Source organism: Gordonia pseudamarae (assembly GCF_025273675.1).
Classification (GTDB): domain Bacteria; phylum Actinomycetota; class Actinomycetes; order Mycobacteriales; family Mycobacteriaceae; genus Gordonia; species Gordonia pseudamarae.
Genome location: NZ_CP045809.1, coordinates 692,059 through 749,729, shown reverse-complemented (window position 1 = coordinate 749,729; position 57,671 = coordinate 692,059). Strand labels below are relative to the sequence as shown.

Annotated in this window: 50 protein-coding genes (1 of these 50 running past the window's edge); 15 read left to right on the top strand and 35 right to left on the bottom strand. The window is 65.1% G+C overall.

Annotated elements, in window-relative coordinates:
- The 6 genes from GII31_RS03225 to GII31_RS03200 form a co-directional block, all read right to left on the bottom strand.
- Positions 1-381, bottom strand: the 5' portion of a protein-coding gene (locus GII31_RS03225) for a CaiB/BaiF CoA transferase family protein (RefSeq protein ID WP_213246762.1). It extends 810 nt beyond the left edge of the window; only the first 381 of its 1,191 coding nucleotides appear in the window; it begins with the start codon at positions 379-381; the stop codon falls past the left edge of the window.
- 82 nt (positions 382-463) lie between these two features.
- Complete coding sequence (locus GII31_RS03220; RefSeq protein WP_213246760.1) at positions 464-1,762, bottom strand: amidohydrolase family protein; 1,299 nt, start codon at positions 1,760-1,762, stop codon at positions 464-466.
- Between the two features lie 32 nt (positions 1,763-1,794).
- Positions 1,795-2,235, bottom strand: a complete 441-nt coding sequence (locus tag GII31_RS03215; protein WP_213246758.1) for a Zn-ribbon domain-containing OB-fold protein — start codon at positions 2,233-2,235, stop codon at positions 1,795-1,797.
- Entirely contained in the window at positions 2,235-3,401 is a 1,167-nt protein-coding gene (locus GII31_RS03210) for a thiolase C-terminal domain-containing protein (RefSeq protein ID WP_213246756.1), read from the bottom strand. The genes GII31_RS03215 and GII31_RS03210 overlap by 1 nt, the downstream gene beginning before the upstream one ends.
- A gap of 84 nt (positions 3,402-3,485) precedes the next feature.
- Positions 3,486-4,073 (bottom strand): Rossmann-fold NAD(P)-binding domain-containing protein, encoded by a 588-nt coding sequence (locus tag GII31_RS03205; RefSeq protein WP_213246754.1) that lies wholly within the window; start codon positions 4,071-4,073, stop codon positions 3,486-3,488.
- Complete coding sequence (locus GII31_RS03200; RefSeq protein ID WP_213246752.1) at positions 4,070-4,801, bottom strand: TetR/AcrR family transcriptional regulator; 732 nt, start codon at positions 4,799-4,801, stop codon at positions 4,070-4,072. The genes GII31_RS03205 and GII31_RS03200 overlap by 4 nt, the downstream gene beginning before the upstream one ends.
- A gap of 462 nt (positions 4,802-5,263) precedes the next feature.
- Here GII31_RS03200 and GII31_RS03195 point away from each other — a divergent pair, with 462 nt between their 5' ends.
- The gene (locus GII31_RS03195; RefSeq protein WP_213246750.1) at positions 5,264-6,502 is read left to right on the top strand and encodes a cytochrome P450; all 1,239 of its coding nucleotides are present in this window, start codon (positions 5,264-5,266) and stop codon (positions 6,500-6,502) included.
- Positions 6,503-6,685: 183 nt separating this feature from the next.
- Here the strand turns inward: GII31_RS03195 and GII31_RS03190 are convergent, their stop codons facing one another.
- The 4 genes from GII31_RS03190 to GII31_RS03175 all read right to left on the bottom strand — a co-directional run bounded on the left by GII31_RS03190 (position 6,686) and on the right by GII31_RS03175 (position 11,955).
- Entirely contained in the window at positions 6,686-7,720 is a 1,035-nt protein-coding gene (locus GII31_RS03190) for an ABC transporter substrate-binding protein (protein WP_246222083.1), read from the bottom strand.
- An 811-nt stretch (positions 7,721-8,531) separates the two neighbouring features.
- Positions 8,532-10,154, bottom strand: coding sequence for a substrate-binding domain-containing protein (locus tag GII31_RS03185; RefSeq protein ID WP_213246746.1), 1,623 nt, complete (start codon positions 10,152-10,154; stop codon positions 8,532-8,534).
- A 44-nt stretch (positions 10,155-10,198) separates the two neighbouring features.
- The gene (locus tag GII31_RS03180) at positions 10,199-10,960 is read right to left on the bottom strand and encodes an SDR family NAD(P)-dependent oxidoreductase (protein ID WP_213246744.1); all 762 of its coding nucleotides are present in this window, start codon (positions 10,958-10,960) and stop codon (positions 10,199-10,201) included.
- A complete protein-coding gene (locus tag GII31_RS03175) occupies positions 10,957-11,955 on the bottom strand; it encodes an alpha/beta fold hydrolase (protein WP_246222082.1) in 999 nt (332 codons plus the stop codon). The genes GII31_RS03180 and GII31_RS03175 overlap by 4 nt, the downstream gene beginning before the upstream one ends.
- 269 nt (positions 11,956-12,224) lie before the next feature.
- Here GII31_RS03175 and GII31_RS03170 point away from each other — a divergent pair, with 269 nt between their 5' ends.
- Both GII31_RS03170 and GII31_RS03165 read left to right on the top strand, forming a co-directional pair.
- Positions 12,225-13,079 (top strand): MaoC/PaaZ C-terminal domain-containing protein, encoded by an 855-nt coding sequence (locus GII31_RS03170; RefSeq protein WP_213246742.1) that lies wholly within the window; start codon positions 12,225-12,227, stop codon positions 13,077-13,079.
- Between the two features lie 26 nt (positions 13,080-13,105).
- Complete coding sequence (locus GII31_RS03165; protein WP_213246740.1) at positions 13,106-14,023, top strand: SDR family oxidoreductase; 918 nt, start codon at positions 13,106-13,108, stop codon at positions 14,021-14,023.
- Here the strand turns inward: GII31_RS03165 and GII31_RS03160 are convergent, their stop codons facing one another.
- Complete coding sequence (locus GII31_RS03160; protein ID WP_213246738.1) at positions 14,024-15,199, bottom strand: FAD-dependent monooxygenase; 1,176 nt, start codon at positions 15,197-15,199, stop codon at positions 14,024-14,026.
- Between the two features lie 103 nt (positions 15,200-15,302).
- On the opposite strand from GII31_RS03160, the gene GII31_RS03155 reads away from it, so the two are divergent.
- Complete coding sequence (locus GII31_RS03155) at positions 15,303-15,923, top strand: TetR/AcrR family transcriptional regulator (protein ID WP_213246736.1); 621 nt, start codon at positions 15,303-15,305, stop codon at positions 15,921-15,923.
- Here the strand turns inward: GII31_RS03155 and GII31_RS03150 are convergent.
- The 3 genes from GII31_RS03150 to GII31_RS03140 all read right to left on the bottom strand — a co-directional run bounded on the left by GII31_RS03150 (position 15,907) and on the right by GII31_RS03140 (position 19,137).
- Complete coding sequence (locus tag GII31_RS03150) at positions 15,907-16,665, bottom strand: TetR/AcrR family transcriptional regulator (RefSeq protein ID WP_213246734.1); 759 nt, start codon at positions 16,663-16,665, stop codon at positions 15,907-15,909. The two genes, GII31_RS03155 and GII31_RS03150, sit on opposite strands and share 17 nt — an antisense overlap.
- A 138-nt stretch (positions 16,666-16,803) precedes the next feature.
- On the bottom strand, positions 16,804-17,907 hold the full coding sequence (locus GII31_RS03145; protein ID WP_213246732.1) for an acyl-CoA dehydrogenase family protein: 1,104 nt from the start codon (positions 17,905-17,907) through the stop codon (positions 16,804-16,806).
- Between the two features lie 36 nt (positions 17,908-17,943).
- Entirely contained in the window at positions 17,944-19,137 is a 1,194-nt protein-coding gene (locus GII31_RS03140) for an acyl-CoA dehydrogenase family protein (protein WP_213246730.1), read from the bottom strand.
- 234 nt (positions 19,138-19,371) lie between these two features.
- Between GII31_RS03140 and GII31_RS03135 the strand changes: the two genes are divergently transcribed.
- A complete protein-coding gene (locus tag GII31_RS03135) occupies positions 19,372-20,133 on the top strand; it encodes an enoyl-CoA hydratase/isomerase family protein (RefSeq protein WP_213246728.1) in 762 nt (253 codons plus the stop codon).
- A 226-nt stretch (positions 20,134-20,359) separates the two neighbouring features.
- Here GII31_RS03135 and GII31_RS03130 read toward each other — a convergent pair whose 3' ends face one another.
- From GII31_RS03130 to GII31_RS03120, 3 genes are all read right to left on the bottom strand, one after another.
- Positions 20,360-21,181 carry an alpha/beta hydrolase gene (locus GII31_RS03130; protein WP_246222081.1) on the bottom strand — a complete coding sequence of 274 codons (822 nt, stop codon included), beginning with the start codon at positions 21,179-21,181 and terminating at the stop codon, positions 20,360-20,362.
- Positions 21,182-21,416: 235 nt separating this feature from the next.
- Entirely contained in the window at positions 21,417-22,667 is a 1,251-nt protein-coding gene (locus GII31_RS03125; protein WP_260840285.1) for an ABC transporter substrate-binding protein, read from the bottom strand.
- A 119-nt stretch (positions 22,668-22,786) separates the two neighbouring features.
- Complete coding sequence (locus tag GII31_RS03120; RefSeq protein WP_213246724.1) at positions 22,787-23,650, bottom strand: mycofactocin-coupled SDR family oxidoreductase; 864 nt, start codon at positions 23,648-23,650, stop codon at positions 22,787-22,789.
- Between the two features lie 412 nt (positions 23,651-24,062).
- Between GII31_RS03120 and GII31_RS03115 the strand changes: the two genes are divergently transcribed.
- Positions 24,063-24,902 (top strand): SDR family NAD(P)-dependent oxidoreductase, encoded by an 840-nt coding sequence (locus GII31_RS03115; RefSeq protein WP_260840284.1) that lies wholly within the window; start codon positions 24,063-24,065, stop codon positions 24,900-24,902.
- 98 nt (positions 24,903-25,000) lie between these two features.
- Here GII31_RS03115 and GII31_RS03110 read toward each other — a convergent pair whose 3' ends face one another.
- Entirely contained in the window at positions 25,001-27,178 is a 2,178-nt protein-coding gene (locus GII31_RS03110) for an acetate--CoA ligase family protein (RefSeq protein WP_213246720.1), read from the bottom strand.
- A gap of 401 nt (positions 27,179-27,579) precedes the next feature.
- Between GII31_RS03110 and GII31_RS03105 the strand changes: the two genes are divergently transcribed.
- Positions 27,580-29,298, top strand: a complete 1,719-nt coding sequence (locus GII31_RS03105) for a thiamine pyrophosphate-binding protein (RefSeq protein ID WP_213246718.1) — start codon at positions 27,580-27,582, stop codon at positions 29,296-29,298.
- 90 nt (positions 29,299-29,388) lie between these two features.
- Here GII31_RS03105 and GII31_RS03100 read toward each other — a convergent pair whose 3' ends face one another.
- The 7 genes from GII31_RS03100 to GII31_RS03065 all read right to left on the bottom strand — a co-directional run bounded on the left by GII31_RS03100 (position 29,389) and on the right by GII31_RS03065 (position 38,245).
- The gene (locus tag GII31_RS03100) at positions 29,389-30,105 is read right to left on the bottom strand and encodes an ABC transporter ATP-binding protein (protein WP_213246716.1); all 717 of its coding nucleotides are present in this window, start codon (positions 30,103-30,105) and stop codon (positions 29,389-29,391) included.
- Positions 30,102-33,062 (bottom strand): ABC transporter permease subunit, encoded by a 2,961-nt coding sequence (locus GII31_RS03095; RefSeq protein WP_246222080.1) that lies wholly within the window; start codon positions 33,060-33,062, stop codon positions 30,102-30,104. Before GII31_RS03095 ends, GII31_RS03100 begins: the two co-directional genes overlap by 4 nt.
- A 283-nt stretch (positions 33,063-33,345) precedes the next feature.
- Entirely contained in the window at positions 33,346-34,683 is a 1,338-nt protein-coding gene (locus GII31_RS03090; RefSeq protein WP_213246714.1) for a dihydrolipoamide acetyltransferase family protein, read from the bottom strand.
- Positions 34,680-35,399 (bottom strand): thiamine pyrophosphate-dependent dehydrogenase E1 component subunit alpha, encoded by a 720-nt coding sequence (locus GII31_RS03080; protein WP_260840283.1) that lies wholly within the window; start codon positions 35,397-35,399, stop codon positions 34,680-34,682. The genes GII31_RS03090 and GII31_RS03080 overlap by 4 nt, the downstream gene beginning before the upstream one ends.
- Before the next feature lie 46 nt (positions 35,400-35,445).
- Positions 35,446-35,676: a thiamine pyrophosphate-dependent enzyme gene (locus tag GII31_RS03075; RefSeq protein ID WP_260840281.1), complete on the bottom strand. Its 231-nt coding sequence runs from the start codon at positions 35,674-35,676 to the stop codon at positions 35,446-35,448.
- A gap of 227 nt (positions 35,677-35,903) precedes the next feature.
- Complete coding sequence (locus GII31_RS03070) at positions 35,904-36,842, bottom strand: BKACE family enzyme (protein ID WP_213246712.1); 939 nt, start codon at positions 36,840-36,842, stop codon at positions 35,904-35,906.
- Positions 36,843-37,000: 158 nt separating this feature from the next.
- Positions 37,001-38,245, bottom strand: coding sequence for an ABC transporter substrate-binding protein (locus GII31_RS03065; RefSeq protein WP_260840280.1), 1,245 nt, complete (start codon positions 38,243-38,245; stop codon positions 37,001-37,003).
- A 446-nt stretch (positions 38,246-38,691) separates the two neighbouring features.
- On the opposite strand from GII31_RS03065, the gene GII31_RS03060 reads away from it, so the two are divergent.
- Genes GII31_RS03060 through GII31_RS03045 form a run of 4 tightly spaced genes read left to right on the top strand, consistent with a single transcriptional unit; the run spans position 38,692 to position 42,616 of the window.
- Entirely contained in the window at positions 38,692-39,543 is an 852-nt protein-coding gene (locus GII31_RS03060) for a mycofactocin-coupled SDR family oxidoreductase (protein ID WP_213246702.1), read from the top strand.
- A gap of 13 nt (positions 39,544-39,556) precedes the next feature.
- Positions 39,557-41,017, top strand: a complete 1,461-nt coding sequence (locus tag GII31_RS03055; RefSeq protein ID WP_213246700.1) for an aldehyde dehydrogenase family protein — start codon at positions 39,557-39,559, stop codon at positions 41,015-41,017.
- A gap of 43 nt (positions 41,018-41,060) precedes the next feature.
- On the top strand, positions 41,061-42,086 hold the full coding sequence (locus tag GII31_RS03050) for an alcohol dehydrogenase catalytic domain-containing protein (protein WP_213246698.1): 1,026 nt from the start codon (positions 41,061-41,063) through the stop codon (positions 42,084-42,086).
- Entirely contained in the window at positions 42,083-42,616 is a 534-nt protein-coding gene (locus tag GII31_RS03045; RefSeq protein ID WP_213246696.1) for a VOC family protein, read from the top strand. Before GII31_RS03050 ends, GII31_RS03045 begins: the two co-directional genes overlap by 4 nt.
- A 12-nt stretch (positions 42,617-42,628) precedes the next feature.
- Here GII31_RS03045 and GII31_RS03040 read toward each other — a convergent pair whose 3' ends face one another.
- Together GII31_RS03040 and GII31_RS03035 are read right to left on the bottom strand one after the other, a co-directional pair.
- A complete protein-coding gene (locus tag GII31_RS03040; protein WP_213246694.1) occupies positions 42,629-43,270 on the bottom strand; it encodes a helix-turn-helix domain-containing protein in 642 nt (213 codons plus the stop codon).
- Positions 43,263-43,847, bottom strand: a complete 585-nt coding sequence (locus tag GII31_RS03035; protein WP_213246692.1) for a helix-turn-helix domain-containing protein — start codon at positions 43,845-43,847, stop codon at positions 43,263-43,265. Before GII31_RS03035 ends, GII31_RS03040 begins: the two co-directional genes overlap by 8 nt.
- A 238-nt stretch (positions 43,848-44,085) precedes the next feature.
- Between GII31_RS03035 and GII31_RS03030 the strand changes: the two genes are divergently transcribed.
- The 3 genes from GII31_RS03030 (at position 44,086) to GII31_RS03020 (ending at position 47,845) form a co-directional block, all read left to right on the top strand.
- On the top strand, positions 44,086-45,015 hold the full coding sequence (locus GII31_RS03030) for an alpha/beta hydrolase (protein ID WP_213246690.1): 930 nt from the start codon (positions 44,086-44,088) through the stop codon (positions 45,013-45,015).
- A gap of 61 nt (positions 45,016-45,076) precedes the next feature.
- On the top strand, positions 45,077-46,936 hold the full coding sequence (locus GII31_RS03025; RefSeq protein ID WP_246222079.1) for a flavin-containing monooxygenase: 1,860 nt from the start codon (positions 45,077-45,079) through the stop codon (positions 46,934-46,936).
- A 294-nt stretch (positions 46,937-47,230) separates the two neighbouring features.
- A complete protein-coding gene (locus GII31_RS03020; RefSeq protein WP_213246682.1) occupies positions 47,231-47,845 on the top strand; it encodes a cysteine hydrolase in 615 nt (204 codons plus the stop codon).
- Here the strand turns inward: GII31_RS03020 and GII31_RS22565 are convergent.
- The 8 genes from GII31_RS22565 to GII31_RS02980 all read right to left on the bottom strand — a co-directional run bounded on the left by GII31_RS22565 (position 47,761) and on the right by GII31_RS02980 (position 56,190).
- Positions 47,761-48,114 (bottom strand): hypothetical protein, encoded by a 354-nt coding sequence (locus GII31_RS22565; protein ID WP_407649876.1) that lies wholly within the window; start codon positions 48,112-48,114, stop codon positions 47,761-47,763. The genes GII31_RS03020 and GII31_RS22565 overlap by 85 nt on opposite strands.
- A gap of 11 nt (positions 48,115-48,125) precedes the next feature.
- Positions 48,126-49,160 (bottom strand): alcohol dehydrogenase catalytic domain-containing protein, encoded by a 1,035-nt coding sequence (locus tag GII31_RS03010; protein WP_213246681.1) that lies wholly within the window; start codon positions 49,158-49,160, stop codon positions 48,126-48,128.
- A 155-nt stretch (positions 49,161-49,315) separates the two neighbouring features.
- Positions 49,316-49,618, bottom strand: a complete 303-nt coding sequence (locus tag GII31_RS03005; RefSeq protein ID WP_213246673.1) for a hypothetical protein — start codon at positions 49,616-49,618, stop codon at positions 49,316-49,318.
- Positions 49,619-49,645: 27 nt separating this feature from the next.
- Positions 49,646-51,193, bottom strand: coding sequence for a class I adenylate-forming enzyme family protein (locus GII31_RS03000; RefSeq protein ID WP_213246671.1), 1,548 nt, complete (start codon positions 51,191-51,193; stop codon positions 49,646-49,648).
- Positions 51,194-51,279: 86 nt separating this feature from the next.
- Positions 51,280-52,929, bottom strand: coding sequence for a coniferyl aldehyde dehydrogenase (locus tag GII31_RS02995; RefSeq protein ID WP_407649875.1), 1,650 nt, complete (start codon positions 52,927-52,929; stop codon positions 51,280-51,282).
- A complete protein-coding gene (locus tag GII31_RS02990; protein WP_213246669.1) occupies positions 52,926-53,735 on the bottom strand; it encodes an NAD(P)-dependent oxidoreductase in 810 nt (269 codons plus the stop codon). Before GII31_RS02990 ends, GII31_RS02995 begins: the two co-directional genes overlap by 4 nt.
- Positions 53,736-53,741: 6 nt before the next feature.
- Positions 53,742-54,590: a mycofactocin-coupled SDR family oxidoreductase gene (locus tag GII31_RS02985; protein ID WP_260840278.1), complete on the bottom strand. Its 849-nt coding sequence runs from the start codon at positions 54,588-54,590 to the stop codon at positions 53,742-53,744.
- A gap of 58 nt (positions 54,591-54,648) precedes the next feature.
- Entirely contained in the window at positions 54,649-56,190 is a 1,542-nt protein-coding gene (locus GII31_RS02980) for an aldehyde dehydrogenase family protein (RefSeq protein ID WP_260840277.1), read from the bottom strand.
- 226 nt (positions 56,191-56,416) lie between these two features.
- Here GII31_RS02980 and GII31_RS02975 point away from each other — a divergent pair, with 226 nt between their 5' ends.
- On the top strand, positions 56,417-57,637 hold the full coding sequence (locus GII31_RS02975; protein WP_213246663.1) for a CaiB/BaiF CoA transferase family protein: 1,221 nt from the start codon (positions 56,417-56,419) through the stop codon (positions 57,635-57,637).
- The last annotated feature ends 34 nt before the right edge of the window (positions 57,638-57,671 follow it).

Below are 57,671 nucleotides of genomic sequence, written 5' to 3'. Positions count from 1 at the left end.
GTTTCCGGTGGCACGGGCGTAGATGATGTCCGGGTTGCATCTGCGGATGTCGTCGACGTCGATGCGCAGGCGCTTACGGACTCGCGGTACCTTGTTTGTGACGAAGATATCGGCGTCGGCCACCAGCCGGTACAGGATGTCCCGGCCGTCGTCGGTCGAAAGATCCAGGCCCAGACTGCGTTTGCCGCGGTTGTTGCTCTCGAACAGGGGCAGAACGTCGTCATTGCCCAGGGCCCGCAGACCACGGCCTGCGTCACCCTTTTCCACCGGTTCAATCTTGATGACGTCGGCACCCCAGTCGCTCAGAAGTGCGCATGCCGCCGGGCCGAATGCCTGTTCGGCAACCTCAACGATGCGCACCCCCTTCATCACGGCGGTCATCGGCCACCCGCTACGTCAGTTGTGTTGTAGGCAGCCATCACGCTGTCCCTTGTCCTTTCGGGCTGTTATCGGCAAACGCGGATCAGTGCGTGACCGTCTTGGGCATGTCGATGTTGTACACCCGTGCTGCGGTACCGCCGAGGATCTTCTCGCGGTCCTCCCACGGCACATCGTGGTCCTTGAAGATGCTCGCGATACCGTCCAGCGGGGACGGGTACAGGCATGTCGGGTGCGGGAAGTCCGACTCGAACATGATGTTGTCGGGGGTGAGCTGGTCGGCGTACCACGTGAAGTTCGGATCGCCCTCGCCCTCGAACCAGAAGCAGGAATACATCTGCCGGCGGAAGTACTCCGACGGCTTGAGTTCGAGATAGTCGACGCCGTTCTCCTCGGCCTGGTAGTCCAGCGCGGTGAGCATGAATGGGATCCAGCCGATACCGCTCTCCACCGAGACCAGCTTGAGCTTCTTGTGTCGGTCGAGCATGCCCGAGTAGATCAGGTTGGCCATGATGCGCGCGTTGGACAGGTACAGCATGCAGGTACCGATGGCCAGGCGGGCATCGTTGTTGAGTGAGGGCCAGGGCGCGGTTCCGTGGTAGCTGGCCTGTGAAACACTTGCTCCCACATGGAAATTCACCGGAACATCAAGGTCTTCGCAGGCATCCCACAGCGGGCTGTAGAACTTGTCCGACAGGTCGGGGAAGCCCTGATTCTGCGGGTCGGCGTTGGTGTTGACGCCCTTGAGACCCATGCCGTGGCAGCGTTCGACCTCCTTGACGGCCAGGTCGATGTCCCACCAGGGGATCAGGCCCATACCCATGAGCCGGCCGTTCGACTGTTCCTGCATCTCGGCCATCGTGTCGTTCCAGATGGTAAAGATCAGCATGCGCAGTTCAGGGTCGGCGACGCTGGCCAGTCCCTGCCCGCCGAAGCCGACGGCGTTGGGATACAGGATCTGTCCCCAGATGCCCACATCGTCCATCAGCGCCAGACGCGGCTCCGTCAGACTCGCGGCCGGGGACACGTCGGTGAGCGGCCAGTGGATGAAATCACTGCCCTTGACCTTGTGGTTACTCTTGTTGACCACGCTGGCACCGCCGGCGAAGCCGATGCAGGTGTCGTCACCGACGATCCAGGCCGGGGTGCCGCCCTCGTGGACCTGACGCGGACGCCAGCCGGCACGCTTGGCGAAGTCCTCTTCTTGCAGCAGCGCCACGCGCGGCACGAGGTCCTTGAACTTCTCCGGCGCCCGCGATGTCCACAGGTCACCGGGTTCGGTGAGGTGGGTGTCGACATCGATCACCGGAATCCCCTTGATGGGGGCCAGCTTCGGGTCGTTGCGGTTCGTGGGTTGCACTGACGGGTCTTCTACGACGGTCATTGTTCCTACTCCTAAATTTTCACCGATAGTGATCAGACGCCGGTATCCGGACGCCGAAATTGTGGGGCCGACCAGCCTTCTTCCTGGTCGACGAAATACACCTCGAGCGGCTCACCGATCCGCAGGCCGTCCGGATCCACGCCGGTCATGTTGGACACCAGCCTGGTGCCCTCGTCGAGGGCGACGACCACGACGATCGGCGGTTCATTGAATCCTGGCGGAAGCGGCTGGTGGACAACCACATAGCTGTAGAGGGTGCCGCGCCCGCTCAGCTCGGCGACCTCCCATTCGAGGCTGTGGCAGTCGGGGCAGACCGGACCGGGCGGATGCCGCAGCTGTCCGCATGCCGAGCAGCACTGCGCGACGAGCCGGTGTTCGCGGGCCGCGGCCCAGAAGAACTCGGTGTCGCGGTTGACCTTCGGAATGGGTCGTCCCCTGGTGATCTCTGCCGCCGTAGCCGTGGTTCCGGTCATCACGCCACCCCCAGGATCACGCCGCTGGTGGCCACGTAGGGGCCGCCGGTGACGATGGCGTGCCGGGCATCGGGCACCTGGTTGACGGCGGTGCCGCGGAGCTGGCGGACCGCTTCGACGAGCCCATTGAAGCCGTGCATGTATGCCTCGGACAATTGCCCCCCATTGGTATTGGTCGGGATCGCACCATCTATGCGGGTGGCACCGTCTCGGACCAGGTCGGGCGCCTCGCCCGGGCCGCAGAAGCCCAGTGCCTCGAGCTGCATCAGGATGGCGGGGCTGAAATGGTCGTACAGCACGGCCACATCGAGGTCTGCCGGCGCCAGGTCGGACTGCCGGTAGAGCTGGTCACCGACGATCTTGGTCTCCTCCACCCCGGCGATGTCGTCGCGGTACATCGAGGCCATTCCGTGTTGCCGTGCGGCGATGCCCATCGCGCTGCCGAGGACCCGCACCGGTGCGTGTCGCAGCTGCGCAGCCCGGTCGGCGGAAGTGACGACCAGCGCCACACCACCATCGGTCTCCTGGCAGCAGTCGAGCAACCGCAGCGGGTCGGCGATCATCCGGGAGGCCTGATGATCGTCCAGCGCCATCGGCTTGCCGTAGAAGAAGGCGTCTGGATTGGTGACCGCGTACTCACGCTGAACTACCGGCTGTAGGCCGAAATCTGCCGCGTCAACGTTGTACTGGTGCATGTAGCGGCGGGCACTGTGCGCCATGAAGGCGGCAGGTGTGGCCATCCCGAAGGGCGCGGACCACGCCCGCTCGGCCTCGGCGGTCGTAACCTCCTGCGATTCGAACGCCAGCGGCTGACCGAAACGGCGGCCGGACCGCTCGTTCATCGCCCGATAGCACAGCACCACCGACGCCTTGCCGGTCTCGATTGCCATGGCCGCCAAGGCGATAGCACCCGGCGCACCACCGCCACCGGCCGAGGTACGGGCGAAGAAGTCGACCTCGTACACACCGAGATTCCTCGCCAGGGTGCTTTCATCATTGTTGTCGATCGAGAACGTCACAAAACCGTCGACATCGCCGGGGGCCACACCCGCGTCGGCGAGGGCGGCCAGACTGGCTTCGGCGGCCAGGCACAGCTCACTGCGTCCGGACTTCTTCGAGTATTCGGTTGTACCTATGCCGACTATCGCGGCGCCGGAATTGTTCATGGACTGCTCCTGAGCGCACGTCACCGTCCCCCGAATACAACCGGGGGCAGAAAGTGCGTATGGGGTTGTGACCGAGGCGTTTTGTCAGACACCGGCCGGGACGCGGGAGGGGAGCTCGCTGCGCGGGTCCACCGGAATCGGAGGGACCAGGGTCACCGCTCCCGCCTCGCCCAGAAGAGCACCGGCGCGGCGGGAGCGGCGCTTGCTGTCGGACCAGCGGGAACGCTCCCGCGACCATTCGCGCAGGGCCCCGGCGAGGTCCGCGTCGGCGCCGGGCGCCGAGGCTGTGTCGACCAGGATCAGTTCGTGCCGGCGACCCCTACCACAGGCATCGGCCAGGCAGGCCGCCAGATGATGAGCATCATCGGAATCATCTGCGCCGTAGTGGATCACGGCATCGACGGTGCCGGCCAGGTACCGTGCCATCACGACTGCCGCACCGACCGATGCCATGTCGCGTACGTCCAGCGGAACACCGAACGCCGAGCCACCCTGCCGACGGATCCGGTCAGCTACGGCGTCGCCGACCTCGGCGTCGACGGCACCCACGATGAGCAGGTATCCCTCGGAAGCAAGCTGTTCGGCGTTCGCCCGCGCATGCTCGTCGGCGACGTCGGTGATAAACACCACGAGGCAGTCGTCCTCGCAGCACATGTCCAAAGCGGTGGTCATCGATTCTCCTGTGGGGTGTCTGACTGTCGTCGGGCGATATCGACCAGCCCGGCGACGAGGACTTCCTCTTCGGCCGCACGGTCGGCGCGGCGACGTTCGTACACCTCGGCGAGGTTCATCGCTGCCTCGACATGGGTGCCGATGTGAAAGTCCCTGATGGCGAAGAAGATCAAGCTGGTCAGCTCCGGCCCGTTGGGGTGATCGGGCAGCACCCGCTCACGTAGTCCCGTCAGAAATCCGGCCGAACGGGTGGTCATGGTCTCGATGAGCTCGAGTGCCGCTGCCGAGGTTTTGGGGTCTTTGCGCAAGTTGGACACGATCTGAATGCCCGTGTAGTACTCGCTGCGCGAGTAGTGGTCGCGGAGGATCCGGTGAAAGGAGCGAATACGTTCTTCGATGGTGTCGCCGGTGATCGGCGAGTGTGCCATCTCGATCAGTTTCTCCCACTCACTTTCGAACGCGGCCAGCAGCAGCGCTTCGCGGGATCCGAACTGACGCTGGATCACGCCCCAGGTCAGCCCGGCCCGACGGGCGATCTCGTTGGACGAGGCCCGGTACAACCCGACGTCGTCGATCGTGGCCAGTGCCGCCTCGATCATCCGGGTCCTCGTCGGACTCGTGCCGACTGAGCTCGATGCGGAGCTGCCGGACACCTCACCACCATCGGAGATCGGAGCACCCAACTCCGAAACCCTCTGGGCTGAGGCGGTTTCCGCATTCGTGGTCATGTGATCCTCCTTGTGCGCAGAGCGCGCGGCCGCCCGTGATCGTAAAGACCGGAATTGCTGCGGCGGCCACCATGCCGGCCAATGCTGTGGCTGGCGTCACAGGCGATAGTAGTCACTATCGCCCCTGTCGTCAACACCGCCCCGATCGGTGCTCCGACGTTGCCTAATCGCCGGGACTAGGCCACAATAATGAGGTCTGGCTCACAGATCTGCCCATCCTGCAGCCACTCGCGAGTTCGTTGAACACGACGCTCGCCCGCACGCCGCCCGGCCGCTGCGACAACCCCCGCAAACCGCGAAACCCGCAGCCACCGTATGAACCCGGATCCGAATACCGACCCCACCGTCGGTGCCATATCCGATTGCCCGACCGTGATCTCACCAACCGTCGTCACAGCCCGACACCCGGCGATGAGCCCGCGGCGGAACCGAGACTTCAGCCAACAGATGGAGGAACACCCGATGAGTGCCCCGACGGCTCCCATGGCCGACAGCGTGGAATTCAATCCCTACAGCGAAACCTTTTTCAACAACCCGTACGACACCTATCGCCGACTGCGCGACGAGGCGCCGCTCTATCACAATGCCGAGTACGGATTCTGGGCGATCAGCCGCTACGAGGACATCGCTCCCGCCTACAAGGATTCGGCCACTTTCTCCTCGGCCAAGGGCGTCACTCTGGACATGATCAAGATCGCCGAGCTCCTCAAGGGGATTCCACCGCAGCTCATCATGCTCGACCCACCCGAGCACGACCGGATGCGGCGACTGGTCAGCAAGGCGTTCACCCCGCGTGCGGTCAAGAGCTGGGCCGACCTGGTCACCGAGACCATTCACGGATTCTTCGACGACATCGCCGACCCCACCTCGTTCGACGCCGTCGGCGAGTTCGCTGCCCTGTTTCCGGTCGAGATCATCTGCAGGATCCTGGGCGTACCCGCCGAGTACCGGCAGCAGATCCGGTTGTGGATCGACACCTACCTGGCCCGCGAACCCGGCAACATGATGATGAGCCAGGCCGGTGCCGAGGCATCGATCGCGATGGGCCAGTTCTTCGAGGCGCTACTGGCCGAACGCAAGGCCGCCCCCCGGGACGACATGCTCAGCGAGCTGATCGCCGCCGAGTACGTCGACACCGACGGCGAGACCAAACGCCTGAGCGACGAGGAGATCATCGGCTTCTGTCGGCTTCTCGGCGGTGCGGGAGCCGAGACCGTCACCAAGCTGATCAGCAACGCCCTCGTCGTCTTCGCCGACCACCCCGACCAGTGGGAGGCCCTGCGCCAGGACCGCGACAAGGTGCCCGACGCCATCGAGGAACTGGTCCGCTTCGACGGCCCGTTGCAGTACAACTTCCGGGTCACCACCCGTGAGGTAACCTTCTACGGCGAAACCATTCCGGCCGACTCCCCCATCATGCTGATCACCGGCGCCGCCAATCGCGATGACCGGGTTTTCGAGAACCCCGATGTCTTCGACATCAACCGCAAGCGCCCATTCGGCTACAATCTGGGCTTCGGATACGGCACCCACAGCTGCCTCGGTGCACCGCTGGCACGGATGGAGAGCCGGGTCGCACTGAACCTGTTGCTCGACAAGCTGCCCCGGTACGAGATCGACCGCAGCAACCTGAGCCGGGTGTCGATGACCAATGTCGCCGGCTGGAAGAGTGTGCCGGTGCGCGCGCTCCCCGCCGAGTAACGCCCCGACCAATCAGGCCCCGGCACCGTCGACGGTGCCGGGGCCTTTGCCGCTCTGTGTTCGGGCAGGCTTCCACAAGTCACGGGCCGATAAGTCACGGGTGCCGACGCGACGGTGCCACGGCTCGATGGCCCCGGCACCATCAGGTACCGGGGCCATCGAGCCGTCAGTCGCTCCGCGAGCTCACCCGGCGGCGGGCATCTTGAACAGCGGTGCCACGTCGTAGGTCTTCACATCGCTGACGTTGCCGTCCTTGTCCGAGGTTCCGGCGATGATGCCACCGGAGCACACATTCGGCGTGACCGCCATCGGCTTGGTTCCGCACTGGAAGGTCAGCCCTGCAGCCAGCGGGCTTTCCACCGGTTCGGGCTGCGCATTCAGGCGCTTGACGATGGATTCCCGCGTGATGTCGCCGCTCATTCCCGACAGTGAACGCTGGAACGCCACCAGGGAACGGAACGCGGTAGCACCGTCTTCTTTTCCGTCGGCGCCGTACTTCTGCAGAACCGCGTTGAAAAGCTTACGGTCCGCGGAATCAGGGTTGGTGTCCTCGGTGGTCCGGATGGTTATTCCTTCATATCCACCCGGAATCTGCGCCGCCGATTCGCTGCTCACGCAATTGCTGATGGCGACCTTGTCAATGTCCGCGTTGAGGGTCGTCATCGCCTTGAACGCACCGGTACAGAACGGAATATCGCCGAGAACCTGCACCAGTTTCGCACCACTGTCGATCACGGCCTGTACCTGCGGGGTCATATCGGCCGTGCCCGGCGGCACGGTGACGACTTCCAATTCCACACCGGCGTTACCGAAGACGAGCTTACCCATGCCGGTGATGGGTTGGGTTGCCAGCGGGGCGTCGATCACCAGTATCGCCGCCTTCTGGTAGCCCCGTTCTTTCGCCAATTCGGCCGGCAGACCGACGATGCCACCGACGGTGTTGGTCACCACGTATGAGTTGGGAGCCGTCAGCGACTCCTTGCCACCGCCGTTGACCATGAAATACGGCAGGCCTGCGGGCGAGGTCACCGCGGCGATTGTATCCGGATTTGACGGCGTACCACTCAGAACTGCAACAGCTTTCGAACCAACGGCCTTGTTCGCACACTCCCGTGCATTGGCTGCCTGCAACTCGTCGAAGCACATGGTGAGCTTGATCGGCCTGCCATTGATACCGCCGAGGTTCTCATTGATGTATTTGACGGTCGCCTCGGCCACCTCGGTCTCGTTGGTGTAGGCCGACGACTTATTGCCCGGCGTGTTGAACATGATCTCCACCGGATCACCGGAGGCCGCGTCAGCCTCGCCCAAAACCGACAGGTCGACACCGTCGCCCGAGGTGTCGCCGTCGTCGTCGGAACATCCGGCAACCACCACCGCGAATGCGGTCACGGCGCCTGCGAGGGCAAGGGTCCGTTTCCGCCATGAATTCGTCATTGATTGTACTCCTAAACGGGTAGTCCGGGACGCGCTTAGATGCTTTGCTCACCGTCGTGCTTCGCCCACCGATGACTCATACCCGACGCCCGAGAGGTCGGGACCGTGCATCGGGCATGAGCAATCGCCGCCCGAACGACTGACAATTCAGACCGGCGCGCAGAGCGGATGATGGGGACACGACGCGTCCACGATTGCTGACGGGCTGCAATGCTGAGTGATTTGCTCTCCATGTGAATGCCGTCACATGGATAGTAAGCACTATCAGCCGTCCGGTCAATACGATCCGATACGACGAAACGGACTGTTCAGTCGACGGATTATCCCGTCAGCTGCCAAATACCACGTCCGATGAGTAATCTGACACTGCCGGTATCCGAACACCACGTTCGTGCGGCGAGGTCCCCGTCGTCCCGAATGCGCACACCGGAGATCCCCGAAGGACTCTGACGCCACCGGGCCGAACGCGGGTTGAATCACGCGGGCTCTCGGCCGCGGTCAGGGTGAGGACGGCGCAAGCGACGAGCCTCGAAAGCCCGTAAGAGAACATATTGTCTCACCGGGCATTGAGGCCAAGTGGGAACGGGGAAGGTCACCTGGTGAAGTCCCTCACCAGGTTGTCTACCTCCCTGGTGAACATACCTTTCATGTCCGTGGGGTCGCGAGCGATGTATGCGGTACCTCCGGTGGCGTCGGCGATGAGTTTGAGTGACTCGGCATCCGCATCGTCTGTGACGCCGATCGAGAGAATGCGGACCGGTCGTCCCGGGTTGTGCAGGACCTTGAGCTGCGCGAGCAACTCGTCGCGGGTGATGCTGCTGGCATCCTCGTTCTGCCCGTCGGTTACCAGGCCGATGAGATTGGTGGTCGTCGGGTCGTAGGTCTCGAGCATCTTCTTGTACGCGGCGAGGGTGGTGTCGTAGAGGCCGGTACCGCCGCCCAGGTCGTTCTTCATCGACGAGCGGACCAGCGTCGTGATTCGTTCACGATGGGAAGTGCCGCCGATCTTGTGGTCCATTCGCTGTACCTCGGCGACTTCTTTCCAGTCCTGGCGGGGTCCGCCCTTGTCGATGCCGAAGATCCACATTCCGACTTGGGCGTCGTTGGCGAGCAGTGTCATACCTTCGATGGTCGCGTTGGCAACGAGCGTGGCACGTGTGGAGTTACCCGCAGGTGACCGCATGGAGCCCGAGGTATCCAGGATCTGGAGCATCCGGGTAGGGACCGCGAACGCCTGCCAGATCTGCGATGCTTTCGAGATCTGCTCTGCGTCGTCGAACTTCACGACCTTCACCTCATCGCCGTTGCCGTGGCCATCGGCATCCCGGAAGTTGTTGTCGACCAGCCGGGCGCGTCCACTCTTCGACAGGGCTGCGTCCGCCAGTGCCTGACCCGCTGTGGTCGCACGGTCCCTGTTCGCTACCGACGCGGTGTTGACCAGCGGATAGGTGAGCATCACCGTTCCCGATGCGGGAATCGTGGATGACATCGTCACAGTGGGATTCGCACGCAGGTACTGCAGGTACTGCTGTTCGCTCGTGATCGCGGGCGAATCGGAGGAAGCGGCGATTCTCAGGCGAGCATTGTCATTGTCCAGCCCTTCAGCCACGTTGTGTCGTCGTACTGCCATCTGTGCCATCGACTGAAAGAACTGGCTGTTGTTGAGCTTCCCAGCGGCCACCTCGGCCGCACCACCGATGATCGGGGCCTCACCGGTGGAGGTCTCGATCGGGCTGCCCACCTGCAGATTCGCCAGGTTCATGATGGCGTTCCAGTCCTTGAAGTCTCCGATGCCGGAGCCGACCAGGACGACGGGAGACGTTGCCAGGGATTCGGCCACGATGTCGGTCTTGATCCGCACCTGTTGGGTCACCCGCTGGGCTCGGGTGAGGGAGTCGGCCACCCACAGATCTGCGGACGAATTGCCTGCGCTCAGGTTGGCGGGAACGTCGACATTGGCCAGTTCGGTGATCCGGTAGTCGTAGCAGGAGTTATCCGATGCCGTGTCCGCGATCGGCTTGAGAGCTTTGCCGAAGGCAGCGTCGGTGATCACCGTCACCTTCTCGCGGTTGCCACCGCAACCATCGGCAAGGCTCCGCCACACAAACACCCCGGCGACCAGGATGGCCACGAGTACCAATCCGGTGAGCTTGTGTGCGCCGTTGAGCGTTCCGGCAGTGCCTGCCGATCGTCTCCCACGGCTGCGCGCCTGCATCGACGATTCCCCCTCAGTGAAGTTGCGTTTCCGCAGAGCCGCGTTTACCAGGCGATCGACGGTTTCATGCCACCACCGTCGATGGCCAGTACCTGACCGTTGATATAACCGGACGCGTCGGAGGCCAGCCACACCACGGCATCGGCGATGTCCTCAGGCGTACAGATGCGTCCGAGCGCCGACTGCGCGGCCACCCCGGCCAGCTGCTCCTCGTTGAACAGCGACCGGATGCCTTCGGTGAGAACGAACCCGGGACGCAGCGCGTTGCAGCGAACCCCGTCCGTGCCGCACTGCGCACCGGTGTAGAGCGTGAGGGTTTCGATCGCACCCTTGCACGCGGCGTAGGCCGGTTTGGCGGCGGTCGCGAATTTGGCCGCACCCGAAGACATGTTGATGATCGACCCACCACCGGTCTGCTTCATCAGTGGTACCGCGTGCCGGGCACCCCACACCGCTGCCATGACCGCGAAGTCGAACGTAGCCCGCCATGCGTCGTCGGTTGCGGTGAGGACATCGGTGTCCTCCGGAACGATCCCCGCCGCATTGCTGTGCAGAATATCGAGGCGGCCGAAGGTCTTCGCGGCGTCGTCGATCAGCGTCTTGACACCCGCCTCCGTCGAGATGTCGACGACATGTGTACTCACCCGGTCGCCGTATTCACCGGCGAGCGCTGCCAGCCCGTCGGCGTCGATGTCGCCGGCGACGACCTTGGCACCGGCGCCCAGCAGCGCCCGCACGGAGGCCGCGCCGATGCCGCGGGCGGCTCCGGTGACGACGGCGACCCTGCCCTGCAATTCCTGTGTCATGACTTCTCCTTGTTGATGGTTATTTCTTGTTCGACGCCCGACAGGAAGGCCAGCAGCGCCGATGTCACGGCTTCGGGTTGTTCTTGCTGCGTCCAGTGACTGCAGTCGGGTATCACCACGAGATCCCGTGCACCGGGGGCCACCGACCGCAGCTCATCAAGCGTTTTCGGGACCTCGAAGAACTCGTGGACGTTGTCGTACTCACCGACGACGTACAACGAGGGCTGATCGATGGTGGCTCCGTCCCAGGGCGCCAACAGGCGCCAATTCCTGTCGATGTTGCGATACCAGTTGAGCGGACCACGAAAACCGTTGTCGGTGAACGTCTCCACATATCGGGCGAAATCGTCCGCGGGCAACCAGTCGGGCAGCGCGAACGCACCGTCGGTGATCTCGGCGTCGTCGGTGAGGTCGGTTCCCACCTGCGCCCGGGTACTGGCGCTGACAAACGTTGCCCGCAGTCCCGCATCCACATCGACACCGAGAAACTGCTCGGCCATCCCGGGTTCCTGGAACATCACCATGTAGAAGTAGTCACCACGGTCGCGGCGGTACTGCTCGATCGGCGGTAGCTCGAGCCGTCTGATCGGCAGGAGCGAACTGTTCGGCGGCACGCTCAGACCCACGACCGCGCGCACGAGGTCCGGCCGCAGCAACGCGCTCCCCCACGCAACGGCAGCACCCCAGTCGTGCCCCATGACGATGACCTCGCCGTATCCGAGAACGTCGACCAGGCCGATCACATCACCCACCAGGTCGAAGATCGTGAACTCCTCGATCCGTTCAGGAGCCGCCGAGCGTCCGTAGCCGCGCAGATCCGGTGCAACCACGTGGTATCCGGCTGCGGCCAGGGCGGGAATCTGGTGTCGCCACGAATGCCATGCCTCGGGAAAGCCGTGCAGCAACACCACGAGCGGCCCGTCACCGCATTCGGCGATATGCAGGTCTATCCCGTTGACGACCACCACGCGATGCGAGACGGCGAACTTCGACACTGAATCCTCCTGACTGAGGTGTCCATGGCGAACAGACACATCTCCGTGTTGCCCATCTAACTCCTACTCGACATCTATGTCGAGTACTCGAGATCAAGAATCTCCACAGACAAGCTCCACAGACAAGCTCCACAGACAAGACTGGGCTAGTTGCCGCCGGTGCGCGTGCCAGTAGCGTTGAGCACCAATCACTTCAGCAACGACCATACTGTAATCGATATACATATCGACTTATGCTAGCGTTCCATTCACGAGCGAAGGGAACCACGATGATCGACCACACCAAGGTGGGTTCACCGGCCGCGAACTGGGAACGCACCTGGACCACCCGCGACACCATGCTCTACGCGGTCAGCGTGGGCGCGGGCGCGCACGACCCGACCGACGAACTCCGGTTCACCACCGACAACACCTCGGGCATCACCCAGCAGGTCCTGCCCACGTTCGTCACGGTCATGGCCGCCGGTGAGGCCGCCACGCAGAATCCACTCACCGTTCTCGGCGACATCGCCGTGACGTCCATCGTGCACGGCGGCCAACGCATCACCCTGCACAACGACATACCACCCGCCGGGTCGGTGGTGTCCCGGGGCTCCATCGCCGCCATCTACGACAAGGGCCGGCACGCCGCCATCGTGCTCGCCTCGACCATCACCGACGCCGACGACGGAACGCCGTACGCCGATATCGAGACCACGATGATCCTGACCGGTGAGGGCGGATTCGGCGGAAACCCCGGCCCCAAGGCGAGCTGGTCGGTACCCGACCGCGAACCCGACGAGATCGTCACCGACCACACCCGGCCGGAACAGGCACTCCTGTACCGCCTGAACAGTGACCGCAACCCGCTGCATTCGGATCCCGCGTTCGCCGCCTTCATGGGCCGGACACGGCCGACCCTGCATGGCCTGTGCACGTACGGTTACGCCGGCCGGGCGGTCCTGGCGACCGTCGCCGAATCCGACCCAGGAAGATTCGGCAGCTTCTTCGCCCGCTTCGCGGCTCCGGTCGAGCCCGGGGACGAACTGCACACCCTGATCTGGCGCACCGAGAACGGCGCGCTGTTCCAGACCAAGGTCGGCGACACCGTCGTGCTCGATCACGGCGAATTCCGGTTGCGCTGACCCACCGAGACCAGAGAGAACACACCATGGGAGCACTACAAGACAAGGTATGCGTCATCACCGGGGCCGGACGCGGCATCGGACGCGCACACGCGCTGCTCATGGCAGCCGAGGGCGCCAAGGTCGTGGTGAACGACCTTGGTGCCGCCGCCGACGGCTCCGGCACCGACGCCGGACCGGCCGCCGCAGTGGTCGAGGAGATCCTCAACGCCGGCGGCCAGGCGGTGGCGAACACTTCCGACATCTCCACCTGGCAGGGCGCCGAGGAACTCGTCTCCACAGCGTTGCGCGAGTTCGGGGATCTCCACGTCCTCGTCAACAACGCCGGCTTCCTGCGCGACCGGACAATAGTGAAAATGACTGAACAGGAATGGGATTCGGTCATCGGCGTGCACCTGAAGGGACACTTCGGCCCGTTGCATTTCGCAGCGGCGTACTGGCGCGATCAGATCCGAGCCGGGATCGAGGTACCCCGCTCGGTCATCAACACCACTTCACCCTCGGGCCTGTTCGCCCAGCCCGGCCAGTCCAACTACGCGGCGGCCAAGAGCGCCATCGCCACCCTGACGATGGTCGCCGATTCCGAACTCCGCAGGTACGGCGTCCGAGTCAACGCGATCGCACCGGCGGCGGCCACGCGGATGACCGCAGATCAGGGGCTGTCGGTCGGCGACGACTCCGAGTGGTCGATGTTCGACCCGGCCAACATCTCCCCCATGGTCGCCTACCTCGCCGAACCCGACTGCCCCATCCACGGCCGCATGTTCTTCGTCATGGGCGGCGAGGTCCACCTGTTCCACCCATGGCACATCGTCGACTCGATCCGAACCGAGCAACGCTTCACCGTCGACGAATTACGTTCTTCGGCAGGAAAGTTCGCCGATCGCACCTTCGACTACGGCCACCCGATGGGTGAGGCGATGCGCGGCGAACTCCCCACCTGATCAGCTCAGTGCGTTGCGGACGCGGTTGCGGGCGGCGATGGGCGCGACGGTGCGCCCCGCCGCACGCAGCATCCCCGACCTGAGCACCGCACGGAACCTGTTCGACGGCACGAAGATCTCGTATTTGATCCGGGCGATCAGCCGTTGTCGACGGATAAATGCGCGCATCTCCTGTTCCCAGCCTGTCAGCGCGCGGTCGAGGTCCGACTCGCGCGCGACCCATTCACCGAGCACCGCACCACCGAGCATCGCGCTCGTCGCCCCCATGCCCGAATACAGTGTCAGACACCATGCTGCATCACCCATGAGAATGGTTCGACTCCTTCGCCACTCGGGAATGTCCACGATCCCGGTTGAATCGAAAAGGGAGAATTCGGTGGTGCGCGCCTGCGCCAGGCCGTACTGTACCTCGGGCACGGACACGTCGCCGAATGCTCCCTCAAGCGCAGCGTCTCTGCCGATCCGAAGTTGGGTGTCGATGTCGTCCGTGCGAAAGATGAACAGTCCTGTCGGATTGTGGTCTTCGTAAGGAAACACCCAGAACGCACGACCCGGTTCGGCGAAGACGAGCGCATCCCGATCCGCATAGCCCGGCACCTGGTCGTCGAGTTCGAACGCGCAGATCATCGATTTCCACTGCTGAATACAGGTCTCATGGTCGGCGAAGGCATGTGCGCGGACGGTGGATCGCAGTCCGTCCGCGCCGACTATCAGATCGAATTCTTCCTCCCGCTCGCCACCTGTGGACGTGTCCCGGAGCGTGACGGCCTGCCCGGCCGGCCCGAATGAAATCGCAGCCGGTATCACCCCGAACCGGATATCGTCAATCGTATTGTCGACAGTTTCCCACAATGACGCCTCGATATCGCTGCGCAGCACCCCTACCGGGCGTTTCGGGTCGTCGAGAAATCCCGCGCTTCGGTGGCGACGACCTGCGGCGTCGACTTCCCAGGTCCGGGAATCACGCACCGATCTCGCATCGATCCCGATCGCATCCAGGACGCCCAGCCTGGCGGCGGCATCGATGCCTTCCGGAAATAGCCCGACGAAGTAGCCACCGGTGCGCCGCCGATCCGACCTCTCGATGATCGTGACGTTCCACCCGGCTTTGCGCAGTCCGATCGCCGACGCCATTCCCGCAATACCCAAACCCACAACGAGTGCGTTCTTCTCCATCGACACCCCTTTCGTAACAACGTTCACGACACTGTGTCGTGAAAGTATACGACACAGTGTCGTGAAATTGCGAATTCGCGACGTCGTTTGGCATACTGGCCGGGTGCCACGCATTGCTGCCGCGACTCTTCAGGAGCATCAGGAACACACGAAGCAGGCGATAGTCGATGCCTACAACGCACTGATCGCAGAACGCGACCCACGCCAGGTGTCGCTCGGTGCGGTCGCACAACGAGCCGGGATCGCCCGCACAGCCATCTACAACTACGTCTCGGGAAAGGACGAACTCGCCGCAATTGCCGCCGCTCACGCCGGCGACGAAGTCGCCAAGAAGGTGCACGAAATCGTCCAGAGCGCGGTCCCGACGCCGGAACGACTGTCCGAGATCGTCACGACCCTGCTCGCATCATTCGCCGATGGGCCGACCCGCGTCGCACTGTCGGGCGCACTATCCGGCCCCACCGACCGTACCCACCGCCTATGGAGCGGGCCATACCTGGACGTCTACGACGATTTCGAGACCTTGCTCGCCGTCGGAGCCCGACGGGGCGAGTTCCGCGAGTTCGCCGACACACGCCTCGTCGTCGAGCTTCTGGCCGGACTTATCGGCGCTGCGGCGACCCGCCTCACCAACCCGGACTGCGATGCTTCTACGATCACGGAACAGACGCTGGACATCCTGCTGCCCGCACTGGTGCCGGCCGCACCTATTCCTGAACGCTGATGGCCGCCAGCCATTTCCGGCTGGGCCGACGACGAAGATCGAGCGCTTTGATCCAGACATCGTTCACGGTGTCGGCGAACTGCGGGATGTCCACAGAAGCCTCTTCGTGGATCGGATCGAACATCCAGTTACAGAGGTTGGCGATCGCGAGCACCAGGATCACTGCGGTTGATTCGGGTTCCACCTCCGGGTCGGCGACCCCCCGTGCCTGCCAGCGCCGGATCTGCTCGGCGACCCGGGCGAAGTTCGCCTCTCGGCGCGCTGCGGCGGTGCGATTGAGTTCTTCGTCGATGTGCCCGAGCTGGTACAGCATCGCATAGATCCGCGCGTTCTTCCGGTAGGCGTCGATGTAGCGGATATTGGACGCGCGCAGGGCCTCCACCGGGTCGAGCCCACCGGGTTGTGGGATGTCACCGCGAACGGACCCGTCGACGGCGCCGGCCACCTCATCGCACACGATCCGGAACACGTCGATCTTGGAGGGGAAGTACGTGTAGAAGCTGCCGTGCGCCACCCCGGCCTCACGGGCTATATCACCTACTCCGACACTCAGATAGCCGTCGCGTTCGAAGACCACGCGTGCGGCGTCGATGATCTGCCGTCTGGTCCGTTCACCTCGCGCGGTACCGCGCGAGTTGTGCACTTCCCTGCGGCCGGCGGCGGTGCCGACGGGGGTCCATCCTCCCCGCGTGCGTGGTGCCTCGTCCTCCACTGCTGCCGCCTTGGCCCTTCTCGCAGCCATCACGTTCCTCCTGCACATTGCCCGGCGGGCCCCCTCGACCTTATGCGATCGAGAGGGCCCGCAGTCTGCTACCAGACAACACCATGCGTAGTCGACATGCCAGTCGACATACCGGATGTGACCGGCCGATAAGACGGTCTACGCAGTCCATCCCAGGGCGTCGACCATCTGCCGCTTGTGCCATCGGGGGTCACCGAGGTAGCCGTACAGCGACCGCGATTGCTGTGTGTACAGCGTGATCCCGAAATCCGGATCAACTCCGATACCGCCGTGTACCTTGTGCGCGGCGTCGGCGCAGGTTATGTAAGCCTCTGCGGCAACAGCTTTCGCGCGGTGAGCACCGGCGAATGCATCCTGCCCCGAATCGAGTTGCCACAGTGCCTCATACAGCATCCACCGGGCGGTGTCGAGCGCGTTGATCAGCTCGACGATATGGTCCTGCACGCGCTGGAATCTGCCGATCGGCCCGCCGAACTGTTCCCGGGTCCGACTGTACTCGACGCTCCGGTCGAGCAGAACCTGGCAACCACCCACCGAGTAGGCGGCGGCGATCGCATAGCTGCGAGCGAGCGCGCCGGCGACCGCGGCCCGGTCGGCGGTGAATGTCGCGGTGGCCTGCGCCCCGTTCAGGAGCACCTCATGGTTGTGTGCGAGGAATCCGTCGAGAACCCGGGTCGCCACACCGGCGCCGTCTGCGGGGACCAGCGCGAATTCGACGCCGGTATCGTCGCCCCGCACCGGGACCAGCAGGTCTGTGGCCGAACCTGCGTACGGGACGAACGGGAACTCTCCCGAAATGCCCTGCTCGGTGGCCTCGGCGAACTCCCCCGCACGGGTGAGGCCGGCCCAGGTCGTTCCGGCGGGCACGAGCGCGGGCACGACGGTCCGGGTGCCGTCCGCGATGCCCGCGAGGACCTCGCCGCGCACGGTCCCGGGGTCGGTTGCGGCGATCAACAGCGCCGCAACTGCGCTGGAGGCCAGGAACGGCCCGGGCAGTGGGCCCTTGCCCAGTTCCTCGGCAACGACCGCGGCTTGTAGCGCCGTCGCCCCCGCACCGCCGTCGTCCTCGGGTATGAGGATGCCCGACCATCCCGCATCGGCCATCGCCGCACTCCACGCCGGACGATGTCCGGGCTCGGTACGCTGCTCCTGCACCAGCACGTCGGTGCCGGCCTCGCGCGCGATGAATGACCGCACGGCGGCGGCGAGTTGTTCTTCGTCCTGACTGAGTGCCAGATCCATGTGATCGGTCCGTTCTGTTGTCTCGTCGGTATGCCGCTATTTCCGGCGGCCCAGGCCCAATGCGCGGGCCATGATCACGCGCTGAATATCTATGGTGGCACCGGGCACGATGTCGACGATTCCATTGCGCTGCTGCCGTTCCGCGTCACCGTCGAGCGCACCGAGTTTGGGGTCGCTGGTGAGTGCTTCGGGACCGATGAGATCGAGTACGGCCTTGGTGAGCCACAGCCCGCTCACCTTGCGCATGTACATCGACTGCGGACCGTTGTAGTGCACGGCCTTGTCGTTGACGCTGCGCCAGAAGTTACGGGTACTGATCAGGCGGACCGCTTCGAGCTGGATGTAGATCTCGGCGAGCCCGTCCCGGACGTCCGGATCGTCGATCAGTCTGCGGCCGTCACGGTAGTGGGTGCGGCAGTGTTCGACGAGCGCGTCGACGATCGGGTCGGCAGCGAGATTACCCGAGGCGCCGTGTTCCAGATCCAGGTGAGTGCTCGCAACCTTCCAGCCGTTGTTCTCACCACCGACGAGGCAGTCCGCGGGAACGCGCACATCGTCGAAGTAGACGGCGTTCTTATGGCCTTCTGCGACGTCGGCCAGCACTCGCACCGGCTGAACGGTGATACCCGGCAGTGTCGCATCGACCATGAACCAGCTCAGGTTCTGGTGACGGGGTGCCTCCGGGTCGGTACGCGCGATCATCCAGAACCGGTCGGCGCCGTGGGCGCTGCCCACGAATACCTTCTGCCCCGACAGCACGTAGTGGTCGCCGTCCCGGCGCGCGTTGAGCTTCACGCTCGCCAAGTCCGAACCGGCCTCTGGTTCGGTCAGCAACTGCCAGGTGCGCACCTCGCCGCGGAAGATCGGCGGCAACAACCGCTGTTTCTGCTCGTCGGTTCCCCACACCAGGATGGTCGCGCCGCCCAGCCAGCCGCCGCTGTCATAGTACGGCGGGTTCATCAGGCCCAGCGCGCGAAGTTCCTCACTCAGCACGATCACCGAAGCCAGGTCCAATCCGCCGCCGCCATATTCGGTGGGCGCCGACGGGTACAGCCAGCCTCGCTCGCCCATCAGGCGGCCGAGTTCCCGGCGCGCGAGGTACTGGCGGCGGGCGGCGTCGTCGCCCTTGGGCTCGCCCAGCGCCTCGTCCGGCACGTGTTCGGCCAGCCACCCACGCACCTGCGTGCGGAAGCTCTGTTGCTCCGGCGTATAGCTCATGGCGAAGTCCATGTGGTTCTCCTTTCGGTCGGCAATCCGGCCCACCTCGGACAAGCCGACGAAGATCGTCGCGCCTCGATGCCGGCGGAATATCGCTCCTCGCGCCGACCGACATCCACGGGCCATCGGAATCAACAGTAGCCCAAAGTCGATATCCATGTCGATATTTTGATCGACACGATTATCGACTATCCTCACGGTGATACCCCGAATCTCCATGAGCAACCAAAAGGACTGGTAATACACATGATTGACAGAGACATCGACAGCGTCAGAGCTACGTTGGACGCCGGAACCCATGTCGGAACGATCGAGTTCACCAGCCCGCCGAACAACTATCTCAACGGCGACAGCCTCGCCCGCTCCGTGGCTGCCGCACAGGAACTGCGTGAGGCGGGCGCGCGTGCCATCGTCTTGTGCAGCGAGGGTAAGAACTTCTGCGCCGGAGCAGATTTCAGCAATCTGAGTGGCCGTGGAGATGTGTACGAACTCGGTATCGCGCTGGTCGCTCAGCCGCTGCCGATCATCGCCGCCGTCCAGGGCGCGGCCGTGGGTGGCGGCGTGGGACTGGCGATGAGCGCCGATCTGCGGGTGGCCGGCCCATCGAGCTACTTCTGGGTCAACTTCGCCCGGCTGGGCCTGCACCACGGTTTCGGCCTCACCGAAACCCTGACACGCACCATCGGGGAGTCCGCCACCGTCGACATCCTGTACCGAGGCAACCGCCTGTCCGGCGCCGATGCGCACCGCATCGGACTGTGCACCGAGCTCGTCGACGACGATCGCATCCGGTCCCGGGCCGTCGAGATCGCCGGAGAGATCGCCGCCAATGCCCCGCTCGCGGTACAGAGCATCCGCGCCACCCTGCGCGGTGACCTGCCCGAGAAGATGCGCGCGGCAATGGCCCACGAGCGCGCCAAACAGGAAGAATTGATGGGCACAGCAGATTTCATCGAGGGAACCACCGCACTTCGCGAGCGGCGCACGCCCGGGTTCATCGGCCGCTGACCGCCGCCCGCTCCCCCGCTTGGGGGACGCGGGGCGGCTCGCCCGCAGTGCCGCAATGCAGAACCGCTCGTCACCGAGGATCTGGAAGAAGCCCACTGCGGGGGCTGGGAGAGCTCAGCGACCCCACGGAGTCACCGTTGGCGCTGAAGAACGTCACCCCCGCGGGAGAGGTCACCGCGACGATGACGTCCAGGCTCGACGGCGTACCGGCGTGCCGGAAACCGGGTCAGATCCCGGCCTGTAGAACCTCTCGCAGAAACTCCGTCGAGTCCTGCCGGAAGGCCAGCATTGCCGGATTGTTACGCTTGATCCCGTCGGCCCCGTGATACATCCCGGGAACTACGACCAGATCGCATCGAACACCGTTGGAGCGCAATGATTTCGCATAGGATACGGTTTCGTCGTGGAATAGATCGATTTCCCCGACTCCGGCCCATGCGGGCGCCAGCCCACTCAGATCGGATCGTCGGGCGGGTGCCGCATAGCCCGGCGCGTCGGATCGCCTCGGCGGCCGTCCCAGATACGCGGTCCACGCGTACAGATTGGCCCGATTGTTCCAGACGAATCGTCCGTATCCGGCGGACCGGTCGGAGGTGTCCAACGCGGTTCTGTCGTCGAGCATAGGATAGACCAGCACCTGCCCGCGCAGGGGAATCCCCTCATCGAATGCACGTTGCGCGATCGCGGCGGCAAGCCCGCCACCGGCGCTCGATCCGGCGACCGCGATCCGGTCGGGGTCGATACCCAGCGCGGCGGACTCGGCTCGCATCCAGTACAGGGTCTCCATCACATCATCGACCGCGGCAGGATAGGAATGCTCCGGGGCGAGCCGGTAGTCGGGAGAGACCACCACCACGCCCAGATCGCGGCACCACTGCCCGGATAGTGGAAGCTCGAAACCCGGACTTCCCATGATCATTCCGCCGCCGTGGATGTGCAGAATCGCAGGGGCCGGGCCACTCATCTCGCGCGGCGCCACCACCAGCGCCGGCGGCACGGCAGACGGAACCTCGGCCCGTCGAACCGTGACGCCCGCACCCGCGGACATGGTGACTCCCATCCCAGCCCGGTACAACCGCAGTACACGGGCGCTGACCTGCCCGGTCAGAAACGGCAATAACGGACTTCGTAAGGCGGGCGCGACATCGGCCAGCGCCGGCCGCAGTCTCCGCACCTGTCGCAGGGCTACCCCCGCGATGATCGACGTTGTCAGCACAGCGGCAACTTTCACAGTTCGGCCGGTTCCCCTCATCGTCATGCCCACCTATCGAAGCCTCGTCACGTCACTGGGAAGGCGGGGTAAGCAGTTCCGCCACCTCGTACGGCTTGATGTCGCTGAAGGTGCCGTCCTTGCCCGCGGTCCCGACCAGTACCCCACCGGTGCAGATGTTCGGAGCCACCACAACAGGTTTGGAGCCGCATTGAAACTTCAGACCTGCTGAGATCGGGATCTCCGCAGGCTCGGGCTGAGCGTTCAACCTGTCGATGATGGACTTGCGGGTCACGTCGCCCTGCATGCCCGACAGCGCACGCTGGAACGCCACGAGCGAACGGAAGGCGCTGGCACCGTCCTCTTTACCCTCGGCGCCGTACTTGCTGAGCACCGCCTTGAAGAGTTTGGTGTCGGCGGCGTCGGGGGACAGATCGTCACCGATCTGCACCTTGATGCCTTCGAGGCCGCCGGGCACCTGCTCGGCGACCTTCGTGGTGGCACAGTTGTTCACGGTGAGTACCGGCTGATCGGCACCCAGTGTGCGCATCGCGCGGAACGCGGCCACACAGAATGATTCATCGCCGAGGACCTGGAAGAAACCGGCCCCGCCGTCGAGTGCCGCCTGAATCTGCGGGGTCATGTCGGCAGTGCCCGGAGGAACGGCCACCAGATCCATCTCCACCCCGGCATTGCCGAACGCGAGTGGTCCGAGCGCCTTGATCGAGCCGGTGGCGATCGGTGCGTCGATGGTGATCAACGCCGCCTTCTTGGCCCCGGCCTCCTTCGTCATCGCAGCGGGCAGCCCGACCAGTCCGCCCGGGGTGTTGGACAGAACGTAGGTGTTGGGCAGGGTCATCGACTTGTCCGAGCCTCCGTTCGTGGTGAAGAACGCCAACCCGGCCGGTGAGGTCACGGCCGCGGTCGTATCCGGACTCGACGGCGTACCACCCACCACAGCAACATCTTTCGATCCGACTGCCTTATTGGCGCACTCTCGGGCCTTCGCGGCCTGCAACGCGTCCTCGCAGACGGTGAGAGTGATGGGGTGACCGTTGATGCCACCGAGGTACTCGTTGATGTACTTCACGGTCGCATTGGCAACCTCGGTCTCGTGTGTATACGCGGCGGCCGAGGCACCCGTTGTGGGGAAGGCGATTTCGATCGGTGCCCCGGTGGCCGCATTCACCTCCCCCAGCAGAGACAGGTCGGCCGCGGTATCGCCCGAACTGTCGTCGTCGGCGTCCGAGCATCCGGCCATCACCATGGTCAGTGCCACCGCCGCAGCCGGCAGCGCCTGCCACCTTCGCACACTGCGTGTCATTGCTATTCCTTTCGGACGGCTCTCCGGCCGTCAGCTGATCGCAGACCCCGAATGGGGTCAGCAAGGTTGAGTACTGCCGAATACTTCGACGTCGGTGAGAGTTACACGGTCGGTGAGAGTTACACGAGGGTGCCGGCGTCGACCGGCAACGAGACCCCCGTGATGTAGCGCGACTCATCGGAGGCCAGGAACAGCATCGCGTTGGCGATATCGATCGGCTGTACGTACGGCACCGGAATCGTGTTGATCTGCACCGAGACCATCTCGAACGCCTCACGCGAGGGCTCAGGAAGATCGGGCCGGAACAGCCGGTAGGTCTCGTCGTTGTGGATCATGTGGGTGTCTACCTGTCCGGGATGGACGGCGTTGACCCTGATCCCGTGCGAACCCAGCTCGTAGGCCAGTGATTTCATCAGCCCCACCACACCGTGCTTGGCGGCCACATAGTGGCCGATGTTGGGACCTCCCGACAAGCCCGCACCAGAGCTGGTGAGGATGACCGAGCCGCCCTTGCCCTGGGCAATCATGTGCGGGGCGGCCGCCCGCACCGTATTGAAGACGCCGGTGAGGTTGATGTCGAGCATGTCCTGCCAGGCCTGCGTGGTCAGGACGTCAGCAACGCCAGGAAAGACGGGATCACGGCCGACCAGCCGCCCGATGGTGTAGATGCCGGCGTTGCCGACGATGATGTCGAGTCCGCCGAGTGCTTGCACTCCGTCTGCGGCGATCTTCTCCAGACCGGCCAGATCGCGGACATCACCTTCAGCGGCCACCACAGTGGCACCATGTGCCTCGCACAGGGCGATGGTCTCGTCCAAGTCACCCCGGGTGCTCTGCTCGTACACCAGATTGTCGATCTTTCCGGGTAGATCCACGAGGATCACCGAGGCGCCCTCCTCGGAGAAACGCACCGCCTCGGCACGACCCTGTCCCCGGGCCGCACCGGTGATGAAAGCGACTTTTCCGGCCAGACGATCTCCCATGATTTTCCACCATCTCCCTGTGGTTTGCTGTGGCAACGAATGAGCGAACAGAAGCGATGAGTACATGCAGTCACATTGAGGTTCTCCCCAGGTAGTGGACACCGAGATAGCGGGATCACCGGTCCCACTGGGAGGATGTTCACCTGTCGCGGACGCGTCGGTCGTTCACGACCGAGTACAAAGTCGATGCAGCGCATCGAGTGATCGGTTGAGCTGCAATTGATCCGAATCCGAACGACGGACCGTGGTCGGGACGCCCACGCGACGCTACCCATCCATAATGTGCCCTGCGACACACTCCAGTCAAGCATTTTCGACAAACTTGTCGACTTTGCTACTACAGTAGGAAGCACAACCTCATTGAGCGCTCATAAACGCCGGTGAGAATCGACGACGACAACAAGGAGTCACCTTGACCTCAACAGCGAAATCCGGGCCGGTGGTGCTGATCACCGGCGGTGCGAACGGCATGGGCGAATGCGAGGCAAAGCTGTTCGCCGAGCGCGGCTACACCGTGGTGATCGCCGATCGCGACGGTGAGCGCACCCCGCTGGTCACCGAGGAGATCAAGACGGCCGGCGGATCGGCCGAGGGCGTGGTCATCGACATACGCGACGAGGATGCCTTCTCGTCGCTCATCGCACGCACCGCCCGCGACTACGGCAGTCTCGATGTTCTCGTCAACAACGCGGCCGCGCTCGAATTGTGCGCACTGGACCCGGCGGCAGCCGACGTGACCTCCGAAACCTTTATGGAGACACTGCGTTCGGACCTTCTTCCGGCGTTCCTGGGCTGCAAGTACTCGCTGCCCATCATGGTGGAGCAGGGCAAGGGCAGCATCGTCAACATCGCCTCGGTCACCGGCGAGGCGGGCGAGACCACGCTGACCTCCTACGGCGTCGCCAAGGCCGGCGTCATCCAGCTGACCCGCATGGTGGCAACCCAGTACAGCAAGAAGGGGGTGCGTTGCAACGCGGTGTCACCGGCATTCGTCCTGACCCGCAACAACCTGACCTGGACACCCGAGCGGATGGCCAACATCTACCGACGGGCGATGCTCACTCCCGACGCCGTGCACCCCGAGAAGGTTGCCGAAACCGTGTTCTTCCTCGGCTCCGATGCTGCCGAGTACATCACCGGTGAGACCATCCGCGTCGACGGTGGCCTGATGGCCGGTTCGCCCATCGCCGCGGACTACCGCGACTGGAACGACGGACTCGGACCGCTCGGCGATCCGTATCCCGAGCTCTGAGCTCCCAACTCTCACAAAAGACACCCGCTGTGGAATCTATCCACAGCGGGTGCTCTCGACTATGGCTCCCGCGCTTGCTCAGCGAGGAAGTCAGCAGGTCACCGGAGAATAGCGAGCCCGTCGATGACGTCCACGCGGGGACTCTCCGCACGCACCCGCACCGGATTGAGATCCAGTTCGGCCAGCTCGTCGGAGTGTTGCACCAGCAGTCCGGATACCCGCGCTGCGAGCTCGGCGAATTCGGCGATCGCCTCGGCACCACTGCGCTGCACCGTAGGCCAGCAGCGCAGAGTCCGTAACGCCTGCTCGACCTGATCAGGAGATGCCGGAGCAACCAATGTAGCTGTGTCAGCAAGTAATTCGGTGTCACTACCACCTGCGCCGACCGTGATGAACTGGCCCAGGTGCGGATCGTTGAGACCACCGAGCAGAAGCTCTGCGCCGGGCAGCGACATCCGTTCCACAAGCACGCCATCAGCAGCACGGCCCAGAAGACCAGACGCTCGTGACAGCAGTTCGTCCACCGTCGTGCGCAGTTCGCCATCATCGGCGACACCGAGCGCGAGCACGCCGGCATCCCCCTTATGCGGCAACGCGGCATCCTGAACCTTCAGCGCCAGTGGGTAACCGAGTTCGGCAGCCGCGGCCACCGCGGCATCCGCGTCGGTCACCAACCGCCCCTCCGGCACCGTCATCCCCGCTTCGCCGAGCCACGTCTTCACCGCGGCCTCATGCAGCACACCCGCCGTGGCACGCTCACGCAACGACGCCACCGCGACACCGGAGACACCGGCCCTGAGCTCACGTACCGCTGCTGCGTCGACGGCCTTCCGGGACAGCGCACTCAGTCCGCGGGCCAGCCCCTCCTGACTCATGAAGAACGGAATACCCTCCTGTCCAAAGGCTTCCACGGCACCGTCGGCTACGAGTGTGTACGAATGCACCAGCACCGGCTTACCCGTTGCTCGGGCCACCTCCCCGAAGGTGCGTGCCGTGGCCACCGCGCGGTCCTCGAGCAACAGGGACCCGATGACCACGATCGCATCGACGTCGGGAGACTCGGCGAGGATATGCGCCACCTTCGCCTGAACATCGAGGCCGCCCGCACCGCCGGTGACGTCGACGGGGTTGCGAACACCCGCGTAGTACGGCAGCAGTTCCCGTAGCCTCCCCTGGGTTTCCCCGGACAGTTCCGGCACTTCGATATCGTACTCGCGCAGCACATCCGTGACCCAGGCGCCCGCTCCGCCGGAAACTGTCACGATACCCACGCTCCTGCCGGCGACGGCCCGCGGCCATGCGGACAACGCCGCCGTGACGTCGAGCAGCTCGTCGATATCGGATACCTCGACGATTCCCGCGGCACCGAACAGAGCCCGGTACAGGTGGATAGGACCCGCCAGGTGCCCGGTGTGCGAAACGGTGGCCAACTGTCCCTCCGCCGAGCGGCCCATCTTGGCCGCGACGATGGTCTTGCCTGCCTCGCCTGCACGCAACGCGAGATCGACCAGACGCGGCGCGTCGGTCAGCCCCTCGATGAACAGCACGATCACCTGGGTATCGGCGTCATCGATCAGGTAGTCGACGTAGTCGAGCATGCTGACGTCGATCTCGTTGCCGGTGCTGACGATATACGAGAAGTCGATGCCGCGGGCGAGTCCCTGGTTGAAGATCCCGAAGCCGAATCCGCCGCTGTGCGATACCACGGCGACATTGCCCTTGCGCAGGTCTCCGCGATATCCGATACCCGGCATCATAGTGGGGCTGAACCCGATCGCAACCCGGTCGACGATATTGAAGATCCCCTCGGCATTGGGACCGCATACCCGGACACCGCTGTCGGCGATCGCGTCGTCGAGTTCGGAGGCCACGCGCGCACCCTGCTCGTCGGCCCCTTCGGAGAATCCCGACGAGAGGATGTAGGCGGCGGGGATGCCCCGAGCACCGCAGTCGCGAATCGCCTGCGGTACGAGTTCGGCGCGCACGGCGATCAGCGCCAGATCGGGTGTCGTCGGCACATCCGCGAGCGACCGGTATGCCCGGCATCCACCGACGGATTCGGCAGACGGATGAATCGGATAGATCTCCCCCGTGTAGCCGTGCATTCCCAGCATCCGCAGCGGTATCCCGCTGATGGTGCGCTCATTGGTCGACGCGCCTACGATGGCGATGCTCGCCGGCGCGAGGAAGTCGCCGAGCCAGCCGGACGCGCGGACCCCGTCCGGATTGCCCGGAGATCCCCCGGCCAGTTCATGTTCTGTACCTACCATTGTCATTACATGTCCTCTCGTAAAGCACTTGCTGCGTACGGTGTATTCGGCGAGGCAAGAGCGCCGCCGCCGATCAGGGAATGTCCGCGCACGCGAGCACCACCGCGCAGTCGGCGCGGGGTGTCGCCGAACCTGAATATCTCCCGTCGGGCGGGGTAGTGATATGGCTCTCAGCGTAGCTATAATCGATATCGATGTCGAGTCCGCCGCCGGAACCTGAAGATCGGCAGAACCCCCGGACTCGGCGCCATCGACTGTGGTTCGATACAGATGTCGAACTCCGTGCGGCACGCATATCGGACAAGCACCGGACTTTTCCGCACACAGGATCACGGCCAGTTCGCGGTAGCGCACCCACGTCACCGCTCTCTGCACAGTTGCAGATCAACCCTGAATCGAGGAACACCATGGGGAACCGCATCGACGGCGGCGAACTGGTCGCACGCACACTGCGACAGTTCGGCGTCGAGTACGCCTTCGGCCTGCACGGCGGACACCTGAACTCACTGCTCATGGGATTTCGCCGCAATGACATCACAGTCATCGATACGCGACACGAGGCCGTCGCGGTCAACGCCGCCGACGGATACTCCCGGGCGTCAGGTGAACTGGGCGTCGCATTCGCGACCGCGTCAGCGGGCTTCACCAACAGCCTGGCCGGCGTGGGAGTAGCTTTCGCCGACCGAATCCCGCTACTGGTCCTCACCAGCTCACCGCCGTTACGCGACGCCGAGATGAACGAGGCGCAAGGAATTCTCGCTCAGGCCGCCATCGCCGCACCGATGACCAAGTGGTCGCACCAGGTGACCACCGTCGAGGAGATCCCCCGCCTGGTCGGACTCGCCATCCGCAAGGCGTTCAGCGACGGCGGGGGTCCGGTACTGCTCGACTTCCCCATCGACGTCCTGTTCACCTCAATCGATGAGGACACCGTCGTCACCGGTGGCGGCAACCGCCTGGCGTACCCACCCGCACCGTCACCGGCCGCGTTGCACGATGCGCTCGACCTGCTTCACGCCGCCGAGCGACCTGCCATCATCGCGGGTCAGGGCGCCCTGCACACCGACGGGAAGCTTGCCCGATTTGCTGAAACCAGTGGGATACCCGTATTTTCCGAGATGGGAGCACACGGGGTACTGCCCAGCGATCACCCTCGCTACGGGTTCGGCGCGCTGGCCCTGGGCATCGCCCCGTACACCGAGTTGGGCGCACCTGATGTGGTGCTGTTGATCGGTGCGCGTACGGGGGTGTATACCGATGCCCGCAAGGGCCGCATCATCCCCGCCGCCGCCAAACTGATCCACGTCGACCCCGATTCCGGCGAGATCGGCCGCATCCTCCCCACCGAAGTGGGTATCACCGCCGACGTCAACGAAACGCTCTCGGCATTCCTTGCCGATGGCCGGCCGTGGGAGCCGCGGACCGCGTGGACCGAGGGTGTTGTGCAACTCATCCGGTATCCACGCCCCTACGCGGACAACCCGGTCGACCTCGACGGGCGAATCCACCCGTACCACGCGATGCGAGAACTACTGCGCCTCCTACCCGAGCGATCGCACCTGATTGCCGACGGCAGCGACACGACGCACTGGCTCGATGAGGTCATGCACGACGGGACTCTCGCCAGCGGCCTCGGCTACGGCGGGTATCTCGTGCACATGGGAATCGGCTTCGGACTGGCCATCGGCCGACGCGTCGCCGATCCCGACAGCCGGCCGATCCTGCTGACCGGCGATGGTAGCTTCGGATTCCATTCCGCCGAAGTGGATACGATGGTCCGGCACAAGCTTCCGATCATCACCATCGTGTTCAACAACGCGGTGTGGGGATCGTCGATCTGGGGCCAACAGCTCTACTACGGTGAGGAGGGCGTCATCGCCAGCCGCCTGCTCGACACCGACTACGACCAGGTTGCAACAGGATTCGGCGCCCACGGCGAGCGGGTGAAAACACTCGATGAACTAGCCGGTGCTCTCGAACGCGCCCTGCGGTTCAACGGCCCGTCGGTGATCAACGTCAATGTCGCCAACGTCGTCGACTCGTTTGCCGCGCAGGTACTGGACTGGACCGACGATCCCGACACGACGGTCGTGCCTTACTACACGAACATTCCGAAGCGGAAGTAGCAGCCGCACGAACCGAATCGGGCCCCGGCACCTAATCGGTGCCGGGGCCCGTCCGAGTTCGCGGCGCTCCGTCGCGGATACGCCACCGAGTCAGGCCATCACGGCCTGGTTCGAGCTGCCGAAGTAGGCCTGCCGCAACTCTTCCGAGTCGGCGGTCAGTGTCTCGGCCTCCCCGCGCAGGGTCACCTCGCCGTGCACCAGGACCACCGCCTCATCGGCCACCTCCAGCGCCAGCGCCACGTGCTGTTCGACGAGGATGACCGCGGTGCCGGTCGAGTCCGCGATGTTGCGCACGATGGGCAGCAGATCTTCGACGATCACCGGCGCCAGGCCCATGCTCATCTCGTCGATCAGCAGCACGACCGGCTTCTGCACGAGAGCGCGGGCCACCGCGAGCATCTGCTGCTCACCGCCGGAGAGGGCTCCCGCCTTGACTTTCCAGCGTTTGGTCAGCGCCGGGAACAGGTCGGGGATCTCGTCGGCGGTGACGCCGCCCTTGCGCTGGGACAGGGTCAGTGTTTCGGCCACCGTCAGGCCGCCGAACAAGGCCCGGTTGTCGGGCACCAGAACCAGTCCCGCCGAGTTGGCTTTGCCGGGGTTGCCGTTGGGCAGCTCCTGCCCGTTCACCGACACCGACCCACCGAGCCGGGGCAGCAGACCGGCCAGCGTCAGCATGACCGTGCTCTTGCCCGCTCCGTTGGGGCCGAGCAGCGCGAGCACTTTTCCGCTCTCGACGTCCAGGTCGAGACCACGGACGACCGGAACCTTGCCGTGGCCGGCGACAAGTTGATTGACCTGCAAACTCATATCAGAACCCTTCCACCAGTGACGCCATTGTCAGGGGTGTCGACCTCGGCCGCACCGGATGCATCAGATTCCCCTTTGCTGCGCTCGTCCCGGTCGTCGACGGGTGACTGTTGCGTCGCGCCGGAATGCGAGGACCCGAGGTAGGCCTCCATCACGGCGCTGTTGCCGAGGATGTCCGCAGGGGTACCGCTGGCGAGGAGTTTACCGAAGTCCAGAACGTGGATCTGGTCGCAGATGCTCATCACCAGCCCCATGTCGTGCTCCACCAGCAAGATGGTGACGCCGGTGTCCCGGAGCGCTCTGAGACGTTCGCCGAGCCACAGGCTTTCTCCGGTGTCCAGGCCACCGGCAGGTTCGTCGAGTAGTAGCACCTCAGGTTTTCCCGCGAGGGCACGTGCGATGGATACCAGCTGCCGCTGTCCCTGCGAAAGTTCAGACGCCGCAGTGTACTTCACGTCGTCGAGCCCGAGTTTCGCGAAGATCTCGTCGAGTTCCGCATCCCCGGCGTGGTGGCCACCGGCCCGGGCCGACAAGCCCACCGAAACGTTCTCGGCGACACTGAGATCCTCGTACAGTTCGATCGCCTGGAACGTCCGGCCCAGACCCGCCCGGATACGCCGGTACGTCTTGCGGCCGGTCAGGGCGGTCTCGCCCAGACCCACGGTGCCGGTACAGGGCGCGAAGCCGCTGATCGCGTCCATCAGGGTGGTTTTCCCCGCGCCGTTGGGGCCGATGAGGCCGACGATCGCACCACGGGGCAGGTCGAATCCAACGCCGTCGACGGCGACGACGCCGCCGTAGCGGACGGTAACATCGGTCAACGACATTGCGGGGGAACAGCTCTCTCCGGAAATACCGACAGTCGGCTCCTGGCCCCACGTCGCCGCTTCGGCATCGGCAGCCGATCCGGGCTTACCCTCCGTCGATGCGTCGACCTCGACGCTCGGGTGGCCGACAACTCCCTCGAGCGCACCGTCCTTTGCCGCGTCCGTCTCAACCTCTGGGTAATCGGCGATCAGTTCGGCGACGGGCTTGCCAAGATCGAGTCTGCGACCCAGCGCGAGCACCGGACCGGCCAGCCCTTCGGGGTTGAACAGCACCACGATGATCAGCGCGAGACCGATAAGCACCTGGTAGAGGTCGCCACCGCCGACAGCATCGAGGCCGTAGACGAAAACACCTCCGGCAGCCAGGATTCCACCGATCACACCGCCGGTCACCGAGGTGACGCCGGCCAGGTAGACAGTGGCGAACAGCAACACGCCGAGCAACACCGCGAACGGCTGGAATGAGACATTGGTCTGCTGGTAGGCCAGTAGGGTGCCGCCGAGACCGGCGATGAACGCACCAATCCCGAACGCCGCGAGTTTGGTGGCCGTCACGTTCACGCCCGAGGCCGCGGCCGAGCGTTCGTTGGCACGCACCGCCAGCATCCGCGTACCGAGTCGGCTGCGCCGCAGGTACACCACACCGACCGCCACGGCCACCGCCACGACCAGGCAGAACAGCCCGAACGCGGCCCGCGGATAGGCGCCGCCGGTGCCGATGCCCAGGTCCAGGCCGAAGATCGACGGGGCCGGTACATCGACGCCGGACGAGTCGACGAAGTCGGTGTTGCGGAACCAGAACGCCTCCAGGGTGTACGCCATCGTCAGCGTCACGACCGCGACCGTGAGACCGCGGATCCGCAAGGCGGGCAGGCCGATCACCAGACCGATCACCGCGGCCAAGGCAGCCGCGAGCAGCGGCGCGATCGGGAACGGGACGTTCCAGCTCGTGGTGATCGGACCCACCAGGAACGCCGCGACACCGGCGATGGAGAGCTGTGCCAGCGACACCTGGCCCGCGTAGCCGGTGACCACCACCTGCGACAGACCGATCACCGTCATGATGATCGTGGTGATCACCGCAGAGCGCCAATCACCGGCCGCGACAAGCAAAGCCACCACACCGGCGACCGCGACCACGGGCACCCAGAGCTTCAGGTGCCGCGGATAGGGGGCATTGCCTAGTTCGGAGACGATCACCGCACCCCGCGAATGCAGCGGTTTGGCCCACAACACCAGCACCACCAGCACCACGATCAGCGGCACCAGCTCGACCAGCCCGGTCGAGGGCAGCCAGTCGTACACGCGCGGCAGGTAGGTGGCCTCCGACTGCAACATCCCGATCACCAGACCCGCGGCGACCGCCGCCAGGATCGAGGAGAACCGGCCGATGATCGCCGCGGCCAGCGCGGGCACGATGAACAGCGTGTAGGCGTTGGGCGTGAGCGGCACGATCGGCGAGATCAGGATGCCGGCCAGGCCCGCGACGGCGGCGCCGATCATCCAGTTGGCGGCGGCGATCCTGTCCGGGGACAGTCCGCTGACGTAGGCTCCCTCCTCGCTCTCCGACGCCGCGCGGGTGGCCAGCCCGAACCGGGTGAACCGGTACGCGGCGGCCAACACCAACGCGAGCGCCACTATCGTCGCCGCGAACAGGATGCGGTCCTGAGGCACTCTGATGTCGCCGAACTCAAGGATGTCGACAGGGAAGATCGCGTCCACCGCCGGCCCCTGGGTACCGAGCTGGGCGGTGGTGAGGGCGGCGAAGATGATCATCACACCGATCGACGCCACGGTCCGGGCCACCGGCGGCGCCTTGCGGAGCGGCCGGAAGACCAGCAGGTACAGCACCAGCCCGAGCGCAGCACACAGCGCCATCGAGATGATCGCGGCAGCGAAGAATCCCGGATCACCGCCCACGTCGATGCTCTCCGGAAAGCCGGGAACAACGATCAGCAGTTCACCTTGACGCAGGTAGGCGTAGGTATAGGCGCCGAACAACGCCAGCGATCCGGTGGCGAAGTTCATCACCCCGGAGCTGCGGTAGATCACCACCAGCGCCAGAGCCAAGGCGGCGAACACGCCACCCGACCCGAGCCCGAGCAGCAGGAACTGAAGATGCTCGGTCACCGGCCGACTCCCGGTCGCGAGATGGTGGACAGTGACGACGAGGATCGCGACGATCCCGCGGGGCCGACGAACATGGCGCCTCCAATACGAGTACCCCCGACGAACCACCGAAAGGGGGATGACGGCCGTGCGAGAGACTGTGCTCGCACGGCCACGATATGGCTGTGAGTTGCTCCGACCCGGCCGGGGCATGTGAATGCAGTCACAGGCGATAGTAGGCACTATCGCCTGTGGCGTCAATGCCGCCCGGCGACTGCTCCCGGGTCACCGATCCGCTGACCGCTCACCGATCGATCAGGGCGCCCACCGGATCACGCAGCACCCGGGCCACCTCGGTCAGCACCGCCGAACCGAGCTCGCCGTCGACCAGACGGTGATCGAACGACAGCGCCAACTGAGCGACCCGACGGACCTCGACACGGCCGTCGACGACCCACGGCGTGGGCCGGATCGCGCCGAAGGCGAGGATGACCGCCTCTCCGGGGTTGAGGATCGGCGTACCCGCGTCCACACCGAGCGCCCCGATGTTCGTGACCGTGGCGGTCCCCCCACTCATGTCCGCCGGACGCAGCACTCCGTCGCGCGCCGTCGCCACCAGCCGGTCGACGGCATCGGCGAGATCACGCAGACCCATCGAGTCGGCACCCTTAATGTTGGGTACCACCAGACCACGGGCAGATGCGACGGCGATCCCGAGGTTGACCGACCCGAACCGGACAATCTCCCCGGCCCGCTCGTCCCAACGCGAATTGGCGTCGGGGAACCGTTCCAGCGCCGTGACCAGAGCCTTGGCCACGAACAGCATCGGGTTGATCCGGATACCCGCCCACCTCGGATCCGCCCGCAGCGACGCGACGAGCTCGGTGGTCGCGGTGACGTCGACGGCGAGCCACTCGGTGACATGCGGCGCGGTGAACGCCGATTGAGTCATCGCCTGCGCGGTTGTCCGCCGCACCCCACGGATAGGCACCCGGGTGTCCGCGACCAACGGCACCTGATCGCGTGCCGCCCCGGCATTCCTCGACGGATGCGCGGGTAGTTCGCTGCGCGGCCGCAGGTGCCGGGTGCGTTCGACCGGCGCGCTGGGACCGGTGCCCACCAGAGTCTGCACCTTCGGTCCGGGTTCTGCCGGTTCGGGTTCTGCCGGTTCCGATACCGCCGGTTCCGGAGCCGCGGCCGGCGCCCCCTCCGCAGCAGCCCCAGCACTCGTCACCGTTGTCGCACCGGATCCTTCCGCCACGGTGGCCGGTGGGCCGGACCGGGCCGCCGCGGGCCCGCCGACGCGGATGCTGACGATCACCGTCCCCACATCAACGATGTCACCCTCGGCGGCATGTAATGTCTCGACGACCCCGGCAACCGGTGAGGGCAGTTCGACGTACCCGTCTTCCTCCGCTGCCTGGGCCGCCGCCATGGCGGGCGCGACCGACGCACCATAGGTGATCAGCGTGCAGTCGGTACCGTCGCGGCACGCACGCGCGGTATCCGTCCGTCCGTCGGTGACCCGGAAGACGCCGCCGAGCACGCCCACATCCTCACCCACCACCATCACCCGGTCATCGGCCGCCATCGCGGCGGCCAGACCGCTGTTGATCGCTCCGCCGAGCGTCATCGTCGTCATGCCCGCACCTGCGCCGACCCGTTGGCGAGGAACTCCTCGTCGGCCAGATACCGGGAATACTCCTCGTCGACAAGGGAATGCGATTCGGAGTAGGTGGATCGGAAGACATCGTCGAGCCGTGGATCGGGCAATGCCCGGCAGTCGGTGCGGACCTGCTCGGCGAACACATCGCAATCGCGGTCGAGCTGCGCGAAGAAATCGTCACCGACGCCCTGGCTTTCCAGGAATACCCGCACCCGTTCCAGCGGGTCTCGCGCTTCCCACAGCGCGAGCTCATCGTTGTCGCGGTAGCGTCCCGGATCGTCCGAGGTGCTGTGCCCACCACGCCGGTAGGTCTGCGCCTCGATGAACACCGGACCACCACCCGCCCGGATATGTTCGGCTGCTTCGGTCGTCACCGCATGCACGGCGAGCGCGTCGTTGCCGTCCACCTGATAGGACCGCAGGCCGAATCCGGAGGCCCGCCGGTGCAGTGGCGTCCGCATCTGCAGGCTGGCGGGCGTGGAGATGGCCCACTGGTTGTTCTGGCAGAAGAACAGCACTGGCAACTGTGCCGCGGCCGCCCAGTTCAGTGCCTCGTTGACGTCGCCCTGACTCGCTGCTCCGTCGCCGAAGTACACGGCCACCACCTCATCGGTACCCTCCATCACCGCGCCGGTCGCGTAGCCGACCGCGTGCAGCGTCTGGGTTCCCAGGACGAGTGAATTGATGTGCATCCGGCGTGCTTCGCCGGATTCCCAACCCGCATGGGCGCATCCGCCACTACGTCAGGATCTGTGCCGGGGCCAGGTCCCGGCACAGTGCCACCGCGTGTTCGCGATAGCTCGGAAAGATCATGTCGCTGCCGCGCAGCGCATGTACCGAACCGACCTGCGCGGCCTCCTGGCCCCAGCTCATCAGCCACAGGTTCAGCTCACCCTGGCGGGCCAGCGCCAGCGACTCGGTGTCCAGGCGCCGGGCACGCACCATGTCGCGGTACAGGCTGCGCGCCAACCAGATATCGATACCGTTGCGCTGCGCCGTCAGCGTGGGCTCTCCGACGGGGGTGAGGTATTGGATCGGCGGTTCGGACTCGGCAGCCGATACCTGAGATCCACCGGGTTCCGGCAGGAAGAAGGGTCGTTCGACCAGCAGCGCTCATGGCGGCTCCTCGTGTCGCGACCGGGTCGGGGATCGCCCGCCACAGTCTCGTTTCCTAGGATGCCCGGGGCGTGCGCCGTTCAGATTGGGAGCGGCGCCCCCGGGATTCCGAGAATATCTCGGGTTTGGGTGGTTGTGCTTGGTACGCAACCCATCTTGTGGATCAGCTCGACCGCGCGGTCAACCAGTTCGACATTTGTCGGTTGGCCGTCTCCGGCATAATCTTCGAGGCCGACACGGATGTGCCCGCCTCGTTCGATGGCCATCGCGGCCAGGCCGCTGTCGACGATGTCACCGCCGAGCAGCGCCACCGACCACGGCAGCCCGGACGGTTCGAGAAGCTCCAGATAAGCTTCCAGTCCCGCCCGCGTCGGCGGCAGTCCGAATTCGAGCACACCACCGAAGTACAGCTTGACGAAGGCTCCCAGCGGGAGCAACCCCGCGCGGTGCCAGGCCAGCGTGGTGCGCAGGTATCCCGGTTCGAAGATCGAGATACTGGGAGCGGCACCGAGTTTGGCCGTCTCGGCGAACATGTACGCGGTATCGTCAAGGGTGTTCTGGTAGCAGCCGCGCGCACCGATCGGCGGAACCGGACCACCGGCGACCAGTCCCAGGTTCACCGAACCCGGGTCAACGAGGGTCATCCCACCGAGTCCGCGTCTGGCGAGCTCGGCGATATGCGCCCAACGATCCTCGATCGCGATGTCCCGCGCGCCGGCAGCCAGTGTCGGGTACAGGAGCACATCCGGGTGGATCCGCAGGATACGTTCCCACGCAACGATGTACGGCTGCACCGAATGGATACCTGTGTCGGTGAACATCGGTTCGTCGTTGTGGTTGTGCGCGATCGAAGCACCGTGTTCGGCGCACGCGATCACGTCCGCGGCGATCTCCTCGGGCATCCGGGGCACGTGCCGATTCACCGAACGCGGCGTCGAACCGTTGACGGCGACCTCGATGATCACCGAATCGCCCGCCGGTGAGGTCGAATCCTTGGCGACGCCACGTGTGGACACCATCTGTGTACCCTTCCCGGTCACCCGCCCGACGGGCGAATGGTGCCGCGAGTGTTGTTTCCCAAGTGCGGAGTCAGCTCCGCTCGACAGGTGATCGGAGTCGGCGGGTGCGTCACGGACGGTCCAAGGCCGTGACGCACCCGCACTCGCAACGGGCGATCTCAGCCCTGGGGCATGGCGAACAGTTCGGACATCGTCACCGATTCCAGATCACCGATGTTGCCGTCCTTGTCGGCGGTGCCGATAACAGCATTACCGCTGCACGAGTTGGGCACCACAGCAACGGGTTTCGAGCCACACTGAAAGGTACCGCCCGCACCGAGCGGGACGTCGACCGCCTCAGGCATCTTGTTCAGCCCCGCCGCGACGCTCTCCCGCGTCAGGTCGCCCTCCATCCCGGAGAGTGCGCGGTGGAATCCGAGCACCGAGCTGAATCCGAGCGTGCCGTCCTGGCCGTCCTTCACGCCGTACTTGTCGAGAACGGCGTTGAACACCTTGGTGTCCTGCGCCTCGGGATCGAGGGACGCGGTCACGCCGACCTTCACGCCTTCATAGCCGCCGGGGATCTGGTCGGCGACCTTCTTGTCGATGCACTGGTCGATCGTGGTGACCTGTTCCCTGACCCCGAGGGTGCGGATGGCCTTGAACGCCGACACGCAGAAGTCTCCGGCGCCGAGGATGTGGATGACCTCGGCCTTCTTGTTGAGCGCGGTCTGTACCGCCGAGGTCATGTCCGGGGTACCGATCGGCACCGGAATGATCTCCGCCTTCGCTCCGGCATTCCCGAACACCAGCGGCGCGAGCATGTTGATCTGCCCGGTGGCGATCGGTGCGTCGATGGTGATAATCGCCGCGCTCTTAGCGCCCTTCTCCTTGGCCAGGTACGCGGGCACACCCACCACGGTCGCACCGTTCAGCAGCACATGAGTGTTGGGCATCGTCGCCGTCTTGGTACCCGATGCGGCCGACGAGAAGAACGACAGTCCCGCGGGCGATGTCACCGAAACGACGGCGTCAGGGTTGGCAGGAGTGGCGGTGAGTACCGCGACAATGTCCTTGTCGGCGACGGCCTTGTTGGCGCATTCGCGGGCCGGGCCGACCTGGCCGGCGTCCTCACACACCTGAATCTCGATGGGGTGGCCGTTAATGCCGCCGAGGTAGTCGTTGATGTACGACGCGGTGGCCTTGGCGACCCCGATCTCCTGGGTGTGGTTGACGAGTTGGCTGCCCGGGGCCTCATACATCACCTTGACCGGGGTGCCGGTCGCCTTATTGGCGGTACCGAGAACGGAGGTGTCCGCGGCGGTGTCACCCGAATCGTCGTCACTGCCCGAACAACCTGCCACGATCAGGGACATAGCGGCGGGAAGCGCCAGCCACGCCTTACGACGGCGTTGTGAAATCACGTGAGGTCTCCTTGATATGCAAGCTTGATTCCGCGTAGAACGAACGAGTCCTTGGCGGACGTCGACGAAGATCCGGTTCGAGCCAAGCCAGTGCCGGCGCACCTATGCGTGGGGTCAGGAGTACCTTACAGGTCAGGCTTCCGTCGTTGACAAGAATTTTCACTCGTGATCTACTCGACTGGCCAAGAGTTACACACATCACAGTCCTGGTCAACTGCACCATCGAACAACACGTCACAGAATGGCGACAGCCCGGATCGGCAACGAGTTACGCCCACATCCAGGTGGATCCCTTCTGCGTGGATCCCTTCTGCGTGGATCCCTTCTGCGTGGATCCCTTCTGCGTGGATCCCTTCTGCGTGGATCCCTTTGTGTTTTCAACGAACATGTCGTGAACAAATGGCTCTGACCAGCCGCAAGATACACGAACAGGAACGAGGCTTTCGATGCCAGAAGCACCGGAGCGAACCGGAGCACTACGGGGCAAGGTCGCCTTCATCACCGGCGCCGCCCGCGGACAGGGCCGCTCGCACGCGGTCCGGCTCGCCGAGGAGGGTGCCGACATCATCGCCGTCGACGTCTGCGACTCCGTCGAGACCGTCGACTACCCGCCGGCCACCGCCAATGACCTGGCACAGACCGCTGAACTGGTGACGCAGGCCGGCGGGAGAATCGTCACCGCCACAGTCGATGTCCGCGACTTCGGCGCCCTGTCCGCCGCCGTCGCGCGCGGTGTCGATGAGCTCGGTCGCCTCGACATCGTCTGCGCCAACGCCGGCATCCTCACCATGGGTATGTCGCACGAGCTCAGCGAGGAACAGTGGCGCACTATCGTCGACATCAACCTGACCGGGGCATGGCACACCTCCAAGGTTGCCACCCCGTACCTGATCAGGCAGGGCGAGGGCGGCTCGATCATCTTCACCAGTTCCACCATGGGCCTCAAGGGCGGCCCGTTCGCCTCCGCCTACGCGACCACCAAGCATGGAATCGTCGGCCTGGCAAAGTCTTTGGCCATGGAGCTGGCGCAATTCCGGATCCGGTCAAATGTCCTGCACCCCACGACGGTGCGCTCGCCGATGATCGACAACCCGATCACTCTCAAGAGTTTCCGCCCCGACCTGGACGCGCCCACCTCCGACGACGCCACACCGATCCTGCGGATGCTCAACCTCATCAACGAGCCGTGGATCGAGTCCTCAGCGGTGTCCGAGGCCGTGGTGTACCTGTCTTCGAAGGCCGGCGAGAGCATCACCGGCATCAGCCTGCCGATCGACCTCGGCGCCGCCGCCAAGTAGGGAGAGACCACCCGTGCCCATCAGTCCCGCACCCCTCGATATCCTCCCCGACCCGCGACCCATCATCGACAACACCCGCCCGGACACCACCGGCGGCACGTTCAGCCACGTGTACGCCGCAACCGGACAGCGCACCATCGACGTTCCCCTCACCGGGCCCGCCGATGTCGACCGCGCTATCACCAGCGCCCGTACGGCGCACCGCGACTGGAAGCACATCGCGCCGCCCGAACGGCGGAATTTGTTGAACGCCCTGGCGAATTCTCTCGAAGCGCACTTCGATGAGATGGTTTCTATTCAGGTGACCGAGAACAGTATCCCGTGGACCATCGCGAGCGGCCATGTGCTACAGGTCATCGAGATGCTGCGCTATGCCGCCGGCTGGCCCGACAAGATCACCGGCGACGTCAACGCCGCCTGGCCCGGTCCCGCACTCGACTACTCGGTACTCGAACCGTACGGTGTGGTGGGCATAATCGTGCCGTGGAACAGCGCTCTGTTCTGCCTCGGTTCGGTTCTCGGTGCCGCGCTGGCAGCGGGCAACTGCGTAGTGATCAAACCGCCGGAGTTCACCCCGTTTACCACGCTGCGCCTGATCGAGCTGGCTATCGACGTGGGATTCCCACCGGGCGTGCTGAATGCGGTGCCCGGCGACGGCGCTGTCGGCGCCGCCCTGGTGGGGCACACCGGTATCGACAAGATCCACTTCACTGGCAGCGGGGCGACCGCAACACGAATCCTGCAGTCCGCCGCCGTCAACCTCACCCCGGTGGCCACCGAACTCGGCGGCAAATCCCCCAACATCATCTTCGATGACGCCGACCTCGACTCCGCATCGTTCATGGCCCTGGCGTTCTGCATGCAGGTATCCGGACAGGGCTGCATCAACGGCACCCGAATCCTGGTACAGGACAACGTTCACGATGAAGTCGTCGCCCGGCTGGAGCAGAACGCCGTAATGTTCGCACCCGGTGATCCGCGACTGCCCGAGACCATGTTCGGCCCGGTCATCAACCAGGCCGCGATCGACCGCATCACCGGATTCATCGAGCGGGCCAAGGCCGCCTCGGCGGGAACCCTGGTGACCGGAGGCTCCCGCGCCACCGGCGAATTCGGTGACGGTTTCTACCTACAGCCGACCATTTTCGCCGATGTGGATCCGGCCTCGGAGATCGCACGCACCGAGATCTTCGGTCCGGTGATGTCGGTCATCAAGTTCACCGACGAGGCCGACGCGCTCGCCAAGGCCAACGACACAGACTTCGGACTGGCGTCCTATATCCAGACCACCGACCTCGGCCGGGCGCACCGAATGGCCGCCGAGCTCGATGCGGGCATGGTGTGGATCAACGGGCTCGGCTTCCCGCCGTCCATCCCGTTCGGAGGGGTCAAGCAGAGCGGTACCGGACGGTCCGGCGGACTCGCCGGCATCCACGAGTTCAGCCGGACCAAGAACATATGGATATCGCTGTGACACGGGAAAATCCATCACCAGAACCACAGATGCGAGGAGAACGATGAAATCACTGATCGCCGAGGGTAGCGAGCTCGCCCTGCAGGAAGTGCCCGACGCCACCATCGAGAAGCCCACTGACGCGGTCGTCCGCATGATCCTGGCATCGGTGTGTGGCAGTGATCACCACCTGCTGGAATACAATATTCCCATGGCCTACCCGATCGGCCACGAGGCTATCGGTGAAGTCGTCGAGATCGGTTCGGATATCAGCGGACTAGCCGTCGGGGACCGTGTTCTGCTGGCCGGCGATGTGGGCTGCGGCCGCTGCCAGCCGTGCCGGTCCGGCGCCATCAAGCGTTGCAAGAACGGTGAATTCGGCATCTACGGCTCGCCCGGACCGTTGGGCGGATGCCAGTCGGAACTGATCCGTGTACCGTTCGCCGACTTCAACGCGCTCAAGATCCCCGAGGGCATCACCGACGAACAGGCCCTCACGATCACTGACTGCCTGCCCACCGCGTACACCGCAGTGGCACGCTCGAACATCCGCCCCGGTGGCACGGCCGCGGTGATCGGCATCGGCCCGATCGGCCTGATCGCCGTGGAGGTGGCCTTCGCGCTGGGCGCGGCCACCGTGTATGCCATCGACCTGCTCGACGACCGGCTGGAGAAAGCCAGGGAGCTCGGTGCGATCGCGCTCAAGCCGGAAGAAGCACTCGAGAAGATCAAGGCCGACACCGACGGCGACCTGATCGACTCGGTCATCGAGGCCGTGGGCGCCAAGGCCACCGTCGACCTGGGTTTCCAATTGACCGGCGCCAACCGGACTTTCAGCATCCTCGGCGCCGTCCACGGCGTAGATGTCACACTGCCGTTCGAGTCGGTACTGCGCGGCATCACCGTCACCTGCGATCAGACCACCGAGATCCCACTGTACTGGACGGAGATAATCCCGCTGGTCCAGGCGGGCCGCCTGCACCCGGAGATCGTGTTCACCGACCGCTTCAAGCTCGACGACGTCACGGCGGCGTATGAGAAGGCGCGTTCGCGCGAGCCCGGGACCATCAAGGTGCTGATCGAACCATGACCATCGCCGAAGAGTTCGATCGGCTCGGCGTGCTCGCCGCGACGATGGGTACCGACGCCCGGATCTTCCACACCGGTTTCGTGGTGCCCGATCTCGACGCCACCATCGCGGATATGAAGGACACCTTGGGCGTGGTGTTCATGGAACCACTCGAGATCGCCGGGGTGACACTGCATTCCCTGGACGGTACGCGGGAGGACGACATCACCGTACGGTTCGCCTACTCCACCCGCCCCTGCCACATCGAGCTCATCGAACGGGTGGCATCGAAGGCGACGTTCTGGAGCTACGATTCCAGGCTGCGCGGACATCACATCGGCGTGTTCACCGACGACGTGGCAGCTGAGGCGGGGCACCTGGACAGCCGCGGCTGGGAGAAGGTGTGGTGGGGCACCGCACCCGACGGCACCATGGTGTTCAGCCTGCACGAAACGCCGTACGGTTTCGCGGTGGAGCTGGTCAGCAGTGCCGGTAAAGAGATATTCGCACAACTCTTTTCACAGGCGGACCCGGACATTCCCGGGAAGTGACACCCGTGTCCGCTACTCGCCGGGAAAGTAGGAGTCCAGCCTGGCCGTGGTACCGCAGCTGAGAATCGATGCGTCACCGGTGTCACTCAGGTTGCGCCGTGCGTGCGGGCGGCCGGCATCGAAGCGGATAAAGTCGCCTGGTCCGAGCTGGTGCACCTCGTGGTCGATCCGGTACTCCACGGCCCCGGTGAGAACGTACTCGTACTGCCGCCCGGCTTCGCCGGCGGACTGTCCACCGCCGAAGCCGGGTGGCAGTGTGAGCAGGATTCCGACGATCCGGCTGTCGAGCGTCGGAACGAGGAGTTGCGCTGTGGCACTGGGCTCTTCACCGGACCTGCGGATCTCCAGGCGACGTCCGTTCATGTCGGCGACGGGTTCCGGTCGTGAGGTACGGAACAGCGCGGCCACGTCGACGGCCAGTGCCCGCGCGATGGCCGACAGGGTCCCGAACGACGGATTCCCGGACCCGTTCTCCAGCCTCGACAGCAGACCGATGCTGACACCACTCGCCGCGGCGAGTTGCACCAGCGTGAGCCGATCTCTCCGGAGTTCACGGACCCGGGTACCGATGTGGCGCACATGCGCAGCACGCAATTCAATGATCGGATCGGATTCGCCGGTCGGTCCCGGCTCGCCGTCGGTGAGATCATTCATTCATCAGCCCACCTACCCGGAACATCTGCACCGTCTTGACCACCGTGTCACCGACCACCGTATTTCGGTGCGGAAAGCCAACCAGGAGAGCGTCACCCGGACCCAGCCGGTAGGTGTGGCCGTCCTTCTCGATGTCCATCGTCCCGTCGATGACGAAGTACAGCACATCGCCGTCGATAGTGCTGTCGGCGTTCCGGATCTCACCAGGCTGCTCCTCGCAGTAGGTGACGCTCATGTCACCGCTCATCGTCGGGAGGATCAGCTCGATGCTGTACGGCGTGGTCTCGGAACTGAACGTGCGCCGCTCGTCCGATCTGACCACGACGGTCCGGTCGGACACCTCGGGTTCGAGAATGTCGGCCATGTCGTAACCAAGGGCGGTGATCACCCGGAGCAGACTCTCCACCGACGGATTGCCCGTGCCGTTCTCGATCCTGCTGATCTGGCCGACACTGACCCCGGAAGCCTCGGCGAAGGCCTCCACACTGAGCATCGCCCGCCGGCTGGTCCGTATCTTCTCGCCGATCACCCGAAGTTGGTCGGCGTCGGCCTCGGGCATCCGCTGTCCGCGAACCACCACATTCCTTCCCAGGTGATCCGGGCCTCTCCCGTCACCGGCATCAGGGTACCCCGACGACCTGCCCAAATCCCGGCGATCTCCGAGTGACACACCCAACCCTTCCGTAATTGACTAATTTTTTCACTCATGATCTACTGGGGCGAGAGTAGCGCAGATCACAGTCATGTGCGCCTATCCCGGCGCCGCAGGTAGCAGCGCCGATCATCGACGTCTCCCCGAACCCAGGAGTCACCCCATGCCGCTCGACCCGGACGCACAGGCCATCGCCGACGCCGTCTCGCAGATGCCCGCCCTCCACGAGATGGGGCTCGACGGCGCCCGCGAGTTCACCGCGCTCGCCGACTTCCCCGCCGAGACCGAGATCGCCGATGTCCACGAGATCACCGTCCCCACCCCCGGCGGGAATCTCACCGCACGTCTCTATCACCCGAATCCCCACGCCTTGCTGCCGATCCTGCTGTACATGCACGGCGGAGGCTGGGCAACCGGCGGACTGTGGACGGCCGACGAGACCTGCCGGAAGCTGGCCGCACAGGCCTCGTGCGTGGTGGTCAACCTCGACTACCGTCTCGCCCCCGAGCACAAGTTCCCGGTGCCGTTCGAAGACGCCTACAACACGGCACTGTGGTTGAGCGAACACGGCGCGGAGATCGGTGGCGACCCCACCCGCCTCGCACTCGGCGGAGACAGTGCCGGTGCCACCCTGTCGGCGGCGGTCGCCGTGCACGCCCGCGACAACGACGGACCGGCGATCACCGCGCTGCTGCTGGCGTATCCGGCCACCGAGTACGCGGTGGAGCGGCCGTCGTGGATCGAGAACGCCGATGCGCCGATGTTGTGCACCAAGGACGTCCTCTGGTTCTGGGACATCTATCTCCGGGACGACGCGGACCGCACCGACCCGCGGGCCACCCCGTCGAATTCCGAGTCGCTGGCCGGGCTGCCTCCCGCATTCGTACTGACGGCCGAGACCGATCCACTGCGTGATGACGCCGAGTCATTCGGTGCCGCCTTGCAGGACGCCGGCAACCACGTTGTCGCCAAACGCTATCCGGGCGTCTTCCACGGCTTCTTCACCATGCCGATGCTCACCCGCTCCAAGACCGCCATCGCCGATGCCGCGCGGTTCCTCAGCCGGCGCTTCGCGCAGCGTCCACCGGTCTGATATCGGCGGCGACACCACAACTTTTTCCGCTCGACCACCGATTCCCATTCAGGAGAAACCTATGTCCAAGGTCATGGATGCCCTGGCACCCACGCTACCGTTCGACCACGACGCCATTCGTGAGAGGTATCGGGCCGAACGCGACAAGCGCGTTCGCACCGATGGTGAAGCCCAGTTCAACGCCGTCGATGTCAGTGGCGAGTACTCCGAATATCTCACCCACGACCCGTTCGTACCCGAGCCCGAACCGCGTGAGGCGCTGACCGACACCATCGAGGTGGCCATCGTCGGCGGCGGTTGGGTCGGCCTGATGCTCGGTGCCCGGCTCAGCCAGCAAGGTGTCACCGATTTCCGGATCATCGACTCGGCAGCCGATTTCGGTGGTACCTGGTACTGGAACCGGTATCCGGGCGCACACTGCGATATCGAGTCGTACTCGTATCTGCCGTTGCTCGACGAAACCGGTTACATTCCCCGCGAACGATATGCGAGTGCGCCCGAGATCTTCGAGCATGCCCAGCGCATCGGCAAGCATTTCAACCTGTACGACAAGGCCGTGTTTCAGACGTGGGTGACCGAGGCCCGCTGGGACGAGGACGCGCTGCTGTGGACCGTGGAGACCAACCGCGGTGACACGATGCGGGCCAGGTATCTCGCTCTGGCCACCGGCCCGGCGAGCCGCCCGCGCCTGCCCGGCATCCCGGGTATCCACGACTACCAGGGCCCCTCGTTCCACACCTGCCGCTGGGACTACTCGGTCACCGGCGGCGCGCCGGGTGAGCGGATGACCGATCTCGCCGACAAGAAGGTCGCGGTGATCGGCACCGGTTCCACCGGCATCCAGGCCATCCCGCGACTGGCCCAGGATGCGGGACACCTCTACGTCTTCCAGCGCACTCCGTCGTCGGTGGACTTCCGCAACAACCGGCCGACCGACCCCGAATGGGCTGCGAGCCTGGAACCCGGTTGGCAGAAGCGCCGCATGGATGCGTTCAACGCCGCGATGCTAGGCGCCGGTCCGATCGACGGACCCGAGGGCGATTTCACCGACGACGGCTGGATGCGACCCATCCAGTCGGTGACCGGGCTCGCCGCACAGCTCGACGATCCCGACGTCCTGGGTGAGCCGGGCGAACTCGATGACCTGATCGACCTGTCCGACGACCAGACGATGGAGCGGATTCGCGCCCGGGTGGACTCCGACGTCACCGACCCAGCCGTCCGCGAGAAGCTCAAGGCCTGGTACAAGCAGTTCTGCAAGCGTCCCACCTTCAGCGACGAGTACCTGCCGACGTTCAACCGCGACAACGTGACGCTGGTGGATGTGGCCGAGAGCAAGGGCATCGACAGGATCGACGCGACCGGCATCGTCGCCAACGGCGAACATTACGACGTCGATCTGATCGTGTACGCCAGCGGTTTCGAGATCACCAGTGATTTCAAGCGTCGCATGGGGATTCCCGTATTCGGTTCGGACGGTCGGTCACTGTACGACCACTGGGGCGACGGAATGCGCGCATTCCAGTCACATTCCACGTACGGCTTCCCGAACATGTTCATCGTCGGCGGCTTGTTTCCTTTCGGCTTCGGTGCCAACTATTGCTCCAGTGTCGACGACATCTCCGGCCACGTCGCCTACATCATCGCCGAGGCCGACAAACGCGGCGCATCGCGCGTCGAGGTCACCCAAGACACCGAGAACGGCTGGGTGCAGACCCAGGTCAATTCCGACGGAGGCATCGCCAAGAACCTCGGCGGTGCCGAATCCTCGTGCACTCCCGGCTATTACAACCAGGAAGGTGCCGAGATGAAGTCTCGCAACTGGAAACAGGAACAGTACTGGGGCACGGTCATCGAGTTCGGTCAGCTCCTCCAGGACTGGCGGACCGATGGCACCCTCGACGGTTTCGACATCCGGTAACGCGCCCAAGGCCATCCGGGTGGCAAGCCCGTCAATACCTTTACGGCGACGGATTTGCCATTTGGCGGTAATGCCAGGAATCGGTCTGCACGATCACACCACGTTGCCAGGATCGCCCGGTGTAGGCCGAGGAAATCCTAGAATCAATCGCCAGATATCTGAAATGAATTAACGGTACAGGACACGAGACAACTGCGAACCCGATCCGACCCCAGCCCGCACCACGGGGGTTACTACCGATGAGGTTACTATTGACACGACAGTATGTCATCAGCCGACCGAAACGGAGCACCCGTGGCACGCCCCCTCGCCGAGCTCGTCCGTCCCGAACACACCGCGATCGTCACCCAGGAGTGTCAGGAAGCCGTGGTCGGCACGAATGCCGGACTGACCGCGCTCGCCGAGGAAGCCCAGCGGGAGGCAGTCCCCAACATCGCGCGGCTGCTCCCGGTGGCGCGCGCCGCGGGTGTCAGCATCATCCACTGCGTGGTGACCCGGCGTGCTGACGGCCGCGGGTCCAACCACAACGCCGCGCTGTTCGCCTACGGCGCCAAAACGCTGTCGGCCGAGCCGGGCAGCCACGGAGCATCGGTGGTACCCGAACTCGGCCCCGAACCATCGGACCTGGTACTCACCCGGCTGCACGGCCTCGGCCCGATGTGCGGCACCGATCTCAACTCGGTCCTGCGCAACCTGGGTGTGACAACAATTGTCCCGGTGGGCGTTTCACTGAATGTGGCGATCCCCAACTTCGTCATGGACGCGGTCAACAATTCCTACGACGTGGTGCTGCCGAGCGACGGGGTCGCCGGCATCCCCACCGCCTACGGCCAGGCGGTCCTCAAGAACACCCTGTCGATCCTGAGTACCGTCGTCACCACCGACGACCTGATCGATGCTTGGAGCTGACGACGGCGGCGTCCCGAACCGGCGAGGGCACGGTCGGTGCCCGCCGCACGCATCGCCTCGCCGATCCCCACCGGCGGAATGTAGGAACGGACGTCGTTGAGCCGTCTGCGCATCGCCGGATCAAGGGAGATGCGATCGACTTTCACCACCAACTGCCCCGCGCCCGGCTCGGGCACCTCGACGGTCACCGAACCACACGTGTCGGCATCGGGATATCCGGTGGAACGTTCCTCACACCTCAACCAACGGAGGGGGAGGTCGCGTCTCACCGAACGAGGTATCAGTCGGTCAGAACGGACGACTTAGGTTGGACCAGAACCTTGACGTCGGAGCTTGCGCCGGAGACGAGATCGCGAAATTTTACGTCGACGCCGTCGAGGCCGATGACCGAGGTGATCAGGGCTTCCGAGTTGATCCGACCGGCGGCCAGGGCGTCGAGTGCCTCGGTGAAGTCGCGGCGGCTGTAGGCGGTGGAGCCGACGATGGTCAGCTCATTGACCGTGACCTGCATCGGCAGGATCTGGGCCGTGTCCATGGCGATGCCGAGGATGACGACGGTGCCTGAGTAGCCGAGCACGCTCAGCGCCTGGCCTAGCACCTTCGCATTGCCGGTGCAGTCGAGTACCGCCCGCACCGGGCCGGACATGCCTGCGGCGGATGCGAATACATCGTCGGGTGCACACACCGTCACCCCGAAACCTTCGGCGAGCGCGCGGCGATCCGCATTGGGTTCCACCACGAGGACGTCGATGATATCCCGTGAGTGAAGTGCCTCGACAGCCAGCAGGCCGATCGGACCGGCACCCATCACCACCACGCTGTCGCCGGCACCTGCCCCGGACCGCCACACACCGCGCACCGCCACCGCGAGGGGCTCGGTGAGTGCGGCGGTCCGCAGATCGAGCCCGTCGGGAACGGCGAACAGCATCGTCGCCGGCACCACCACCGAATCGGCCAGTGCGCCGGGACGCCCCAAACCCGGGCCCTGGGTGAGGCCGACGATGCACACCCCGTTAAGTTCGGGGTTGCGGCAGGCGAAGCAGTCACCGCAGTCGTCGATCGGCAGGATCACGACCCGGTCGCCCACCGACCAGTCGTCGACCCCGGAGCCGACTTCGCTGACGGTACCGGCGAACTCGTGCCCGAGAACATGCCCGGTCATCGGTTCGGGGGTGTCGAAGAACAGATGCAGATCCGATCCGCACATGCCGCAGTAGGCGACGTCCAGACGCACCTCGCCGGGGGCGAGCGGCACCGCGCTCACCGACCGGACCGCCACCGATCGCTCGTCACCGATAACAGCTGCTTTGCTCATTCTCACGCCCTTCAACAACATCGGCTCAATGTCATCGCCGGTTGAGGTACGAGCTTGCCAGCCTCGAAACCTGGTGAGACGACAATGTCATCTCACCAGGTTTCGAGGCTCGTCGCTAGCGCTCCTCACACCTCAACCGGCGAAATGGAGGCGGTTCAGTCGCTGGACGGAAGGGCTTTGGATTCCTTGAACACCAGCAGAGTCTCGCCCACGGACAGTGACCCCTTGCCCGCCTTGGTGACGAGCACCTCGGCCCCGTCGGCGTCCACATAACGCTTGCCCAGGACCGCACCGTCGGCGAACGCGTCGCTCAGCGTGGCGGCGGCGTCCTTGTCGCCGCCGACGGCCACCATCGGCACCCCGCCGCAGCGCAGATCGTCGAGACTGTCGGCGGCGGCGATCACGATCACCTGGGTGTCGCACACCTGGCTCTCGAATCGGGTTCCATTCTTCACCATTGGTTTACTCCTAGTACTTGTGAGCTGTTACTCCGCTGTCGCGGGGGTCAATTCGTCGACCAGCACGCGGCGCAGGATCTTTCCTGTCGCGGTGGCGGGCAGTTCGTCGCGGAACACCACGTGGTCCGGAGTCCGCGAACCTCGCAGCTTGGTACGCGCGAACTCCCGCACCGCCTCCGCGTCGAGATCCGCCTCGGAGACACCTTCCTCGCGGACGACGACGGCGACGATCGCCTGTCCCCACTCAGGATCGGCGATACCGATCGCGACGACGTCGCGGATGCTTGGATGCTCCACGAGGGCGTCTTCCACCTCGGCGGGGGCGATGTTCTCGCCGCCGCGGATGATGGTGTCATCAGAACGTCCACCGATGAACAGGTAGCCGTCGGCGTCGATGCTCGCGACGTCCTTGGTGGGAAACCAGCCCTCGGCGTCAAGTACCGAACCGATACCGGTGTACTTACCCGAGACCTGCGGTCCACGGATGAACAGTTCACCGGTCTCGTCGGCTCCGAGCACGGTGCCGGCGTCGTCGCGGATCTGCAGTTCGATTCCGGGCACCGCACGGCCCACCGAGCCGAGTCGCCGGGAGATCGCCGGATCGTCCGAGGCATACGCCTCACGATGATCGTCGGGGCCCAGAACCGCGATGGTGGAGCTGGTTTCGGTGAGGCCGTATGCGTTGACCAGCCCGACGTGGCCGAGCACGTCGAGGGTGCGGCGCACCAGCGGCTGCGGCACCTTCGATCCGCCGTAGGCCAGGTTGCGCAGCGTCGGCAACTCCACCGGCGACTTCTCGAAGACGGCGATGATGCGGTCGAGCATGGTCGGCACCACCGTGGCGTTGGTGACGCCCTCGTCGTGAACGAGGCGCAGCCAGGCCGCCGGATCGAAACGCCGCAGGTAGATCGCGCGGCGTCCGGCGTACAGATTCGACAGCGCCGCGCTCACCCCGGCGATGTGATAGGGCGGCACACAGATCAGCGCGGCGTCGGCCGGATCGGCGGAGGCGAAGTCGACGGTGCCCATCACGTAGCTGGTGAGGTTGGCGTGGGTGATCTCCACGGCCTTGGGCTTGGAGGTGGTGCCGGAGGTGAACAGAACCACCGCGAGCGAATCCGGATCGACGTCAACATTTGTCCCGCTCGCTGCGCTCCCGGCGACATCCCCGGACACGGGGTCGGCACCCGCGGCGGCCTCGACGTCCAGGAACTGCGCCGAGTCGAGCACCTGGACCCCGGCCCGCGCGGCAACGTCCGCGTAGTCGGCGTCGGCGACGACGACCACACCCGGCAGGCGCTCGATCAGTTCCACCAGCGCATCGGCGGTGAGTCGGTAGTTCAGCGGCGCGAACGGCACCCCGGCCCGCGCGGACGCGAACAGCAGCACCGGCATCGCGGCACCACCGGTACCCACGTACGCCACGCACCGGGCACCCGACTCGACGATACGTGCGGCGCCCTTGTTGACCAGGGTATCGACCTGACCCAGCGTCAACCGCAGATCACCGTCGACGATCGCTTCCTTGTCCGGGTCCATCGACACCGGCATTTCCAGCAATATGGCAATACTCATAACTTTTCCCTACCCGCAAGCCTGTGTGATGTGAGCGCCTGCGCTACCCACATATGACCCGCACGACGAAACACGACTTACGTATCTCATACCACGCGCAATCGCTTGCGCACACGCCTGCGCTCACGGAGCAGCATGAGATCCATTCCCTTGCGCATTCCCGTCCCGAAGGGCGGAACGGCGCTTGACGTGGTGACCCGCGCAGGCAGGTCCGTGCCCACCACCGAACGATGGTGAGACAGCCGATCGAAGCCCGCCCTGCCGTGGTAGGCGCCCATGCCGCTGTTGCCGACGCCGCCGAACGGCGCGTCCGAGGGCAGCATATGGATACCGAATTCGTTGCGTGCGACGCCACCGCTGCGGGTACGCCGCACGAACTCGCGGAAGTCGGCGGTGTCCGCGCCGAACCAGTACGCGACCAGCGGTGCCGGCTGCGCATTGAGCGCGTCGATGACCTCGTTGGCATCGGTGTACGTGGCGACGCCCAGCACCGGGCCGAAGATCTCCTCATGCGCGATCGTCATGTCGGCGGTGATGCCGGTGACCAGCGTCGGTGCGATCTTGCGCGTGTCCGGGTCGGGATCGCTCTGATGCTCCGGCGCGACCACCGTGATCGTGGCACCTTTGTCGCGGGCGTCGTCCACCAGGCCCCGCACACGCCGGTAGTTGGCGTCGTTGACACACGACGGGTACTCCGGGTTGTCGGTGACCGTCGGGAAATGCTTACGCAGCGCCGTCGCCGCGGAGGCGAGAAAACCCTCCAGCAATTCGGCGGGCACATACGCCTGATCAGGGCAGATACACACCTGCCCACCGTTGACCATGCGGCCCAACGCGATCCGCTGAGCCGCCTCGTCGAGGTCGGCGTCGCGGGCGACAACCACCGGGTTCTTGCCACCGAGCTCGAGGGTCACCGGCACCAAGTTGGCCGCCGCCGCGGCCTGGATGCGCTTGCCCACGCCGGGCGAACCGGTGAAGAAGATATGGTCGAACGCCAATTCCGAGAATGCGGTGGCCACCGGCAGGTCTCCGGTCACCACAGTCAGTTCGGTCGGATCGAAGTACTCGGCCGCCAGCGATTTCACCGTCTCGGCGGTGTTCGGGGTGATCTCGGACATCTTGATCATCACCCGGTTGCCCGCGGCGAATGCGGCAGCAGTCGGCAAGATGGCCAGGTGCAGCGGGAAGTTCCACGGCCCGATCACACCGACGACACCGAGTGGGGAGGGCACCACCTCGGCACTGATCCGGGTAACCAGGCTCCCCCGCAGCACCTTTCGCGGCTTCATCCACTTCGTCAGGTTCTTGCGGGTGTGCTGGATGTTGCCGATCATGCCGACGATCTCGGTCGACAGGGTCGCGGTGCGCGACTTGGACCCGAAGTCTGCCACAATCGCGTCGACGAGTTGATCGGTGTTGTCCAGCACCAGCGCGAGCAATCGGTCGATACGGTTGCGGCGCAGCGCGACCGACGGCATCGGATCGGCCCGATGCGCAGCCCGCTGGGCATCGAGAAGCTGTTGCAGCGCAGTGACATCCCCCGTCGCTGCGCTCGCCCCGGTCACATCCCCCGTCGCTGCGCTCGCCCCGGTCACATCCCCCGTCGCTGCGCTCGCCCCGGTCACATCCCCCGTCGCTGCGCTCGCCCCGGTCACATCCCCCGTCGCCGCGCTCGCCCCGGCCGGATCCGAGGAGACATCCCCGGACCCGGCGGCGCTGATGTGGGTGACGGTCACGACAGGTCCAGCGGACCGTCGTCCACGACGCTCTTGAGCCAGCCCACGTCGACGCCCGAGTCGGCGGCGGCCACCGCAGCCGCCTTGACGTCCTTGCGCAGGAACGGGCCGGCTGCCTTGGTGAACTTCTCCGGTCCGCCGGTGCCCTTGACCGCGCCGAGCGCGTAGCTGTGCCCGCTGCAATGTTGCAACGAGTTCAGCAGGTCGTTCTCCTTGATACCGAGCTTGGCGCCGAGTTCCACCGCCGCGGCGGCAAGTTGGGAGTTGGCCGCGAACAGGATGTTGTTGACCAGCTTCACGTTCAGCGCGGTGCCGAGTTCACCGGTGCGGATGACCTCCTTGGCGTAGGCCAGCACCACCGACTCGGCCTGCTTCACCGCGGTTTCGGGCCCGCCCAGCAGCACGGTCAGTACCCCCTTGGTGATGTCCTTGGCGGAACCACTGATCGGGCCGTCGACGATCGTCGGCCCTTCCTGGTACTTGTCCACCAGGCCCTGCAAGGTGCTGACATTTCCGGTGGTGTGCGAGACCACCACGCTGCCGGCCTTCGCGTTCTCCATGAAACCGTTCGGCCCCTCGGCGATCTCGATGAGTTGGGCATCGGAGAACAGGCACAGGATCAACACGTCGGCGCGCGCGGCGGCCTCGGCCACCGAGTCGACGATCGTCGCGCCCTCGGCACCGAGCTTCTCGCGGATCTCGGGACGACGGGCGTAGAGCACCACCTCTTTGCCGGCAGCGAGCAGGCGCTGAACCATCGGCTCACCCATCTGCCCTGCACCGACGAAACCAATCACGTCAGACATATCCGGTCAGCCCTTCCACGGGACGGTCTTGGCGTAGCCGCCCGCGTCGATACGCAGCTGCATGCCGGTGATGTAGCGGGAGTCCTCGCTGGCGAGGAAGATCACCGCGTTGGAGATGTCCTGCGGCTCAACGAAGGGAACCTTCATCGAGTGCATCATCGGGAACACGGGCTTGACGTCGTCGAGGGTGGGACTTTCCAGGTCAGGACGGAACACCGAGTACATCCCCTCGTTGTGCAGCATGTCGGTGTTGCAGTTGGTGGGGTGCACCGCGTTGATACGGATTCCCTTGGGGCCCAGGTGGACCGACAGGTCATTCACGTAGCGGGCGACGATCTGTTTGGCCAGGCTGTAGGCCGATCCGCCCGGACCCTGGTTGCCGGTGCTGCCCAGCATCGCGGCCAGCGAACCGGTGGCGATGATCGAGGCACCCTTCTCCAGGTGCGGAAGGCTGCCCTGCACCAGATTGAACACCCCGGCCAGGTCGGTGTCGATGGTATCCGACCACGACAGGATGGTCTGCTTCTTGCCCATCGGGCAGATGCCGGCATTGGCGACGACGATGTCGAGGCGGCCCAACTCTTTGACGCCCTCGGCGATGGCGTCCCAGGTCTGCGAGCGTTCGCGCACGTCGGCCTCGATGGCGTAGGCCTTGACGCCTTCCTTCTCGACGAGGTTGACGGTCTCGTCCAGGTCTTCACGACGGGACAGCGGGTAGTTGTTGCCCTCCAGGTCTTTACAGATGTCGATCAGAATGACACTGGCGCCCTCCTTGGCGAGGTTGACCGCGTGCGAACGGCCCTGACCGCGGGCGGCGCCACTGACGACGGCGACCTTGCTATCGAGCTTTCCCATGAGCTTTTCGATCCTTCGCTGAAATGAGTGCTTGCCTGTATTGAGTATTTGTGCCGGCTTAGGCGCCGGGTGCCCGGTGCGCGATGGTCCGGGTCTCCAGGTACTGGTTGAAACCTTCGATGCCGCACTGGCGTCCGACGCCGCTGGCACCGAAACCGCCGAACGGGGCATCGGCCGAATAGAACATGCCGCCGTTCACGCCGATCGATCCGGTGCGGATCCGGTTGGCCACGGCCAGGCCACGATCCAGGTCACCGGACAGTACGGCGCCGGCCAGACCGAACGGGGTGCTGTTGGCGATGGCGACGGCCTCGTCGTCGGTGTCGAACGGGATGATCACCAGGACCGGACCGAACACCTCTTCCTGGGCGATCGGTGCGTCGGGGGCGACCCCGGCGAGGACGGTCGGCTGCACGTAGTGGCCGTCGGCGAGGTGCTCGGCCAGGTTCTCCGGCACACCGCCGCCGAAGACGACCTCGGCACCTCCCTCGCGGGCCTGCTCGATCATCGACAGGACCTTCTCCTTGGCCGTGGCGGTGATCAGCGGTCCGGTGAGCACACCCGGATCGGCCGGATCACCCACCGGCGCCAGCCCGAACGCGAACGTCACCTGTTCGATGACTGTCTCGTACAGCGAACGATGCACCAGCAGACGGGTATTGATCGCACACCCCTGCCCGGCGTGCTGGCAGGTGCCCATCGCACCCATCACCGCTTTGCCGGGGTCGGCGTCGTCGAGCACGATGAGCGCGGATTTGCCGCCGAGTTCGAGGAAGACCCGCTTCATCGTCTCCGCGCCCTCACGCATGAGATGCTTGCCGACGGCGGTCGATCCGGTGAAGGAGATGAGATCGACGCGGGGGTCGCTCGCGAGGATCCCGGCGACGTCGTTGTCGGGGGTGGTGACCACGTTGACCACACCGGCCGGGAAGTCCGTCTTCTCGGCGATCAGCCGGCCCAGCCTCAGGCCGGTCCACGGCGCGTTGGGGTCCGGCTTGAGAACCACGGTGTTACCGGCCGCGAGGGCGGGACCGAGCTTGTTGAGGATGACCTCAATCGGGTAGTTGGACGGCGTGATGGCCGCGACGACGCCGACCGCCTCCTTGACGACCTTGCGGATGTTGCGGGGCCCGAAGAGGCCGCCGCCGTCGAGGGTGCGTTCCCATTCGAATTCGTCGATCAGCCGGATCGGATAGTTCAGGGCTTCCTGCAGCGGCCAGTCCAGTTGCGCGTTGCGCGTGGCCATGTCGGGGGAACCGACCTCGGCGATGATCTCCTCGCGGAGCTCTTCCTTCTCCGCTTCCAGGGCCTCCTGCAACTGCGTGAGGCAGCGTTTACGCAGTTCCTTGTTCGACGACCAGTCGGTCTCATCGAAGGCGCGACGGGCCGCGGCGATGGCCGCACGCATATCGTCGGCGGTCGCCGCGGCCGCCTCGCCGAGCACCAGGCCGGTGGCCGGGCTGACGTTGGGGTAGGTGGCTCCGCCGGTGGCCTCGACCAGCCTGCCGTCGATCAGCAGCCGTCGTTCGGCGCGTTCGGCCACCCTGCGACCGAGTTCGACGCTCGTCGGGGTCTCGACTTCCGTTTCGCTCACTTGCATTCCCTCTCCCGGCGTGTGGCCGGCTGTTGACGAGTAACCGCACTTCTGCGAGGCGGCCGCACGGGCGATGATCGATGTCACCACGGCTCGAACAACCAGATTTACCCGATGACCTGCATGGACCAGCTTGTGCAATATGTTTGGCAACCCTGTCGGGATGACCAACTGTAACTGCTACAGTATGCACTGTACAAACGTTTGTGAAGCCAGTGGAGGGAATCCGCACATGTCCGATCTGCTCAGCGGGATCAAGGTCGTCGAACTGGCGTCCTGGACCTACGTCCCCAGCGCCGGCGCCATGCTCGCCGACTGGGGTGCCGACGTGATCAAAGTCGAGGACACCAAGGGCGGTGACCCGGCCCGGTACCTCGTGTCCGGTGGCCTGCGTCCCGAGGATTCCCGCGTCAATGCCAACGCGGTGATGGAGATCGGCAACCACGGAAAACGCAGCCTGGCCATCAATATCAAGAGCCCCGAGGGCCGGGAGATCTTCGGCAAGCTGATCGGCCAGGCCGACGTGTTCCTCACCAACTGGCTGCCCGCGCAACTGGAGCGCGCCGACCTGACCGTCGACGCACTGCGAAAGTTCAACCAGGACATCATCATCGCCCGAGGCAGCGGCCAGGGCCAGCGCGGCCCGGACGCCAACCGCCCCGGCTTCGACGGCACCTCGTACACCGGCCGGGCAGGTGTCGCATTCGCCCTCACCCCCGACGGGGTTGAGTTCCCGTTCGCGCAGACCACCGCCTTCGGCGACCTGCAGGGCGGTTCGACGCTCGCCGGTGGTGTGGCCGCGGCGCTGTTCCACCGCGAACGCCACCGCCATGCCCCCATCGTCGACGGTTCGCTACTGGCGCAGGGCCTCTGGTCGGTGGCACCGGACATCGCCATCGCCGACTACTACGGCAACGACGGCGTGCCCAAGTGGCAGGCGGGCGATGCCCCCAATCCGGTGGTCAACCGCTACAAGACCAAGGACGGGCGCTGGTTCCAGCTGATGTTCCTGCAGGCCGACCGCTACTGGGCCGACTTCTGCGTCCGCATCGGGCGGCCCGAGCTGGCCGACGACGCCCGGTTCACCCCGCTGGCCAACCTCACCGCCAACAAGACCGAGGCCACCGCGCTGTTGCGTGAGGTGTTCGCCGAACGCGATCTGGCCGAATGGGCCGAGATCTTCCAGGCCGAGACCGGCGCCTGGTGCACCCTCGCCTCCCCGCGCGAGGTGCCCAACGATCCGCAGGTCATCGAGAACGGCTACCTGCTGACCCTCACCGACGACAAGGGCGAAGAGTTCCGCACCGTCGCCGCCCCCATCCAGTTCGATGAAACCCCGCCTCGGCCGACCCGATCCCCCGGCCACGGCGAACACACCGACGAGATCCTCACCGAACTCGGCTACGATTGGGACACCATCATCGACGCCAAGGTTTCCGGCGCCGTCCTGTAAACCTCCCGCACCGAAACAATCTCCCGCGTAGCGG

Bases quoted from the DNA above. Each gene is read 5' to 3' on its own strand.
- GII31_RS03220 (WP_213246760.1), bottom strand. From the start codon at position 1,762: ATGACCGTCGTAGAAGACCCGTCAGTGCAACCCACGAACCGCAACGAC.
- GII31_RS03215 (WP_213246758.1), bottom strand. From the start codon at position 2,235: ATGACCGGAACCACGGCTACGGCGGCAGAGATCACCAGGGGACGACCC.
- GII31_RS03210 (WP_213246756.1), bottom strand. From the start codon at position 3,401: ATGAACAATTCCGGCGCCGCGATAGTCGGCATAGGTACAACCGAATAC.
- GII31_RS03205 (WP_213246754.1), bottom strand. From the start codon at position 4,073: ATGACCACCGCTTTGGACATGTGCTGCGAGGACGACTGCCTCGTGGTG.
- GII31_RS03200 (WP_213246752.1), bottom strand. From the start codon at position 4,801: ATGACCACGAATGCGGAAACCGCCTCAGCCCAGAGGGTTTCGGAGTTG.
- GII31_RS03195 (WP_213246750.1), top strand. From the start codon at position 5,264: ATGAGTGCCCCGACGGCTCCCATGGCCGACAGCGTGGAATTCAATCCC.
- GII31_RS03185 (WP_213246746.1), bottom strand. From the start codon at position 10,154: ATGCAGGCGCGCAGCCGTGGGAGACGATCGGCAGGCACTGCCGGAACG.
- GII31_RS03180 (WP_213246744.1), bottom strand. From the start codon at position 10,960: ATGACACAGGAATTGCAGGGCAGGGTCGCCGTCGTCACCGGAGCCGCC.
- GII31_RS03170 (WP_213246742.1), top strand. From the start codon at position 12,225: ATGATCGACCACACCAAGGTGGGTTCACCGGCCGCGAACTGGGAACGC.
- GII31_RS03165 (WP_213246740.1), top strand. From the start codon at position 13,106: ATGGGAGCACTACAAGACAAGGTATGCGTCATCACCGGGGCCGGACGC.
- GII31_RS03160 (WP_213246738.1), bottom strand. From the start codon at position 15,199: ATGGAGAAGAACGCACTCGTTGTGGGTTTGGGTATTGCGGGAATGGCG.
- GII31_RS03150 (WP_213246734.1), bottom strand. From the start codon at position 16,665: ATGGCTGCGAGAAGGGCCAAGGCGGCAGCAGTGGAGGACGAGGCACCA.
- GII31_RS03145 (WP_213246732.1), bottom strand. From the start codon at position 17,907: ATGGATCTGGCACTCAGTCAGGACGAAGAACAACTCGCCGCCGCCGTG.
- GII31_RS03140 (WP_213246730.1), bottom strand. From the start codon at position 19,137: ATGGACTTCGCCATGAGCTATACGCCGGAGCAACAGAGCTTCCGCACG.
- GII31_RS03135 (WP_213246728.1), top strand. From the start codon at position 19,372: ATGATTGACAGAGACATCGACAGCGTCAGAGCTACGTTGGACGCCGGA.
- GII31_RS03130 (WP_246222081.1), bottom strand. From the start codon at position 21,181: ATGTCCGCGGGTGCGGGCGTCACGGTTCGACGGGCCGAGGTTCCGTCT.
- GII31_RS03125 (WP_260840285.1), bottom strand. From the start codon at position 22,667: ATGACACGCAGTGTGCGAAGGTGGCAGGCGCTGCCGGCTGCGGCGGTG.
- GII31_RS03120 (WP_213246724.1), bottom strand. From the start codon at position 23,650: ATGGGAGATCGTCTGGCCGGAAAAGTCGCTTTCATCACCGGTGCGGCC.
- GII31_RS03110 (WP_213246720.1), bottom strand. From the start codon at position 27,178: ATGACAATGGTAGGTACAGAACATGAACTGGCCGGGGGATCTCCGGGC.
- GII31_RS03105 (WP_213246718.1), top strand. From the start codon at position 27,580: ATGGGGAACCGCATCGACGGCGGCGAACTGGTCGCACGCACACTGCGA.
- GII31_RS03100 (WP_213246716.1), bottom strand. From the start codon at position 30,105: ATGAGTTTGCAGGTCAATCAACTTGTCGCCGGCCACGGCAAGGTTCCG.
- GII31_RS03090 (WP_213246714.1), bottom strand. From the start codon at position 34,683: ATGACGACGATGACGCTCGGCGGAGCGATCAACAGCGGTCTGGCCGCC.
- GII31_RS03080 (WP_260840283.1), bottom strand. From the start codon at position 35,399: ATGCACATCAATTCACTCGTCCTGGGAACCCAGACGCTGCACGCGGTC.
- GII31_RS03070 (WP_213246712.1), bottom strand. From the start codon at position 36,842: ATGGTGTCCACACGTGGCGTCGCCAAGGATTCGACCTCACCGGCGGGC.
- GII31_RS03060 (WP_213246702.1), top strand. From the start codon at position 38,692: ATGCCAGAAGCACCGGAGCGAACCGGAGCACTACGGGGCAAGGTCGCC.
- GII31_RS03050 (WP_213246698.1), top strand. From the start codon at position 41,061: ATGAAATCACTGATCGCCGAGGGTAGCGAGCTCGCCCTGCAGGAAGTG.
- GII31_RS03045 (WP_213246696.1), top strand. From the start codon at position 42,083: ATGACCATCGCCGAAGAGTTCGATCGGCTCGGCGTGCTCGCCGCGACG.
- GII31_RS03040 (WP_213246694.1), bottom strand. From the start codon at position 43,270: ATGAATGATCTCACCGACGGCGAGCCGGGACCGACCGGCGAATCCGAT.
- GII31_RS03030 (WP_213246690.1), top strand. From the start codon at position 44,086: ATGCCGCTCGACCCGGACGCACAGGCCATCGCCGACGCCGTCTCGCAG.
- GII31_RS03025 (WP_246222079.1), top strand. From the start codon at position 45,077: ATGTCCAAGGTCATGGATGCCCTGGCACCCACGCTACCGTTCGACCAC.
- GII31_RS03010 (WP_213246681.1), bottom strand. From the start codon at position 49,160: ATGAGCAAAGCAGCTGTTATCGGTGACGAGCGATCGGTGGCGGTCCGG.
- GII31_RS03005 (WP_213246673.1), bottom strand. From the start codon at position 49,618: ATGGTGAAGAATGGAACCCGATTCGAGAGCCAGGTGTGCGACACCCAG.
- GII31_RS03000 (WP_213246671.1), bottom strand. From the start codon at position 51,193: ATGAGTATTGCCATATTGCTGGAAATGCCGGTGTCGATGGACCCGGAC.
- GII31_RS02990 (WP_213246669.1), bottom strand. From the start codon at position 53,735: ATGTCTGACGTGATTGGTTTCGTCGGTGCAGGGCAGATGGGTGAGCCG.
- GII31_RS02985 (WP_260840278.1), bottom strand. From the start codon at position 54,590: ATGGGAAAGCTCGATAGCAAGGTCGCCGTCGTCAGTGGCGCCGCCCGC.
- GII31_RS02980 (WP_260840277.1), bottom strand. From the start codon at position 56,190: ATGCAAGTGAGCGAAACGGAAGTCGAGACCCCGACGAGCGTCGAACTC.
- GII31_RS02975 (WP_213246663.1), top strand. From the start codon at position 56,417: ATGTCCGATCTGCTCAGCGGGATCAAGGTCGTCGAACTGGCGTCCTGG.